Source organism: Mesorhizobium sp. WSM4307 (assembly GCF_007003945.1).
GTDB lineage: Bacteria > Pseudomonadota > Alphaproteobacteria > Rhizobiales > Rhizobiaceae > Mesorhizobium.
On sequence record NZ_VFTB01000015.1, the window covers coordinates 56,060 to 111,203 of the forward strand.

Here is a 55,144-nt window from a genome sequence, read left to right on the forward strand (position 1 = left end):
GATCGAGCGGCCGGCCAGCGAATTGCAGGACCTGGAATTCCACCTCGACATGGCCATGGCGCTCGATGAAGGCCGAAACGCGCCTGTTGTCCTCATCGACCAGGAAATGCCGCAAGGCGTCGCGACAGTCCGTCGGCCACAGCGCGAAGGTCGGGTGGAGCCGGCCGGCCGAGGAGGCGACGGCAATTGAACCTGGATGTTCGCCGGCTGCCGCCGCCAGACGCGCGACGAGGTCTAGCGGCAGGAAAGGCGTGTCGCCGGCGGCGGTAACGACCGTTTTGCAAGGTGTGCCAGCGGCCGCCCATTCGAGGCCGGACAGAATGCCGGCAAGCGGCCCGGCAAAGCCTTCGACGGTGTCGGCAAGCACGGGCAGTCCGAAACGGGAAAAGCGTTCGGGATCGCCATTGGCGCTCAGCGCCAGGGTTTCGATCTGCGGGCCAAGGCGCGACAGGACCTGCTCAAGCACGCTGCCGCCGCCGAGCGGCAACAGGCTCTTGTCGCCGCCTCCCATCCGACTTGACTGGCCACCGGCCAGAACGATCCCTGCAATATCTCGCCTCATGCATCGAGCCTGTACGCCAGCCGCCGGAAATCACAAGACCCGGCTAGATTCCATCCGGCGCCATGGCCGGCCCAGTGGTTTCGGCGACGATCCTTCGCCGACCGACCACGCGCTCGCGATAGAGCGCGTAGAGACCCGAACCGACGACGATTGTCGCGCCGACGATCATCGGCATGTCGGGAATGTCGCCGAAGACGATCAAGCCAAGCAGGATGGACCAGAGGAGCGCTGTGTAGCGGAACGGCGCGATGAAGGAGATCTCGCCCGAGCGCATCGCCATGATGATGAATTGATAACCGATGAGCACCAGCACCGCGGCCAGCGCCAGCAGCGCCGTGCTTTTGCCGGTCATGGGCGTCCAGCCACCCATCGGCGACAACAGCACCACGCCGACGCCGGTCATTGCCAGCGCGGTCGCGGTCGAGACGAGCATGGTCGGTATGGTTTGGGGGATGCGCTTGGTGGCGAGGTCGCGCACGGTGCAGCAGGCGACGCTGGCCAGCGCCCAAAGGGAATAGATGCTGAAGCCATCAAAGCCGGGCCGCACAATGACCAGTACGCCGGCAAAACCGACTGCGATTGCCAGCCAGCGTCGCCAGCCGACCGCTTCGCCGAAAAACAGCGCGGCACCCATCGTCACCGCCAGCGGCAGCGCCTGAAGAACGGCCGAGACACTGCCGATCGGCAAATGGGCAAGCGCCACCAGGAACGACACGGTGGCGCCAGCTTCGCCCAGCACGCGGATTGCCACCAGCGGCTGCAGCATCAGGCGCGGCCGCAAAAGCGCGCCGCGTTGCCAGGCCAGCAGGCCGACGAAGAGCGAGGCAAAGGCTCCTCTGATCAGCATGACCTGCGCCATGTTCATCGATTGCGAAGAGTATTTGGTGATGGCGTCGTTGAGCGTGAAGCCAACCATCGCCACCATCATGAACAACGCGCCGCGAAGATTTGGGGAAAGAGGCAAGACATCCACCGGTTGCTTGGGAAGCAAGCCTGTAACAGCCCGCCACGAAACAGCAATGGCAAAGGGCTGGGCCAGGACCGGGCATTCGTCATCGCCGGCGTGAAATCACGTCCTCAATTCGGCGCGGATCTGGTCGGGAGGCGGCTTCGCCTCCCGGAACGTACCGGCTGCCGATGTCTATTGCTTCGGCGTCAGCACTTCGGTGCCGTTGCCTTCCTTGCCGGCGATGGTCCACAGGCCATGCAGCGACCCGTCATCCTCGACCTTGTAGACGACGAGGCCGATGTCCTTGCCCATGACATAGCCGGCGGAGAATGCATCGTCGTTGCGCATGCAGATGCCATCGGACGAAGAACCGCCAGTCTCCCAGTGGATCGCGCAAGTCGTCCCGCTGGTCAGCGTGATGGTGGCTTCGCCATCATATTTCGATCCGTCGAAATTGGTGCCGGCGACGGTATAGGTTCCACCGATCGACTGCGCCGCCGCGGGCACGGCCGCAAGGCCGAGCAATGCAAGAGAAAGAATGAGTTTGCGCATGACGTTTCCCCTATCAGCGAAAAGCCGCTTTCAGGGGAAGGCTAGGCCGGAACAATGTGGCCGTAAATCCGGCGGCGGTTCGCGGACAAGACTTTTTCTGGGGTGTGATCCGAAATACTCACTGTCCCTTCAGACTGCCGGCAATCGCGCCGACCAGCGGGTCGTATTTCGACTTCAGGGCTGGCGGGTAATCGATCCAGACCGTGCGGATGACGCCATCTCTGCCGAACAGGCGCCGCTCATAAAAGATCTTTCCATCCTTCATGCCCGACAGCACCGCCCAGTTCTTGCCGGTCTTGCTGTAGGTAACGGTGTAGTCAGGTTCCTTGCTTGCGTTTTCATCGGCGACAAAGCCTTTCGGCGTGTCGTCATCGACGTTGAGGATGCCGGAGCAGGTCAGGCTGGCGCCATCCGCGCTCAGCCAAACCTGTCCGTCGCCATTTTCCGGCTCGGGCTGGCGATCGGTGAATATCTCATCGGGAAAGGTGCAGACGGTGCCGAAACGCGCGTTCGCATAGGTGAAGGGCTTGGCGTTTGCACTTGTTGTGACGGGCGTCGCCAAGAACAGAACAGTGGTCAGCGACGACAAGCCTATACGATAAAGACGCAGCACGATGCCCCCTTGGCCTTGTGACCAAAGATAGTCTTGCACCAAATCGGGAAAAAATCAGCCGCCGGTGACGCTCATATGCCGGGACACCGACGGACGGCTGGTGCGGCGGTCGATGATGAAATCATGGCCTTTCGGCTTGCGGCCGATGGCCTCGTCGATCGCGTCGGCGACAAGTTCGTTGCCTTCGGATGCGCGCAACGGCGCGCGCAGATCGGCCGCGTCTTCCTGGCCGAGGCACATATAGAGCGTGCCCGTGCAGGTCAGCCGGACGCGATTGCAGCTTTCGCAGAAATTATGCGTCATGGGTGTGATGAAACCGAGCTTTCCGCCGGTCTCGGCGACGTGGACATAGCGTGCAGGGCCACCGGTCTTGAAGGGAATGTCGGCCAGCGTGAACTGGCGTTCCAGCGAGGCGCGCAGCAGCGACAGCGGCAGATACTGGTCGGTGCGGTCGGCGTCGATCTCGCCCATCGGCATGGTTTCGATGACAGTGAGATCCATGCCGCGGCCATGCGCCCAGCGCATCATGTCGGGCAGTTCGGCGTCGTTGAAATCCTTCAGCGCCACCGCGTTGAGCTTGACCTTGAGCCCGGCCGCCTGAGCGGCATCGATACCTTGCATGACCTTGTCGAGATGGCCCCAGCGGGTGATCTGGTGGAACTTGTCCGCATCCAGCGTGTCGAGCGAGACGTTGATGCGCTTGACGCCGCAATCGGCGAGCTCGGCGGCGAAGCGCGACAGCTGCGAGCCGTTGGTGGTGAGCGTCAGTTCTTCCAGCGCGCCGCTATCGAGGTGGCGCGAGAGCTGGCGCACCAGATGCATGATGTTCTTGCGCACCAGTGGCTCGCCGCCGGTGAGGCGCAGCCGTCTGACGCCCTTCTCGATGAAAACGGTGCAGAGCCGATCCAGCTCTTCCAGCGACAGCAGGTCCTTCTTCGGCAGGAAGGCCATGTCCTCGGCCATGCAGTAGGTGCAGCGAAAATCGCAGCGGTCGGTGACCGACACTCTGAGATAGCTGATCGTGCGACCGAAAGGGTCGATCATGTTCATGTTCGAGCGTTTCCCGTGGCCGTTACCGGCGTCGTTATATACAGCTATGTGATACGATCCAGCCCACCATTCAAGATACCGCTTCTCGATCTTTGGTAACATCCCGGAGCCGACACCTTGCGTCGGTCCTCTACCAGGACTTTTCCCCTGTCGCGAAGCGGCGTAGGGAAGGGCAATCGATACGGGATCAAACAGCATGACCGCGCCAAAAGAACTCCGGGTCTCCAAGGACCGCAAGCTGCTGTCGGTCACCTTTCCCAATCACCAGCCATTTGAACTGCCGGCGGAGCTTTTGCGCGTCGCCTCGCCATCGGCCGAGGTGCAGGGCCATTCGCCCGACCAGCGTGTGACGGTTCCCGGCAAGCGCAATGTGGCCATCCTGAAGATCGAGCCGGTCGGCAACTATGCGGTGCGCATCACCTTCGACGATTTCCACGACACCGGCATTTTCACCTGGAACTATCTGCACACGCTTGGCCACGAGAAGGATGAGCGCTGGAATGCCTATCTGGCGGAGCTTGCCGAAAAAGGGCTGAGCCGCGATCGCTAAGCCGACGTCGTAAAGGCGTCACACATCTGGAGTAGCGCCGGCCAGGATTCGGAGACGAAAAAGATGTCGCTTATCACCACGGTCGAACAGCTCGAGGCGCTCTACGGCGTTCCAGGCGAAGCCTCGCTGGTCAAGGAACTCGATCACGTCATTCCCGAATATGCCGCCTTCATCGAGGCGTCGCCCTTTGTTGCGCTTGCCACCAGTGGCCCGGAGGGATTGGACTGTTCGCCGCGCGGCGATCTCGCCGGCTTCGTGCGTATCGTTGATCCGAAGACGCTGATCATGCCGGACCGGCGCGGCAACAATCGCGCCGATTCGCTGCGCAACATCATCCGGGATCCGCGTGTCGGGTTGCTGTTCCTGGTGCCGGGCTCTGGCACGACGCTGCGCATCAACGGCCGCGCGCGCATCACCACGGACGCCGAACTTTGCGCATCCTTCATGGTCGACGGCAAGGCGGCGCGCTCGGTGACCGTCATCGACGTCGATTCGGTCTATTTCCAGTGCGCCCGCGCCATTGTGCGGTCGGAGCTTTGGAACCCGGCAAAACATGTCGATCCAAAATCGCTGCCGACGCCGGGAAAAATCCTGGAAATCACCAGCCGCAAGAACATCGACGGCGAGGCCTACGACAAGGAATGGCCGGAGCGGGCGAAGAAAACCATGTGGTGAGTGACCGAAAAGGCCGTCAGGCCTCCTTCAGCACCTCATAGATCTTGCGCATCTGTTCGCCGATCATGTCGCACTGCTCCGGCGTCGACTGGCTCATCGCTTTCTCGATCAGCGCCATATGCACTTTCAGCGCCTGCATCAGCAGCGCCTCGCCAGCCTCGGTCAAGGCGAGCCGCAGGATGCGCTTGTCCTTCTCGTCGCCTTCGCGGCGCAGCAGGCCGCGCGTCTCCAGCTGCGGCAAAAGCATGGTGATGTTGGAGCGGCCGACGAGCAGCTTGCGGGCAAGATCGTGCTGCGACATGCCGGGGTGGCGGTAGAGGTTCATCAGCACGTCGAGCTGCGCCGGCTTCAGGTCGAGCGGCGCGAGTTTCACCGCCAGCGTGCGCTCCAGCACATGGCAGGCACGCGCCACCGCGACCCAGTTGCGAAAACGCGGGTTGTCCCAGGGTAGCTCTTGTTTATTGTTCATCTTTGAACTATTATGTTCATGCTTGAACGTATGGATGGATTCTCACTATGGCATCAATCGGGCTGAAGGTCATCCGGAGCGTATTTGGTGCGGCCGAGCATATTGCGCCACGCATCACCGGGCGCGCGGCTTTCGAACTGTTCTGCCGCACGCCGAGCACAAAGGCGCTGACCGATGGCGAGCGCCGCGCCATCGGCCGGGCCGCCGAGTTCATGACCGAGGCGCGCCATCATCGGCTGAAGACGGCAACCGGCTGCGTCATGGTGCACGAATTCCGGCCGGAACCGGGCGGGGCCGCACTTGGCACGGTGCTTGTCGTTCATGGCTGGCGTTCGCGCACCGAATATATGCGCGCCTTGATCGAGGGCTATCGCGCCGCCGGCTACAGGGTCGTTTCCCTGGACCTGCCGGGGCACGGCCATTCGCAGGGCCGGCACCTGAACATGGTCAACGCGGTCGACGCGGTGCGGGTCGCCGGCGAATGGTTCGGCCCGTTCGTCGCGGCGGTGGGTCATTCCTTCGGCGGCGCCGTTGCCGCCAATGCCATTGCCGGTTCCGTCAAGAACATTCCGCCGCTGGCGGCCGGACGTCTCGTGCTGATCGCCGCACCCAGCTCCCTGCCGGCTATCTTCGCCGATTTCAGCCGCATGCTCAACGTCGGGCCGCGCTCGCAGGTGGCGATGGCGGACCGCGTCCAGCACCTGTCCGGCCGGCCGCTGCATGAATTCACCGGTGACCGCCAGCTCGCCCAGGCGCCGGTGCCGACGCTGGTCATCCACGCGCCTGACGATCGCGAGGTGCCGGCCGAGCACGCGAAACGCTACGCCGGCGCTGGCGGCCATGTGCGGCTGCACTGGGCCGACGGTCTCGGCCACCGCCGCATCCTTGCGGACAAGGGCGTTGTCGAACGCGCCGTTGCCTTCGTCGCGGAACACCGCGAGCCGTCGCGGCTGCATTGAGACGCAATCCTCGTTCCAGGCATGTCGTTGTCTCAAAACCGGGACCACTCTCGAGCGACATGCATTGGGGCTATTTCTTCTTCTCGCCGGGCTCGACAGGCAGTCCGGCCGCCTTCCAGGCGGTGTAGCCGCCAAGGATGTGCTTGACGGGCACAAGCCCCATGTCCTGCGCCGTCTTGGTGGCGAGCGCTGAACGCCAGCCGCCGGCGCAGAAGAACACGAAGCTCTTGCCCGAGGCGAAGAACGGCTTGTGATAGGGACTTTCCGGATCGATCCAGAATTCCAGCATGCCGCGTGTCACATGTTTGGCGCCGGGAATCCTGCCGTCGCGTTCGACCTCGCGCGGGTCGCGCAGGTCGACGAAGATGGTGCCTTCGTCCTCGAGCAGTCCCGCGGCTTCTTCAGGTGAAACCACTTCGATCTCGGCGTTGGCTTCATCCAGCAGTTCGCGATAACCCTTTTTCACAGCTTGTTCCTCCCGACCGCGCGTTTGGCTGGATTTCCACCATAATGGCCAGCGTTTGTCACGCTCGGTCGGGGCCTGCCAGAGTTTGCCAGGCAGCCATCGCGCCAGTGACGGTGGCCATCAGCGCTGGGCGCGACGCGCCGTCGCGCGCCTGGATCGACATGCCGTGCTGCACCGCGATTCGGCAAGGCCGATGACATCGCCGGCATGGTTGCCTGGCTCGCCGGTCCGGAGGGGCGTTTCGTTACCGGTGCCGCATTGATCATCGATGGCGGCGCCAACGCCTGAATTTTGGGGATTTCTCCAGGCTGGAGCGAAACGCCCGCGCTCCAGCCGACACGATCTTGTGAAACCGTTCTGCAACAGGCTTTCCAAAATTTATGAAAGCTTAACCAAATCGGTATGAATCGGTATAGTCGCGCCTTACATCCGCCATGCGGTGAGCGAGACGGTCTAGCGTGCGGAACGGGAACCGGTTGCGACCGGAGCGGGTGATCCATGAAATTCCTCGGTAAAAAAGCAACCGCGATGCCGCTTGTGGCGATCGCGGCAACGCTCGCCCTGGGCGCGCCTCAGGCAGGCGCCCAGGGGCTCTTCGACATGCTGTTCGGCGGCGGCATCAGGCATGAGCCGCAGGGCGAATTTCCGCCTCCGCCAACGCACAAACCCAAAGCCCCGGCTGGCGGCGGCGGCGGCGGCGCGAAGATCAGCGGGCCGTCCTATTACACCTACAAGGCTGACAAGCTTATTCGCGTCGACTTCTCGACGCTGTCCGCCGCGCCGCAGCCGGCGACGGCGCAGGACGCGGCGTTCGTTCCGTCAGCAACGGGGGCTGCTTTCCACGATGCCATTGCCGGTCTCAGCGACTACGAACTCTACGCCGAGCCCGACATCGCCAAGGCGTTGATCGCCTATTACTCGGCCAATCCGGACTTCATCTGGGTGAACGGAACCAGCCCCAACAACCGCGCCCAGGATGCGGTGCGGGTGCTGGGCGAGGCCGCGAGCTACGGCCTGACGCCCACCGACTATACCGTCGATGTGCCGGCCACGACTTCGGCCTCGACGGATGACGCGGCCAAGCTCAGGGAACTCGTGCGCTTCGAGATGGCACTGTCGGCACGCGTCCTGCGCTATGCCCATGACGCCCAGAACGGCCGTGTCGAGCCCAACCGGATGACCGGTTACTATGATTTCCCGGCCAAGCCGCTCGACATGGTCGGCGTGCTGAAGACGCTGGCGCATACACAGGAAGTGCGCACCTACCTCGAATCGCGGCATCCGCAGAATGCGGAATATCAGGCGCTGCGCGTCGAGCTGGAGGCCCTGCAGGCCAGTGCCGAAAATGAGATCGTCGTCGATCCCAAGCTGCTGCTGAAGCCGGGCGAGACCAGCCCCGAACTGCCGAAGCTGCTGTCGCTGATCGCGCGCAATCTCGATGACGGCATGGGCGGCACCTATGGCGAGCTCTTGTCGCGGCTGGCGACCAGCGAGGTTTATGTCCCCGAGCTGGTGCCGCTGATCAAGGCGGTGCAGGTGAAGGAAGGCATGAAGGGCGACGGCGTCATCGGTCCGCGCACTGTCGCCTTGCTGGCCGGCACGTCGAAGGCTGACAAACTGCTCAAGGTGCAGGTGGCGCTGGAGGAGCTGCGCTGGCTGCCTTCCGATCTCGGCAGCCCACGTGTCTTCATCAACCAGCCGGCGTTCACTGCGAGCTACATCGACAACGGCGAGGAGAAGCTGAAGACGCGCGTCGTCGTCGGCCGGGTGACCAACCAGACGGCTTTCTTCTACGACCAGATCAAGCAGGTAGACTTCCATCCCTATTGGGGCGTGCCGCAGTCGATCATCGTCAATGAGATGCTGCCCAGATTGCGCAGCGATCCCGGCTATCTCGATCGGGCCGGCTACGAGGTGACGGATTCGCGCGGCAAGCGCATTCCGTCGTCGGCGGTCAATTGGGGCGGCTATGGCGCCAACATTCCCTACAGCGTGCGCCAGCAGCCGAGCGAGGCCAATGCGCTGGGCGAACTGAAGATCCTGTTCCCCAACAAGCATGCGATCTACATGCACGATACGCCGCAGAAATCGTTCTTCAAGCAGGACATGCGCGCGCTCAGCCATGGCTGCGTGCGCCTGCAGGATCCGCGCGGCATGGCGGCGGCGGTGCTCGGCACCACGGTCGACTATGTCGCCGAAAAGCTGAAGCACGGGCATTCGACCGAGGATGTGACGCGCAAGATTCCGGTCTATGTCGCCTATTTCACCGCATGGCCCGACATGTCCGGCAAGGTCGAGTATTTCAGCGACGTCTACGACCGCGATTCGCGGTTGAAGCAGGCATTGGACGCCACCGAGGCCGTGCGCTCGCCGTCGAGCTGATCGTTTAGAATTGCGACAACGGGCGGCGGAACCCCGCCTCCCGCCCGGCGATCAGCCAGTAGATCAATCCGGCGACGAGGCCGGCGGCGGCGATGATGCCGATATCGGCCCAGCGCTCCGGGTCTATGTCTTCCGCCGAGCTCGGCCAGATCAGGAAGAAGCCGCCGGCGGCGGCAGCGGCGCCGAAGACCATGTGCATCAGGGCATTGCGCAGCGAGAAGAACTCGGCGATCAGCGCGAAGATCAGTGTCTGCAGCCCGGTCACGACAATCGTCAGGAAGTAGACGAACATGCCGAGCGGCGGCACCACCAGGACGGCGATCGGGCTGACGCCCATGATGTCGAAATAGGCCGGCGCGTTGGGCAGCGAACTGAGCGCGGCGTAGATCGCCGCCACGGCGACCAGGCCGACCAGCACGGCGACCAGATAGCCGGCCAGCATCATCAGGATGCGTTTCATCACATGCTTCGCCGTCGCCATGCCCATCCCCCATGCGGCGCAGTCAACCGTTCCAATCAGCCATCAAAGACGATCCGGCGCAAGGGCAGGCACAGAGCGAACGCTTTGGCAGGCTTCGTGGATTGGGAAGCACGCCGATCAGGCGCCGCCGCACAGATGCTCGGAGTCCGGCAAGGCCCAGGAACCTTTTGCAACCAGATCGATCGAATAATAGACCCGGCCGCGGTCGTCATCCCTGGGACAATCCCTGGGAATCGCGATCAGGCACATCACGACGGCTTCGCCGACCTTCGAGGCGGCAAGGCCCGGTTCGCGATCATAGGAAACCGCCCCGCCGCCATTGGTGAATGTCGCGGCGCTGCCGGCGTCGGCAGGGGCCGTCTCCAGCGGATCGTCGCCAAGCCGCGTGGTCAGCGTCTTGATGTGGGTGGATGCGCATTGCCCGACGGCCGAGGGCAGGGACTGATCGTTGTTGCCGGGATTGCGCGCGGCGGTATCCAGGGCCTTCTTGCCGATCAGGGCGATGTTGTAGTCCTCTACCCATGAGGGCGCATTGCCATAGGTCTGCAAGGCGTTGTTCAGCGCGCTGACGATGCAGGCTGTATCGCTACTGCAGGCATTGCGGTCGGCAATCAACCCGCGGGCGATCTTGCGCTTGTCGCCGCCGAAGGCCGGCTCGAACCCCTTGTAGGCCTTGGCGACCAGCAGATCGATCGCCGACAGCTGCGGATCGGCGCAGATCGCCTTCTCCGCCGGCAGGCTGGCCTTGGCGCAATCGAAGGATGGCCCGTCCGCGCGCGCCGAAGGCGCCGCAAGCATGCCGCCAGCCAGTATGACAGCAAGCACAAGCAAGACTTTGGTTTGGATGGAAGATCGCATCGGTGCCCCCAAGCATCAGGATAGCGCAAGGCACAGCCGCGCCTCGGCGTACATATCACACGCCAAGGATGGACAATTTGCGGCACGCCGATTGGTCCATCGAGCGTGTGCAAAAGCGGATCCGTCTATCGGATATCTGCCGGCGGCTCCTACCTGGGCTCGGCGGTCACCGGATCATAGGTGATTTCGACCTTCGCCTTGTCCGACGTGTAATAGGTGACGGTGTAGGCGCCATCGTCCCAGTCGACCTCTTTCACATAGCGAAAACCGTCGCGGTGCTCGACCTTGGCGAGGATCTCCGACAGCTTCTTGGCATTGGGCGGCGGCAACGGCTTGTCATCCGCCGCCAGGGCCGGTCCGGCGGCGAGAAGAACGGCAACGCTGGTTGCCACGAGAAATCTGGACATGGTTTTCCCTCAAGTTTCGACGCAAGGAAACGAGCTGGTGCGGTGGTTGGTTCCGGATGGGACGCCATGCGTGCCCGGCCATGTCCGCACAAGCTGCAATTCGCCGCGCCGCTGCCAACAGAGCGTCAACGGGCTAAGGCTGGAAAACCATTTGGGAAAATGGTGGGCGATGCAGGGATTGAACCTGCGACCCCACCCGTGTGAAGGGTGTGCTCTCCCGCTGAGCTAATCGCCCGCTCGTTGCCCGAAGGCCAAGCGAGCCGCGATATAAGGGAGGCCGGCCGGTTAAGTCAAGGCGCTGTCTGGCGTTCTCACAGCGATCGGATTCTTCGCTCCTCGGGCCGTCCCGATGGGATGCCGGTTGCTGACGCTCAGTGGCCCGCGGCGCGGATCAGCCGCGCCGCCAGTTCCACGGTCAGAGCGTCGAAATGCGAGATCACCGCCGAAGGTTCGAATTCGCGGACATGCCGGTCGGTGTAGCCGAAATCGACGGCCACCACCGGAATGCCGGCGGCCTTGGCGGTGTCTATGTCGGTCTGCGAATCGCCGACCATCAGAGCGCGGTGCGGGTCGCCGCCGGCCAGCTTGATGGTTTCGGTCAGGTGGCGTGGATCGGGCTTGCGGAACGCAAACGTGTCCTGGCCGGCGATGGCCGCGAAATGCCTGGTCAGGCCGAGCGCCTCGATCAGCGCCAGGGAATTGGCCTCGTATTTGTTGGTGCAGATGGCAAGGAGATAGCCAGCCTTCTCGAAACGCCCGATCGCGTCGACGACACCGGGGTAGGGGCGCGATTTGCCGGGGATGTTGTCGGTGTAGTGATCGAGGAACAGTTTTAGCAGCCGGTCATGCTCGGCGACGTCAAGCGAGCGCTGCTGGGCGGCGTGCGCCCGCTCTATCATCACGCGGCCGCCATGGCCGACAAAGCGCCTGAAGCCGGCCTCGTCGACGGCCGTGAGTTCGCTGGCAGCCAGGCTGTGGTTGAGGCTGTCGAGCAGGTCCGGCGCTGTGTCAACCAGCGTTCCGTCCAAGTCGAACACGATGATCGGGCGACTCATGATCCATCCTGCGCAGGTTTGTACCTGTGGAGGCGATAGCGGCTGCGGCGCGTCAAGGCAAGCAAAGCGGTGGATAGGTGCCCCAACGGCTTTGACCACGGTCAAAGGTTTTGACCCGGTCAAAAGCTTTGACCCGGCCGGCAAAAATGCTAGGAGCCCGAACACAAGGTTCCCCGGGGCAGCAAGCAGCAGCATGGATGCAAGACAGTTGAAGGTCGAGGCCGCGCGGGCCGCCCTTGCCCATGTCAGCGACGGCATGCGGCTCGGCATCGGCACCGGCACCACTGCGGAAGAGTTCGTGCGGCTGCTCGCCGACAAGGTCGCCACCGGCATGACCGTCATCGGTGTGCCGACTTCGGAGCGCACCGCCGCACTGTGCCGCGAGCTTGGCGTGCCGCTGTCGACACTGGAGGAGACGCCCGAGCTCGATCTCACCGTCGACGGCGCCGACGAGGTCGACCCGGAGCTGACCTTGATCAAGGGCGGCGGTGGCGCACTGCTGCGCGAGAAGATCGTTGCGGCGGCCTCGCAGCGCATGATCGTCATCGCCGACCGGTCGAAGATGGTCGAGACGCTCGGCCGTTTTGCGCTGCCGATCGAAGTCAACCAGTTCGGCCTGCGCGCCACCGAGATCGCCATAGCCAAGGCGGCTGCAGAGCTCGGCCTTTCCGGTCCGATTACATTGAGGATGACGGGAGGCCAGGCTTTTGTTACAGACGGCGGCCATTTTATCCTCGATGCATCTTTTGGCCGCATTCCGGATACAAGAGCGCTTTCGAATGCTCTCCACGCCATTCCGGGCGTGGTCGAGCATGGTCTTTTCATCGGGCTGGCGTCAGCGGCCATCATCGCCGGCGGCGACGGTATCCAAACCGTCCATGCCGCCCGAAAACTAGGGAGTTCTACCAACCATGATGTTGCATAACCGGGTTCGCGGCCTTTGCGTCGTTCTGGCGGCTTCGGCCGTTTTGGCCTTGTCGTCGCCGGCGTTTTCGCAGGACGTCACCGAATCGCACCTGAAGGCGGCCCGCGCTGCGGTCGCGGCGATCCATGCGACCGACCCGTTCGACAACATCCTGCCGCAGGCGGCGGCCGCGCTCGAATCGCAGCTCATCCAGAAGAACCCGGACATGCAGGAGCTGATCGGCAAGACGATCAGCGAAAAGGCGTTGGCGATGGCGTCGCGCCGCGCCGATCTCGAGAAGGAAGCGGCCCTTGCCTATGCGAAGGTGTTTTCCGAGAAGGAACTCAACGACATCGCAGCCTTCTACAGCTCCGAGTCCGGCAAGAAGCTGCTCGACAGCGGCCCGACCGTGACGCGTGACTTGGTCAAGGCAGCCGACATCTGGCAGAACGGCCTTGCCCGCGATCTCGCCCAGCAGGTCGGCCAAACGCTGGCCGCGGCCGCCAAGGCAAAGGCTCCGGCTGCGCCTGCTGCGCCCGCTGATGGTGCTGCTCCGGCCGACAATGCGGCTCCGGCGGATGGCGCCGCACCGGCCGACGGTTCGGCTCCCGCCGACGGCACGCAGAACTGATCCTGCGTTTTCAAATGCGGCCTTGCGGCCATCTGCGAAGCCCGGCCTGTCCGGGCTTTTCTTTTGGCCTTTGGCGGCCTACCTGTCACTCGCATTTTCCGACATTCAAGGAGCCGCCTCATGGCCGGTTATGACTATGATCTTTTCGTCATCGGCGGCGGCTCCGGCGGGGTGAGGGCGGCGCGCGTTGCCGCCGCACTCGGCAAGCGCGTCGGCATCGCCGAGGAATACCGTTTTGGCGGTACCTGCGTCATCCGCGGCTGCGTGCCGAAAAAACTCTATGTCTACGCCTCGCAATTTCCGGAGCATTTTGCCGATGCCGCCGGCTATGGCTGGACGGTGCCGGAAGCCAGTTTCAATTGGCAGACGCTGGTGGCCAACAAGGACCGCGAGATCAGCCGGCTGGAGGCGATCTACAAGAAGAATGTCGAGGGCGCCGGCGGCGAGACCTTCCATTCGCGGGCGATGATCGTCGACCCGCATGTGGTGCATCTCCTGGACGACGACCGCACCATCACCGCCGACCAGATCCTGATCGCCACCGGTGGCCGTCCGGCGGCCCACCCAGCGCTTCCCGGTCATGAGCATTGCATCTTTTCCAACGAGGCTTTCGACCTCAAGGAACTGCCGAAGGCGATCATGATCGAGGGCGGCGGCTATATCGCGGTCGAGTTCGCCAACATCTTTCACGGGCTCGGTGTCGACACCACGTTGGTCTATCGCGGCAAGGAGATCCTCAGCCGCTTCGACATGGATCTGCGCCGCACGCTGCACGAGACCATGGAAAAGAAGGGGATCAAGATCCTCTGCCACGCCGTATCGGAGTCGATCCGCAAGCGGCCGGACGGCCGGCTCGATGCCCTTCTCACCAGCGGCCAGACGCTGACGGTGGATCAGGTCATGCTGGCCATCGGACGCATCCCCAACACCGAGAATATGGGCCTGGAAGGCATCGGCCTCGAGATGACCCAGGTCGGCGCGATCAAGGTCGACGCGTATTCCCGCACCAACATCGACAATATCTGGGCGATCGGCGACGTCACCAACCGCGTGCAGCTGACACCGGTGGCGATCCACGAAGCAATGTGCTTTGTCGAGACGGCATTCAAGGGCAACCCGACCGCGCCCGACCACGACACGATCGCGACCGCGGTCTTCTCGCAGCCGGAAATCGGCACTGTCGGCCTGTCGGAAGACGAAGCCGTCAAGCGTTTCGCCGATGTCGAAATCTACCGCGCCTGCTTCCGGCCGATGCGGCACACGCTTTCGGGCCGCGACGAGAAGATGCTGATGAAGCTGGTGGTCGACGGCGCTTCCCGCAAAGTGCTAGGCGCCCACATATTGGGGCCGGATGCCGGCGAAATGGCGCAGCTGCTAGGCATTCCGCTGAAGGCCGGCCTGACCAAGGATGATTTCGACCGCACAATGGCCGTGCACCCGACCGCGGCGGAAGAACTCGTCACCATGTACAAGCCGACCTACCGCGTGAAGGACGGCCAGCGCGTCCAGTGACGGGCGCGTTTTGCTCGATGAAGGTCGACTGAACCACCTAAGGCAGGCAGCCTAGGGCGGAAGCCGCCGCCGGCCATGGCCAGCGGCGGAGACAGCAATGCGGCTACAGCAGCGTGCCGCGCAGGATGACCAGCGCCACCGAGAAATAGATCACCAGCCCGGTGACATCGACCAGTGTGGCGACAAACGGCGCCGATGCGCTGGCGGGGTCGAAACCGACCCGTTTCAGCGCGAAGGGCAGCATCGATCCCGAGAGTGAACCAAAGGTGACGATGCCGACCAATGCGGCCCCGACCGTCGCGGCAATCAGCGGCCAGTGCGGACCGTAATCGTAGAAACCGAAATACTGCCACAGCGTGATGCGGCAGACGCCGACCACGCCAAGGATCGATCCCAGCACCAGGCCGGTCGGCAGTTCGCGCAAGGCAACCCGCCACCAGTCGCCGAGCCCAATCTCGCGCAGCGCCAGCGCCCGGATGACCAGCGAGGTCGCCTGCGAGCCGGAATTGCCGCCGGAGCTCATGATCAGCGGGATAAAGAGGGTGAGCACGATCGCTTTTTCCAGTTCGCTATCGTAGCTCTGCATGGCGTTCGCGGTCAGCATTTCGCTGAGGAACAGCGCGCACAGCCAGCCGGCGCGCTTCTGGATCATGGCGAGGAAGCTCATCTTCATATAGGGCTCGTCGAGCGCTTCCATGCCGCCGAAGCGATGCACGTCCTCCGTCGTTTCCTCGATCATCGTGTCGATGATGTCGTCGATTGTCACGATGCCGAGGATCTTGCCGTGGTCGACGACGGGTACGGCGAGCAGATCGTATTTGGAGATCGTCTGCGCCAGGGTTTCACGATCGGTCAGCGGGGTGACCGTCACGGGCACACGGTCCGGCGCCACAGACAGGATCGGGTCGTCCGGCTCACCGGTGATGAGCCGGCGCAGGCCGGTCGACCGCACCAGGAGGTGCGTTTGCGGATCGACGATGTAGATCGCGTAGACGGTTTCGCGCGTCCGCTCGACCTTTTGGATGTAGTCCAGCGTGCGTCCGACGGTCCAGTCGGAGGGAACGCTGACGAATTCCGTCGTCATGATCGATGCGGCGCTGCCTTCGGGATAGCCCAGAATGGACAGCAGGGTGGCGCGCAGCGGCGGCGCCAGTGCGCCGAGCAGTTCGGAGCGTGCCGGCTCATCGAGCTCGCGCAGTATGTCGGCCGCACGGTCGACCGACATGGCGGTGAGCAGCTTGCTTGCCTTGGCGCGGGGCAGGGCCTCCGCGAGTTCGGGCGCGCCGTCGAGTTCAGGCTGGTCGAAGATCTCGACCAGCCGCTCGAACGGTACGGCGCAAAGCAGATCCGTCGCGGTTTCGCGCGATTCATGGTTGAGCCCCTCGACCACGTCGGCGACATGGTCGTTTGCAAGGATGCGGGCGATGGCGATGGCCTCGTCGTCCGCTACGGGGGAAAAATCGTTCATGGTTCACTCCTTGCCGTCCGGCAAGACATGAACCATGTCAGGTCACGTCTAGGCGGACGGCGGTTGCGTTCGACTAATACTGTCGCCAGGCATGGCGCGGTGACCTTTCCGCTTGCGGGTTCGCGTTTGACTGTCAGCAAGCGGGCGCAACATAGGAGCGCGCCTTGCCGAGTCAATCGCGGTGAGTGAGGAAAACGGCGCCTGATGGCTCCGATCGCGATACTGTGATCGCCGACTGCCGCGCTGCCCGGCAAGTCGCGGTGAAATCAACGTTATTTCTGCTTCAGCCGACGTGAGAAACGCAGCCATTTGTCCTCGACCGGACGTGGCTGGGTCAGAATCGTCGTGAGTTCGACCGGCAGGGTCGGAACCAGCGGCTTCTTGGTGGCGACGCCGTCGGCGATCAACACGATCGAATGGTAGAACTCGGTGCCGGCAGCCGATCGTGGCGCCACCGCTTCGTGCATGACGCTGATCACAGTGACATCGGGGCAGTTGTCCTTGATCGCCTGGTGGAAGGCAATCTTGCCTTCCGGGTCAAGGGCGCCGGTCGCCTCGTCAAGGAACAGCAGCCCCGGCTGCTGCAGGATGATGCGGGCCACCACCAGCTTCTGCTTCTGGCCGCCCGACAGGACCTGATCCCAGCTTTTGCCTTCACGGCTTTCATTGGCCATATGCTCGATGAAGTCGCCAAGGCCGGCCTTGTGCAGCGCGGACGCGACCTGCGCATCGCCGTGGTCGTGCTCGGAGCCCGGCAGGCAGACCAGCTGCTTCAGCGACACCTGCTGGAGCTTGACCTCCTGGGCGGCATAAAAGCTCTTCACCCCGTCGGGGAAGACAATGGTACCGCGGCCATAAGGCCAAAGACCGTTGATCGCCTTGATCAGTGAAGTCTTGCCGCAACCGGATTCGCCTTTGAGGAACGTCCACTCGCTGCGCCGGAAGCGCAAATTGGCGGCGCTGAGGAACGGTGTCGCGTCCTCTCCCTGATGCGCCAGTTCGAGCTTCTGGATGGTCAGGCCGAAAACCGGGTTCTGGCTGGCATAATGGAAGTCGGACTGACCGGTCTGGCTGTAGAACGCCTGCGGATGCTGAACGTTCTCGATCGCGTTCGCCAGTTCCGTGACACGCTGGCTGTTGGCGCGCAGCGTGGCGATGGCGGGCATGACATGAATGAACCACGAGCACTGGCTGATCAGCTGAGCGACCATTTCGGAGCCGGTTATGTAGCCCTTGTAGTCCAGGCGATTGTGTATGAACGACACCAGACCGGGGCCATAGGCGACGATCCGGGCGCCGAGGAAGTTGTAGATCAGCTCGAACGACGTGTAGCCATTGTTGACGACATTGAGCTTGCCCCAGGTCTTGTCGATATCGACGTAGAGCTTGTCGTGCATCGACTTTTGCACGTCTTCGCCATGCGAGGCGGCGACATGGAAGCTGCGGCGCAGGAACGTCGTCAGTTCGCTGCGGTAGCTGCCCTCGGCCTGCTGCATGCGGATATTGAGCCGCTCGAGCAAGCGGCCGAGCTTGACCGCGATCCAGGTGTTCAGCGGCACGTAAATGGCGACGGCGAGGAAGGCCAGCACGGCGCTGCCATAACTGCCGAGGAACTCCAGTCCTTTGACCTCAACCGAGGATCCGATCAGATTTTCGCCGATAAAATAGAGCGAGGTCGCGACACCCAGAACGCCCATGGCGAGACCGATCGCCCCGCCCGTCATGTCCTTGATCGATTCCTGGATGCGCTGGTCGATGTTGTCGGGCGCGACGATACCGCCAGCCGCCGAACCATGCTGAGCATGGAAGTGGGTGTGATTGCCGTCGAGCAGAGCCTTGTTGAACTGGCTATTCAGCCAGCCACGCCACTTTCGGTGCAGGGTTGCCGAGACAAGACCACGCACGCCGGTGAAGCCGGCATCCTTGAGCACGACCAGCAGAACCAATATGCCGGCATTGGTCAGGATTGCCTGCAGCGGGCTGGTGTTGGCTGCATCGTGGAAGAAGGCAATCGAATTGCCCAACTCGCCCAATGCCAGGGCAAACCAGACGCCGGCCTTGCTGGAAAGCGCTGTCAGCAGAGCGATGACGATGGTGAGCGTCCAGGCTTCCTTCCAGCGCTCGGAGAACCAGTAGGCCTTCATCAGCCCCCAGAAACTGCGCATCGAGGATACCGGCGTCAAATGCGACCGCCCTGCGGCGCCGCGGTGTAGTCTATCCGGTACTGACTCCTGCGATCGTCTGCCGATCCGAATCACGATCCCGCCCAAACCTTTTTTGTTTTGTTACGGATGGTAACACCAATTGATCATTTTCCATTAATTTTTATAGGGGGTCAGCGAGATTTGAAGATCCGGCCGTGTCGGGAAGGCAACAGAGCAGGCTTTCCAACTGCTTCGCGTAAGCCGGCAGGAAGGCGATTTAACATAACAATGTCAGATGGTTACTTGGTTACGACGCGGTGAGCCACGACCTTCCCTTAGGGAAGGCATCCACACGATTTCGTGACTCATTTTGGCTTGTCCGGCGAGCCGATTTTTCGTTGGGGCTAACCAAATTCCCGAAAACCGGCCGTCCTTTGACGTCTGATTCCTGGCGCGATCGGCCTTTCCGGGAGCCGAGAAGTGACCTGAAACGGTCTCGTCGCAGGCGAAGGAATGACCGGCTTCAGCCGACCTTGTCCAATTCGCCGCGCGCCTTCGCCGCCGCCACCTGGCGGATGGCGTCAGCCAGCGTGTCGACGTCCTGAGCGCCCATCACGGCATATTTGCCTTCAAGCAGGAAGCACGGCACGCCCGATATGCCCATGCGCGACGCCGTGGCGATCTCGGTGCGCACCGCCTCGACATCGGCGTCGGTCGGCAACAGCGTGGCGACCACGGATGCGTCCATGCCGGCCTCGCGAGCGGCTTCGACCAACACGGCATGGTCACCGATGTTGACGCCTTCCTCGAAATTCAACTGGAAGAGGCGGCGGACCAGCCTGTTCTGCACGGCTTCACCGGCAGCACCCGCCCAACGGATCAGGCGGTGCGCATCCAGCGTGTTCGACGCCACCTTGATGGCATCGAAGGCAAAGGAGATGCCCTCTGCCTCGCCGAGCGGCTCGATGCGGGCATGAATCTCGCGAATGCGCTCATCGCTGCCGAACTTGGCCCGCATATACTCCCGGCGGTCCTTGCCTTGCGGCGGAATGGTCGGATCGAGCTGGAACGGCCGCCAGCGTATACGCACATCGACGTCGCCGGCCGCGGCAACGGCCTTGTCCAGCCGCTTCTGACCGATGAAGCACCAGGGGCAGACGACATCCGACACCACATCGACGGTTATGGCGTTCGCTTCGCTCATCTCGATCTCCGGATTTTCAGTTCGGTTTGCGCCACCATGTCGGCAGCTGATAACCGAATATGGGCGTCTTCTTCGGATGTTCCAGATAATTCCAGTAAGCAAGCCACTGCTGCGTGTTGTACTGCATCGGCACCATGTAATTGCCCGAAATCAGCAGCCGGTCGAGAACGCGAACGGCGGCGACATAATCCTCCTTTGAGCGCGCGCGCAGCATCGCTTCGATCGCCGCATCGACTGCCGGATCGGCAACGCCGGCGAGATTGAACGAACCTTCGGCCCTGGCCGCCTCGGAGCCCCAGCGCCCGAGTTGTTCGAAGCCTGGCGACAGTGAATTGCTGAAGCCGCTGGATCCGATCAGAGCCTCGAAATCGAAGCGCTGCTTGCGTGACTGGATCTGGTCGCCGTCGAGGCTACGGATGCTGACATTGATGCCGATCTTCTCCAGCGTGCGCTGATAGATGCCGGCCAGGCGCTCCTCGTCTTGCGAAGCGGTCAGGATCTCGAACCCGAAAGGTTTGCCGTCGGGATCGAGCATCGTGCCGTCCTGCACGTGGTAGCCGATGCTTTTCAGGAGATCGAAGGCTGTCTTCAAAACCTTGCGGTCCTGGCCCGAACCGTCGGTCACGGGCGGTTTCCAGGTGCCGTCCATGACGTCAGGCGGCACACGGCCGGGGTAGGGGGCGAGCAACGCCTTTTCCCTGTCGTCGGCCGGATGGCCGAGCGCGGAAAGCTCGGAATTCTGCCAATAACTCATCGTGCGGGTGTATTTGCCGCCGAACAGGTTCTTGTTCGCCCATTCGAAATCGTAAAGCATGCCGAGCGCGCGCCGAACCACCGGATTGGAGAACTTCGGCAGCCTGGTGTTGAACAGGAAACCGGTCACCACGGGCGGAATGCCGGTATCGAAGGTTTCGGAAACCACCTCACCTCTATGGAAGGCCGGGAAATCCAGATCGCGCTCCCGTTTGACCGGATCGCCGTCGTCGTCGATGGCGCAAAGGCCTTTCTTGAAAGCCTCGAGCTTGGCGTTGGCGTTGAGGAAATATTCGATGGTGATCTGTTCGTAATTGTCGAAGCCGCGCTTGGCCGGGACATCCTTGCCCCAATAGTCGGGGTTGCGCTTGAACACGATGCGCTGGCCCGGAGCCACCTGGGAAATGGTATAAGGTCCACTGCCAATCAACGGCTTGAGCGTTGTCTTGTCGAAAGTCTCCTTGTCGAAGGCATGTCTCGGCAGGATCGGCGTCAGCGCGATGATCATGGGCGTTTCGCGATTGGCCTTGTCATTGAAGGTGAAGCGCACGCTGTGATCACCGGTCTTTTCAAGCTTGGCGATCAGGCTCATGCGTGCGTTGTAGGGCGGGCGGCCCTTGTCGGTGAACACATCGTAGGTGAACAGCACATCCTCCGGCGTCACCGGCTCGCCGTCCGACCACTTTGCATTGGGATTGAGATGGAATTCGATCGACTTGCGCTCGGAATCCATGTCCGCGCTGTCGGCGAGCAGGCCATAGAGACTGAAGGGCTCGTCGTAGTTGCGCTGCATCAGCGGTTCGAAAACGAGGTTGCCGTAGGTCAGATCCATCATGCCGCGCGCCGTCGTGCGCAGGCTTTTCAGGATGAAAGGGTTGAGGTTGTCGAAGCTGCCGACAACACAATAGGTGATGTTGCCACCCTTCGGCGCATCGGGATCGACGTAGTCGAAATGGGTGTAGTCGGGCGGCAGTGCCGGCTCGCCCTGCATGGCGATGGCATGCTTCGGTTCCGACATGGCCGGTCGCAGCGAAAGGGTGAAAAGCGATATCGCGGTGACCAGCCAAACAAGAACGCGGCCCATGACCGTCTCCTTAACAGGTCGGCTTGATGATTCGGTGCGCAGCCTAGCATGAGGCAGCCGCGTGCCGGCCAATCGTGTCATCAAGAATTAGAAGTGAGCGGGGCTGGATTCGGCACCGCTTGCAGTGTAACACGCCGTCCGAAGTCATTCTGTTGCCTCATTTCGGCAACAGGTAGCTGGACCACACGGCGTAGAGAAGCCGGTTCCGGGATTATTTGAGAGGAAGTGCACGACATGACGAGCCTGAACAGCAATGCGTACCGCCTTTCGGTCATGGCCGCGGGCGTGGTCGGCTTTCTGGGCGCAGGACTTCCCTCTGCTTCCGCACAGCAGCAGCAACAGATTCCTCAGGGCTGGTTCAAGGCCTGCACCAAGCAGGAAGACGTCGATATCTGCAACGTCCAGAACATCGTCACTGCCGGCAACGGCCAGCTCGTCACCGGTGTCAGCCTGATCGAACTCAAGGGCAAGGTGAACCGCAAGGTGTTTCAGGTGACGGTCCCAACCGGCCGCCTGGTGCCTCCCGGCATCGGCCTGCAGATCGACACCGGCAAGGCCGTAAAGCTCGACTATGTCATCTGCTTTCCGGATCGTTGCGTGGCCGAAGTGCCGCTGACCGACCAGCTCGTCGCCTCGTTCAAGAAGGGTCAGGGGATCACGCTGACCTCGATCAATTTCCAGAATCAGGCCAACCCGATCAAGATCGCGCTCCAGGGCTTCAGCGGCGCCTATGACGGCCCTCCGCTGCAGCAGTCGGACATCGAGGACCGGCAGAAGAAGCTCCAGGACTTCGTTGCCAAGAACAACCAGGACTTCGCCAAGAAGCTCAAGGACGAGCAGGACAAGGCCAAGACCGCCAACTGATCACCGGCTTCGGTCGCTCCCAAGCCAATGAAAAAGCGGGGTCATGCCCGCTTTTTTCGTGTCTGGCCTTTCCTGACGGCGGCCGGAATGCCGGAAGGTCAGTGCCTGGACTGGCGTTTCGGCTCGTAACGCCCGTCCGGCCTCTTGTCGAACATCTCCTTGATCTGCGGATGGCGGACCGGCTCGCCTGACCGATCCTCGAGGAGATTCTGCTCCGACACATAGGCGATGTATTCGGTTTCCGAATTCTCGGCGAGCAGATGGTAGAATGGCTGATCCTTGCGCGGCCGCACATCGGCGGGGATGGCTTCGTACCATTCGTCAGTGTTGGCGAATTGAGGGTCGACGTCGAAAATGATGCCTCGAAACGGAAACAGCCGGTGGCGAACCACCTGTCCGATCGCGAATTTGGCCGTTTTCATCGTACTCACCACTGAATTCCTTGACTTTATTTGGCGCAGACTCCGAGTCAATTCAATCCCGAAGCGTTCGAGCGCCTTCAAGCTACGCAGAATGCGACGCAAAGGTTTTGATTGATGTCGCGATGTCGCGATAAAATCCGCAAAATCGCTACTGCTGCCGCATGGGTTTCCGCAGGCCGCCCGCGAGTGCTGCAAAACCACTGCCGGGGCGAAGCCCTTCGCGCATGAAGAAGGCGCGCAGCGGTGCAAAGCCGCCGAGCACGCCGAGACCGGCGCCGCGTGCCATCTGCGCCGGCAGCATGTCGGAGAGCAGCGACATGTTGAGCAGGTTGACCGCGCTGCTGCGCGCCAGAATGTCGGGACGACGCTTGAAATCGTAGGCGGCAAGGACCTTGGCCGCGCCTGGATCTCCGCTATTTTCTTTTGCAATTCCAACCAGATCGTCAATATCCCTGATGCCAAGGTTGAGGCCTTGCGCACCGATCGGCGGGAACACATGCGCGGCTTCGCCGACAAGCGCCACCCTGTCCCGTGCGAAACGCAGGGGCGTCACGGTCGAAAGCGGATAGATCTGGCGGCCCGGCTCTACCGTCACCCGACCCAGCATCGACTGCATCTGCTGCTCGACCCGCAACGAGAGCGTTGCGTCATCCAGGGCGGCAAGCTCCTTGGCGGTCTCGGGCTTCACCACCCAGACGAGGCTTGAGCGATTGCCGGGCAACGGAACCTGAGTGAACGGACCGGTTTCGGTGTGGAACTCGGTCGAGGTGGAGGCGTGCTCACGGCTATGGCCAAAATTAAGCACGAGCGCGGCCTGCGGATAGGCGTGCGAGCCGGTCGAAATGCCTGCCGCCTCGCGCGCAGGCGACTGGCGACCATCGGCGGCGACCGCCAGTGACGCGCCAACCTCGCTGCCGTCGGCGAGGACGGCATGGGCCCGATCGGCATCGAGATGCCAGGTCTTCACCATCGACCTGCGCCATTCGATCCCGGAATGGGCGGCGACCTTGTCGGCAAGCGCCGGGCTAAGCACGCTGTTGGGCAGGTTCAGCCCGAACTGGTCCTCATCGATCTCGCTGGCGCGGAAGGTGACGACGGGGCTGCGGATCAGCCGGCTGGTCGCGTCGACGATGCGCATGACTTTCAAGGGAGCGGCCTTGGGCCTGATGACTTCGAGGACCTCGAGCCGCTCAAGCACTTTCAGGGCAGGGTTCATCAGCGCCGTGGTGCGGCCATCGGGGGCCGACGCCTCGGGCCCCACCAGCGTCACCGGGAAGCAGGCATCGGCAAAAGCAAGCGCCGCGATCAGTCCTGCCGGACCAGTGCCGGCAATCAGTATCGGCGCTGTTTCGTGATGCTCCAAGATCGGTTTCCGGCTTGCGATGCGAGGCGGGCCACCAGACCTGCCAGTCGAGAAGCATATAGGTCAGTTCATGCGGCTTGATCAACGCGGCGATTCGGCTCATTCGGGTGTCATGACCGGCCCCCAGGACGATTTCAGCCATCTCGACCGCGCCGGCCGCGCCACGGCTGATATTGCGCGCAACCCGCGTTTGACGGTCAATATCGTCGTCGGCGCCAGCATTCTGCTCGCCTGGTCGTCGCTGGCCACGATGGCGATTCGCGGCGCCGAGGCCAGGGGCAGCGCGCCCGGCGACATGCTCCTGCGCGGTCTGCCGCAGCTGCCGCTGCCCGATTTCCTGGAGCGGTTCTTCGCGCTCTGCCTGTCGCCGGCGCCGCTGGATGCAAGCATCGTCCCGCATGCCCTGGCGCTGATCCTGATGTGGTTCCTGATGGCGGTCGCCGCGATGCTGCCGTCGGCGGCACCGATGATCCGCACCTATTGTGAGATCGCCGATACGGCCCGGATCAAAGGCGAGCCGGTCGTCCATCCGCTGCTACTGGTTGCCGGCTATCTCGGTGTCTGGCTCGCCGCCTCGATGCTGTTTGCGGCGCTGACATTGGGCGTGCATGCATTCGCCGCGTCCGGCGAAATCTACGATCCGCTGCTTGGCGTTGCCGGGGCGCTTGCACTGCTGGTTGCAGGCCTCTACCAGTTCAGCGGCCTCAAGGAGGCCTGCCTGAAAAAATGCCGCAACCCGTTCTCGATCCTGTTTTCGAACTGGAGCGCCACGCCGATCCGCGTCTTCCGCCTTGGTGCCGTGCAAGGCGTCTGGTGCCTCGGCTGCTGCTGGGCGCTGATGCTGGTGATGTTCGCAGTCGGCGTGATGAACATCTTCTGGATGGCGCTGATCGGCGTGTTCACCCTGATTGAAAAACAAACCACGGGCCGTCTTCCAACCCGGCTGGCCGGTGCGATACTGCTTGTCTGGGCAGCCGCGCTGTTAGTAATCTCGTTGTGAGTGGGGGAAATTCAATGACAGATCAGGGCTGGGCAATGAAAGGAGAGCTCGTACTCTCCTGCAATTGCACGGTTTTTTGCCCTTGCGTGCTGTCGCTCGGCAGCCACCCTCCGACCGAGGGCTACTGCCAGACCTGGGCAGGTTTCCGTATCGATGCCGGCCATTTCGGCGAGGTCGACCTGTCCGGCCTCAACCTTGGGCTGATCATGGAAATCCCCGGCTACATGAGCCGTGGCAACTGGACCGCGGGCGTCTTCATCGACAAACGCGCCTCGATCTACGCGGTAAAGGCCTTGACGAAGATTTTCACCGGTAAGGCCGGCGGAACCACATCGCTGCTGTCGATCCTGGTCGGAAAATTCCTGGGTGTGGAACAGGTGCCGATCACCTATGAGACACGGGACAAGACGCGTATCTTCCAGATACCGAAGATCATCGATGGCGCGGTCACGCCAATCGCGGGCAAGGATCGCGAGAAGGATACGGTGATCACCAATTCGGAATACTGGATTGCACCGGAGATCATTGTGGCGAGGTCCGACAAGAGCAAGATGCGAGCCTTTGGCCGCAACTGGAATTTTGCCGGTCGCTCGGCCGAAATCTGCAAGCTGGATTGGCGGGGCCCGTGAGCAAGAACACATCGGCCAGGAACATGGCGGCACGGAAAGCCGCCAAGAAGCTCACGGACCGGATTCCGCGACCGAAGAAGAAGGTCACCTGGCCGCAGGCGAGGGCGTTCTCGGTCCATCTGCTGACGGCGTCAGGCTCGTTCCTCGCGTTCCTGTCGCTGGTGGCGGCGAGTGAGGAACGCTGGACGGCAATGTTCTGGTGGCTTGGGCTGGCGCTGTTCGTCGACGGCATTGACGGGCCTATCGCCAGGAAGCTCGAGGTCAAGGAAATCCTGCCGACCTGGTCGGGCGAGCTCCTCGACAACATCATCGACTACGTGACCTACGTGCTGATCCCGGCCTTCGCGCTCTACCAGCGCGGCTTCATGGGCGAGGGTCTGTCGTTCCTGTCGGCGGCAATCATCGTCGTCTCCAGCGCGATCTATTACGCCGACACCGGCATGAAGACGAAGGAGAATTTCTTCAAGGGCTTCCCCGTGGTCTGGAACATGGTGGTGTTCACGCTGTTCGTCATCGAGCCCGGACAATGGGTATCGTTCGCGGTGGTGGTGGTAGCCGGTATTCTGACCTTCATCCCCATCAATTTCATTCATCCGGTGCGGGTCGTGCGGCTGCGGCCCATCAATCTCACAATGACCCTTTTGTGGTGCGCCTTCGGCGCGCTTGCTCTCGCACAGGCGGCACTTGCCGCCTTCTACGACCAGATCGGCGTGTTGGGCGCACAGGTCAGCACCTTCATCAAGATCGGCATCACCATTACCGGGCTTTACCTGGCCTGTATCGGTGGCATCATGCAGTTCTTTCCAAATCTCGGCGCCAAAAAGGCCTGACGAGCCGCTCCCAGAGGAATCCCGGTCCATGTCCAAAGCTATCCGCATCCACGCCCATGGCGGCCCGGAAGTTCTGACCTATGAGGACGCCGATCCCGGCCAACCGGGTTCCGGGCAGATCCTGGTCAGGCATACGGCGATCGGCCTCAACTTCATCGATGTCTATCATCGCTCCGGCCTTTATCCGCCGCCCGGAGGCTTTCCTCTCATTCCGGGCAGCGAGGCCGCCGGCGTGGTGTTGCAGGTCGGCCAGGATATCGACTGGCTGAAGCCTGGAGACCGGATCGCCTATGCCGTAACGACAGGCGCCTATGCCGAGGAACGCGTCATCGATGCCAGCCGGGTCGTCAAGGTTCCGGACGGCATCAGTGACGAACAGGCGGCCGCAATGATGCTGAAGGGCATGACCGCCGAATATCTCCTGCGCCGAACCTTCAAGGTGAAGGCGGGCGACACGATCCTGTTCCATGCCGCTGCCGGCGGCGTCGGGCTCATTCTCGGCCAATGGGCGAAACATCTGGGCGCAACCGTCATCGGCACGGCAAGCTCGACCGACAAGATCGAGCTCGCCAAGGCGCACGGCTTCGATCATGTCATCAATTACAGGGAGCAGGATTTCGTCGCCGGCGTCGCGGCCATCACCGGCGGCAAGAAATGCGACGTCGTCTACGATTCGGTGGGCAACGACACATTCCCGGCCTCACTCGACTGCCTCAGGCCGCTCGGCATGTTCGTCAGCTTCGGCCAGTCGTCGGGACCAATCCCGCCCTTCTCGATGTCATTGCTGGCACAGAAGGGCTCGCTGTTCGTCACCAGGCCGACGCTGTTCGTCTACAACGCGAAACGCGAGGACCTCGACGCCTCCGCGGCCGCGTTGTTCAAAGTGGTGCTCAGCGGCGCCGTCAAGATCCAGATCAACCAGCGCTATGCGCTGAAGGATGCGGGCAAGGCGCATGCCGACCTCGAGGGGCGCAGAACCACAGGGACGACCATTCTCATCCCTTAGTCCCGCCGGGCTTGCTATCCCTTGAATTTCCGCTGAAATTCTTGAAGCTCTTTCAAGACGCGTGCCGCTTTCCGTTGAGAGCCGGCGGCGCCTACCATGTTTGCGGGAACACAGAACATATCTGGTGAACCAGATGGGAGGCACTGTGAGTGCAAATCACGATGGGGCGAACCTGCTCGAGGTTCGTGGCCTGACCAAGATATTCGGCACGCTGACGGCGTGCGACCATATCGATCTCAACATCGCCAAAGGTGAAATCCACGCGCTGCTCGGCGAGAACGGCGCCGGCAAATCGACGCTGGTCAAGATGCTGTTCGGCTCGCTGGAGCCCAATTCCGGCGAGATTTTCTGGAACGGCCAGGCGGCGCGGATCACCAGCCCGGGTGTCGCCAAGAAGCTAGGCATCGGCATGGTGTTCCAGCATTTTTCGCTCTTCGAGGCGCTGACCGCGGCCGAGAACATCGCGCTTTCCCTGGACGACGGCTCGCCCATCAGCAGCATCGCCGCCAAGGCGAGGGCGCTTTCCTACAGCTACGGCCTGCCGCTCGATCCGGATTCGCTGGTCGGCGACCTGTCGGTCGGCGAACGCCAGCGCATCGAGATCATCCGCTGCCTGCTGCAGACGCCGCAGCTCATCATCCTGGACGAGCCGACCTCGGTTCTGACGCCACAGGAAGCCGACAAGCTGTTCGAGACGCTGGAGCGGCTGCGCTCGGAAGGCAAATCGATCCTCTACATTTCGCACCGGCTGGAAGAGGTCAAGCGCATCTGCGACCGCGCCACCGTATTGCGGCACGGCAAGGTGGTCGGCCATTGCAATCCGCGCGAGGAGACAGCCGCCTCGCTCGCCCGCATGATGGTCGGCAATGAGGTGCAGGCCGTGGTGCGTGCCCCGGTCGAGGGGATCGAGACCGCGCAGCCGCTGCTTGAAGTCCGCGGTCTCACCCGCAAGCCGGCAACGCCGTTCTCCATTCCGCTCAAGAACATCAGCCTCAATGTCCGTGCCGGCGAGGTGATCGGCATCGCCGGTGTCGCCGGCAACGGGCAGGGCGAGTTCTTCGAATCCGTTTCAGGCGAAGTGTTGCAGCAGGATGCCGCCTCGGTGCGCATCCGCGGCAAGGATGCGGGTGGGCTGACCATCACCGGACGGCGCTTGCTGGGTGCCGCCTTCGTGCCGGAAGAGCGCCTCGGCCATGGTGCGGCGCCGCGCATGAAACTTTCGGAAAACCTTTTGCTGTCGCGCCATGCCACTGACGGCAAGGCGTTTGTCGGCACCGGTGGAATGGTCAAGAGCGGCGCCATTTACGCTGCCTCCCAACGCATCATCGAGGCGATGGACGTGCGCAAGAGCGCGCCGGATCCGGAAGCTGCGGCTCTTTCGGGCGGAAACCTGCAGAAATTCATCGTCGGCCGGGAACTCGACCGCCGGCCCAGCGTCATGGTGGTGAACCAGCCGACCTGGGGCGTCGACGCCGGCGCCGCCGCACACATCCGCCAGGCGTTGATCGAACTGTCGCGCAGCGGATCGGCGGTGCTGGTGATCAGCCAGGATCTCGACGAGCTGTTCGAAATTTCGGACGCGATCGCGGTCATGCACAATGGCGAATTGTCCAAGCCGATGCCGATCGCCGAAGCAACCTTCGAGAAGGTCGGCCTGCTAATGGGCGGCGCCGAGCCCGGCCACGCCGAACATACGCTGGAGACGGCATGATGCGCCTCGAACTCGTCAAACGCCCACAGCGCTCCGCGCTGTTTTCAGCCCTGTCGCCGTTCATCGCCTTCGCCCTGACGATCATCGCCGGTGCCATTCTGTTCGCTCTGCTCGGCGTCAATCCGCTGACCGCGTTCCGGATCTATTTCATCGAACCGATCAGCCAGGTCTGGCAGTTGCATGAACTGGCGATCAAGGCGGCACCGCTGATCCTGATCGCGGTCGGCCTGTCAGTCTGTTACAAGGCCAACATCTGGAACATCGGCGCCGAGGGCCAGTTTATTTTCGGCGCCATCTTCGGCTCGGCCATTCCGGTGCTGTTTCCGCAATTCGAAGGCCCGCTGGTGTTGCCGCTGATGCTTTTGCTCGGCATGGTCGGCGGCGCGGCCTATGCGGCGATACCCGCGTTTCTGAAGACCCGCTTCAACACCAACGAGATCCTGACCAGCCTGATGCTGGTCTATGTCGCCCAGCTCTTCCTCGACTGGCTGGTGCGCGGCCCCTGGCGCGATCCGCAGGGCCATGGTTTCCCGCAGACGATCCAGTTCGGCGACTCCGCCGTGCTGCCGGAAGTGATGCCGGACGCCGGGCGCGCCAATTGGGGCTTTGTCTTCGCGCTGGTTGCCGCGGTGCTGATCTGGATCCTGATGGGGCGCATGCTCAAGGGCTTCGAGGTGCGTGTGCTGGGTTCCAGCCCGCGGGCAGGGCGCTTTGCCGGTTTCGGCCTCAGCCGCATGGTGTTCTTCGCCTTCCTGCTGTCGGGCGCGCTGGCCGGACTTGCCGGCATTTCTGAAGTCTCCGGCGCCATCGGGCAATTGCAGCCGGTGATTTCGCCCGGATACGGCTTCACCGCCATCATTGTGGCGTTCCTCGGCCGCCTCAATCCGCTTGGTATCATCGCCGCGGGCCTGGTTCTGGCGCTGACCTATCTCGGCGGCGAGGCGGTGCAAAGCGCGCTCGGCATTTCCGACAAGGTGGCGCGGGTGTTCCAGGGCATGCTTTTGTTCTTCGTGCTCGGCTGCGACACGCTCATCCACTACCGCATCCGCCTGATCGGCCTGGCGCTGACGGAACAAGAAGGCGCGGCAAAGCTCGACGCTGCACCGAAGTTGAAGGAAGCCCGCTGATGGACATCACCGTCAACATCCTCCTGACCATCGCGACGGCGGCGACACCGCTGTTGATCGCTGCGATCGGCGAACTGGTGGTCGAGCGCTCCGGCGTGCTCAATCTCGGCGTCGAAGGCATGATGATCATGGGTGCGGTCGGCGGCTTCGGGGCCGGCTATCTGACCGGCTCGCCCTGGATCGGCCTTTTGGCGGCGATCGCCATGGGGGCGCTGTTCTCGCTGCTGTTCGCCGTCATGACGCTGTCGCTGGCCACCAACCAGGTGGCGACCGGCCTGTCGCTGACGCTGCTCGGCCTCGGCCTCTCCGGCATGATCGGCACGAGCTTCGTCGGCCAGCCCGGTGTCAGGCTGCCCAATCTCGACATTCCAGGCCTGAGCGCCATCCCGGTCGTGGGCAAGCTGCTGTTCGGCCAGGATCCGGTGTTCTACATCTCGATCGTGCTGACCGCCGCCGTCATGTGGTTCCTGTTCAAGACGCGGACCGGGCTGACGCTGCGCTCGATCGGCGACAGCCACACCTCGGCGCACGCACTCGGCATCAAGGTCATCCGCTACCGCTATCTCTCGGTGATCTTCGGTGGGGCCTGCGCCGGTCTTGCCGGCGGCCATCTGTCGCTGGTCTACACGCCGCAGTGGGTCGAGAACATGACCGCGGGCCGCGGCTGGATCGCGCTGGCGCTGGTGGTGTTCGCGTCGTGGCGGCCGTGGCGGGTGCTGGCCGGTGCCTACATCTTCGGCGCGGTGTGGATCGGCCAGCTTCATGCACAGGCTTTTGGCATTCCGGTGCCCTCGCAGATGCTTTCTTCTCTGCCCTATCTGGCAACCGTCGTGGTTCTCGTTCTAATCTCGCGCAACAAGCGTCTGACGATGATGAACACGCCGGCATCCCTGGGGCAGCCATTCGTTCCGGATCGTTGACAAAAACAAAAAGACGGGAAGCTCCAAGGCTTAACACAGAGAGGTAACACGATGAAAAAACTGCTTATTGCCCTGATGACGACGACAGCGGCACTGTCGCTGGCCGCGTCCGCGGAGGCTGCCGAAAAGTTGAAGGCCTGCTGGGTCTATACCGGCCCGATCGGCGATTTCGGCTACTCCTACCAGCACGACCAGGGCCGGCTCGAAGTCGAGAAGGCGCTCGGCGACAAGGTCGAGACCGCCTATCTGGAGAACGTCTCCGAAGGTCCCGATGCGGACCGTGCTTTCGAGCGTCTGGCGCGCGAAGGCTGCAAGCTGATCTTCGGCACCTCTTTCGGCTTCATGGATGCCGAGGTGAAGGTCGCCAAGAAGTTCCCGAAAGTGATGTTCGAGCACGCCACCGGCTACAAGACCGGTGACAATCTCGGCATCTACAACGCACGCTTCTACGAAGGCCGTTATGTGCTCGGCCAGATCGCCGCCAAGGAATCGAAGTCCGGCGTTGCCGGCTACATCGTCTCCTTCCCGATTCCCGAAGTGGTGATGGGCATCAACTCCTTCATGCTCGGCGCGCAGTCGATCAACCCGAACTTCAAGGCCAAGATCGTCTGGGTCAATTCGTGGTTCGATCCGGGCAAGGAAGCCGACGCCGCCAAGGCGCTGTTCGATCAAGGTGCCGACATCATCGTCCAGCATACCGATTCGACCGCCGCCCTGCAGGTCGCCGAGGAGCGCAAGCTGCATGGCTTTGGCCAGTCGTCCGACATGATCAAGTTCGCGCCGAACGCGCAGCTGACCTCGCTGACCGACGAATGGGGTCCGTACTATATCAGCCGGGTACAGGCAGCCATCGATGGCACCTGGAAGCCGGACAATGTGTGGCTCGGCATCAAGGACGGCGCGGTCAAGCTCGCGCCCTACACCAACATGCCCGACGACGTGAAGGCGATGGCCGAGGCAACCGAGAAGAAGATCGCCGGCGGCTGGAACCCCTTCACCGGACCGATCGCCAAGCAGGACGGTACACCGTGGCTCAAGGACGGTGAAGTCGCCGATGACGGCACACTGCTCGGCATGAATTTTTACGTGAAGGGCGTCGACGACAAGCTGCCGCAGTAAGCGGCGCATCACATTTCGAACAGGAAAGGGCGCCGCGAGGCGCCCTTTTCATTTTGCCGGGAGAAAGTGACGGCACGCTCAGACGGCCGAACCGTAGAGGTCGTAGGCGTCGGCGCGCTCGATCTTGACGGTGACGATGTCACCGGCACGCATCGGGCGGCGCGACTGGATATGGACCGAGCCATCGATCTCGGGCGCGTCGTATTTGGTGCGGCCCTTCGCCGAATTGCCATGGGCTTCGTCGATCAGTACCGGCAGGCGTTTGCCGACCTTCCTGGTCAACTGCGTCGCCGAAATCTTCTGCTGACGCTGCATGAAGCGGTGCCAGCGTGCTTCCTTGACGTCCTGCGGTACCTGTTCGAGGCCGAGGTCGTTGGATCGGGCGCCCTTGACCGGTTCGTATTTGAAGCAGCCGGCGCGGTCGATCTTGGCCTCGTCCAGCCAGTCGAGCAGCATCTCGAAATCCTCATCCGTCTCGCCGGGGAAGCCGACGATGAAGGTCGAGCGGATAGCGAGATCCGGGCACACGTCACGCCAGCCGCGAATGCGCTCCAGCGTCTTTTCGCCATGTGCCGGACGGCGCATGTTTTTCAGTACTTGCGGCGAGGCATGCTGGAACGGGATATCCAGATAGGGAAGGATTTTTCCTTCGGCCATCAGCGGGATGACGTCGGCGACATGCGGGTAGGGGTAGACATAGTGCATGCGCACCCAGATGCCGAGCTTGCCCAACTCCTCGGAGAGATCGAGGAATTTCGCGCGCACTTCGCGGTCGCCGAACATCGACGTCTGGTACTTGATGTCGATGCCGTAGGCGCTGGTGTCCTGCGAGATGACGAGGAGTTCCTTGACGCCTGCCTTGGCCAGTTTTTCGGCTTCGCGCAGCACATCGGCGGCCGGGCGCGAAACGAGATCGCCACGCAGGGCGGGAATGATGCAGAAGGTGCAGCGGTTGTTGCAGCCTTCCGAGATCTTCAGGTAGGCGTAGTGGCGCGGCGTCAGCTTGACGCCCTGCGGCGGCAGCAGGTCGATATAGGGATCATGCGAGGGCGGGGCTGCCTCATGCACGGCTGCCATGACGCTCTCATAGGCCTGCGGCCCGGTGATCGCCAGCACATTGGGATGCTTTTCGCGGATCACCTCCGGCTCGGCGCCGAGGCAGCCGGTGACGATGACCCTCCCGTTTTCCGAAAGCGCGGAGCCGATGGCGTTGAGCGACTCGTCGCGGGCGGAATCGAGGAAACCGCAAGTGTTGACCACGACGAGATCGGCGCCGTCATGCTTGCGGGCGATCTCATAGCCTTCGGCGCGCAGGCGCGTGATGATGCGCTCGGAATCCACGAGCGCCTTCGGGCATCCAAGGCTAACGAAACTGACGCGAGGGGCGGACATAGGCAAGCTTCCAATGGGGGCACGGGCCGAAACGCTGGTCCGGCCTCAAATCGCTGTAAATGTCGGTCTATGGCGCATGGCAGGAGCCAATACGCGCGGCGCAATAGCATGGGTTGCGCAATCAAGCAAACCGGCCGACGGGCTGGTCCGCGCCATCGGATGGCTCAGTGGCCCCCGGATCCGAACCAAGGCGCCAGGAAAGCGAAGTGCTCGGGGAATTGCTGCACGGCCCCGTCAAGCAGCATCTTGACCGCGACATAGAGGATGATTGCCAGGCCGACATAGGCAATCCAACGGTATTTGTGCAGCAGGCGCGCGACGAACGACGCGGCAAAGCCCATCAAGGCGATCGACAGGGCCAGTCCGATGATCAGCACCGTCGGATGGTTCATGGCCGCGCCGGCCACGGCCAGGACATTGTCGAGCGACATCGACACGTCGGCAATGACGATCTGCCAGGCGGCCTGTGAGAAGGTCTTGCCGGATCCCTTGCCGCCGATGACGCCGTCCTTGTCGAAATCGCCATTCGACAGCGCTTCGGTCGCGTCGCGCTCCTCATCCTGGCTGACGCGCAATTCGCGCCACATCTTCCAGCAGACCCACAGCAAAAGCAGGCCGCCGGCGATCAGCAGCATCGGGCCGATGGTCAGCAGCCATTGCGTGATCAGGGCGAAGAAAATGCGAAGCACGGTGGCCGCCGCGATGCCGACCAAAATGGCGCGCTTGCGCTGGGCGGCGGGCAGGCCGGCCGCCGCGAGGCCGATGACGATGGCATTGTCGCCCGCAAGTGCAAGGTCGATAGCGATGACTTGAAAAAGAGCCGATATGCCCGCGGCGGTAAATATTTCCATCGACCGGGAAGCCCTTCGCCGAGTGTTCGTTGTCGATTGTCCAGACGGGCCTAAAGGCATGGTCCGCTGGCGTCAAGACGCCGCGACGGACACCACTGGAAAACCACTTTCGTGGCAGGGGTATTACAGGGGATTCTTAGCCGCTGCCGGCACGTGAGCCAAAGCCTACGCAAGCCCGCGAAAACTAATCGTAGAGATTGTACTTCGCCCAGTCGGCTTCCGGAATTTCGTCGCCGATCCGGTAGCGCAGCTGCAGGACTTCCATATGGTCCGGCCCGGTCTGGCATTTGAATTTCAGCCGGTACCACTGTCCTTTGCTGCGGAATGCCGCACCCGGACTCCTGATCGCATCGGCGCTCATCTCGGGCGTCGCAAAGGCGTAGGCGACGACCCGGTCGGCCTTGAACTTGCGATCATCGTGGGTGATCCGGTCCAGGACTTCGGCATCGCACCGCTGTTCGAGGCGTGTTTGCGGGTCAAGTTTCATCAGCCCGGCACGCAAAGCATTGTCCATCGCGCTGGCCGGGAAAGTCAGCGTCAGGGACGCAATGGCCATCATGCAGAGTGTCTTCATGGGCGGGACTAGCAGCATGTTTTGTCTGAAAAATCAACCAAAGGACCCGGCAGGTTCCCGTGTTCAGGCGGCCCTCGCGTTCAAAATCCCGTGTCGTGTTTCGTCGTCGGACCGAATTCCTGGTGAACGTTTGGAGCGCCGTCCTCTAAGACTTGGCCGCGCCAACCTGTTGTCGGAGAAACGCCTTTGTGTCCGGTTTGAGATCCCGCCAATCGCAATCGGATAATGCAGCTTCCATCGCATAGAGCGCGAGGATCGTCACATGTCGGCCAAATCGAAACTTTAGGCGACGATAGGCTTCGACCGAGCCAAGATGGCGCAAATCCTCATCGTCGATAATGTCGATTTCCGCCAACATCCGCGCCGTCGCCGGTCCAAGATTTCGCATGCCCTGAATGCGTACCGTCATCATGCCTCCCTGTCAGAAAGTTGATCGGAACGTCCGTTCGATCGGCAAATCCTGCGCGAACTGGAGGACGGCACAGAGCACGTTCACGGTCATCCCGTCGAACTGTCCGAGGCCTGCGGCCAACGGATCAACGAGGCGCGGCCGGCGTCGGTGAGGTCGTAGACCCCGCGATCGACGCGCGCGAACCAGCCATAGACATTGTGCTGCAGGATTTTCGGCGCGATCGGCGTCAAGGCCTTCAGATCGCGCGGTCGTTTGGGTCCGTCCGCCATCGCGGCCGCACAGGTGAGGGCACTCTGGCGATAGGCGGTCATGATCGGATTGCGCGATCCTCCCCCGGCGACAGGATCGCCGCGGCGGCGCTGGTGCTCGTCGACAAGGCGTGAGCGCCGCCGTGCATTCCTGCGCGGCTCCGGCGCGGCGGGACTGACAAGCACCTCGACCTTGTCGTTGGCTGTCACGCCAAGCACGCCGAAGCCAAGCCGGCGGCAGAGGTTGCGGAACCGGGCGTCGCTTTCACGTCCCTTGCCTCGGGCCGACATGCGCGCCGCCAGCCAGACTTCGTCGCAAGCGGCCGCACGGTCGACGCCCTGCAGCACCAATTCCAGATTGAATTGCAGCTTCAACTCGCAGATGACGACGATTGGCGGCTCACCGTCGCGCAGCGCGACGATGTCGCACCCGCCGATCTCGCCCTTCACGACGAAATCGAGGCTTTCGAGGAACCGCTTCACCGGCGCATAGAGTGAGGTCTCGTTCATGCCGCAAGGCTTAGCCGATTCGACAAAAAAAGCCTTCCGGCATCGGCGCGCGCTGCGCACCGAGCTCTCAAGAATGCATTTTTTCGAGGAAGGCCAGCAGCACGCTGTTGAACTGCCCGGGCAGTTGCAGCGGTGCGAAATGGCTGACGTCGGGCAGGATTATCAATTGCGATGCCGGGATGCTGCGGGCCAGATAGCTCGCGTGCTCGTGTCTGATGAACTCGTCATGCTCGCTTTGAACGATCGCCACGGGCACGCGCGTCCGCGCCAGGTCGGCGGCGGTGTAATTGGGTTCGGACTTCATCATCAGGCCGACGGCTTCGACGAATGCGTCGAACTGGTCCGGGGTCGCCGACAATTCGGCATAGTCCCTGGCATGCCGGCTGAAACAGCGATCGATGACCGGACTGGGCTCGAATTCCCTGGTGCCGCTCGGATCCATGTTGCAGCCGAAGAAGAACACGCCGGTGATGCGGTCGGCGGCTTTCATGCCGAGGATCAGGGCAACGCAGGCGCCATCGCTCCAACCCACCATAGCCGCCTTTTTCAAGTGCAGCCTGTCCATCACGGCCAGGACATCGGAAGCCATCAGTTCATATTTGTATGGCCGCTCGTCGCGGCTGCTGCGCCCATGGCCACGGCTGTCGATCACCACGACCCGATAGCCGGCCTTGACCAGCGCGGGGACCTGAAATCCCCAATTGCCGCTGTGACCGAGGCCGCCATGCAGCAGGATCACGGGGAGGCCGGCGCCAAACGTGGCGTACCAGATTTCGGCGCCATCATGTGCCACCCGGCCTTCGTCCCTTGCGGCCGGCAGGGGCGTCGCGCCATGCGCTTCGAATTTCCTGAGATCGTCATCGTGATGGTCCATGCCGGGAATGCCTCGAGGCGAACGCGCAGGACCCACAATTATTGCCGGTATCAGCCAAAGCCAACCCGCGACGCAACGTCTGCTGCCACCTGGCGACACCGCCGGTTTCGAGCGGCGAAAGACCTGCGTGTCGGTGTCAGCCGTCAGGCTTCGGTGCTCGGCACTGGACGGTTCGATCGCTTCTCGTCCGGCAGGAGCGGATAGCTGACCTGCCCGAAATAGCTGGAGGGGATCGGATCATCGACGCCGTATTTTTCCGGCACCTTGTCGCCAGTGGCATTGTAGGTGCCGAACACCATGTCGAGGACAGGCAATTGCCCGGCGAAGTTCTTGTCATAGGCCTCGCGCTGGTTGGCATGGTGCCAGCGATGGAACTGCGGGCTGGCGATCAGCCACTTCAAGGGACCGAACGGAATCCGCACGTTCGAATGAACGAGCAGCGTGTGCCAGAAGTAGATGACCGAAAAGACGGCGATCGAGGCTTCGGAGAAGCCGAGGAAAAAGATCGGCGTCAGCGACAATGCCTTTGTGAGGATGGCGTCGACCGGGTGGGAGTGAAAAGCGCCGAGCCAATCCAGTTCCTCAATGCCGTGGTGTACCGCATGGAATTTCCAAAGCGCCGGGATCGTGTGGAAAGCCCGGTGTGCCCAGTAGACGCCGATATCGGTGATCACGATGATTTCGGGAACCTGCAGCCAGACGGGCTGGCCGCCAACGGTCTGCGTGATTGATTGCGGAACGAGGATCGCAGCGGCTTCGAGTGTGTTGGCCGCGATCAGAACGATGACCAATTTTACGATGAGGCCATTGAACAGCATATAGATCAGATCGACACCCAGGCCCTTGCGCAGGACCTTCTGGGGCCGTTCGTGAAACAGATGTTCGAACGGAATGAAGATCAGCGCGCAGATCAACAGCCCCTTGATGCCAAATATATCCATTCGCTCGCCTCTATTGCCTAGCCTGGCCAGCACCGCACGCGCCTCAGCTTCCGAACAGAACCACATTTCTCCTTTCCAAAGGCTTGATGCCGGCGTCTGACCAGAGTGTCACATCGGTGTCGCAACCGGGCGATATGAAGACAAGGCGCGGTCGGCGAACGCAGCGCGTGCCGTGCGTCCTCCCAGGACCAACCCCTCCGGTTCCCTGCCGGTGGGGTTTTCTATTTCAGCTACCATCTTGGCAGTCGCGAATTATCCTTGCTATCGTGGTCTACGGTCAGCACAGGACACCCCGTCATGGACGCAAGTGAAATGAGCGCGATCGGCGACACCCTCATGAGGATCGTCACGCCCGACATGTCTCCCAAACAGCTTGTCAAGGCAGCCCAAAAAGCGCACCCCAAGGCCTCGAAGAAGGACATCGCCAGAGCGGCCTTCTTTTCGATCATCGCAAATGCGGATCAGGACATCGGCAAGGCCAAGAAGCTTCAGGCATTCGCCATCGCGGAGCGTACCCAGCCGTCGGATTGAGCAATCGCCTGGCATGCACGGGCCTGTCGTCGCCGCACGCGCTCATCGCCGTGGATAGGCCGCCCGGCAAACCGACATTATGGTGTCGCCCCAACGGCTGGATCGAACGCCCGACCAGTTCGCGGATCAGCGCCTGGATCCGTGCGGTCTTGGCTCGGCCCGCATCACCCCCGCCAACGTGATGCAGGCGCCATTTGACGCGGGCCGACCAACTAAGGTCATGCCGAACGTTGGCCAGCGGCCGCGCGGGCTGCCACGATTGCAACCACAGGAAAAACCCGGGCGCGTAAAGCATCTAGGCGCTGGCTCTCTCAAGCCCGTTTATTAGCCCTCGAAAGGATTTCACGAGACCGCTCTATAAGCCTACGGTTCCGCTCGATGAGTTCCTGAGTTTCCTTAATGCGGATGAGGCTTTGCCGCTCCCGTTCATCGAACTCAACCGGCTTTTTGGTGTCGTCGATCTGTTGCATGCAATGGCCGCCTTTAAATCGTTGCGCGTCCGCCTGCATTAGAAACTCGCGAGGGGTGGAACTGTTCCTCGGCAAGCAACAGAGCGTGGCAGAGGCTTCGGCGGTGGGAGGGATGCTTCGCCGGTGTAGGACGGAGCCTTTGGCCGCTGGGCCGCTAGTAGTCCGGCCAGTGAGCGTTTCTGCGGGCCGCGCTGTCGGCCTGATCTACACGCCAAGAACTTGCTAATATTCGACTGGAGGCGCAAGATTTTCTGACACATGAGGCTCTTTTTGATCGCACTCGTTGTCGCTCACAACTGGTATACCGGCTACCACGATCCGGTCACCGGATATGAATGCTGCGACGACAAGAAGGATTGTAGGGTCATTAGCTCGCGCTATGTCGAGCCGCTACCGGGCGGCGATTTCAATATCCGCACGGGGTCCAAGAGTCGATACTTCATCCCCAAGAACCGCGTCCTAGAGAGCGAAGACAGCCAATATCACATCTGCACGTCTTCCCCGAATATGACCATCCGCTGCTTCTTTGCGCCGCACACGGAAGCCAGTGATAGCGAGGAGGTGGCTGAGGCCACACGATGAGCCGGGAGGAAGTGATATCCGCCTACGCGGCACGGGAGTGGCCGATGCAGACCCACAGTAGCCCGCAGCCTAACAGTTGCGGGCCTTCCGCTTTATGGAGCGCCTAGAGTCCGAATGAGGGAGTCCAAGGGTTGGTATCGTACCCAAGGTGCGGCTTAGGACTACTTGAATCGGCCTGTGGTGAAATGGCCGTACCGGTTGCCGCACAGTCCAATTTCGCGGCAACTGCAGCCTTGATCGAAAGGCCGGCACACGCGTCGGCAACGACCTTTGCCTTCTTGTCGTGCGCCATGGCGGCGCTCGACGCGGCAAGCACAATTGCCGCGCAAAGAATAGCGGTTTTCATTAGATGCCCCTCTTTTAGCAAAAGCTAATAAGAAGTTAACGCTGCGGAAGGGTTACCGTCAATCACAGATCATTGGTCCACTGAAGTCGAGGTCAGCGTGGATCGAAACGGGGGCGAACTCTTAGCCCGCCGGCTCGGCTTCCCGGCTTTTTATGTAGGGGATTGGGGCAAAAGTTATGGCAAGGCCCATCCCATAACCCTAACCATTTGTTTTTATTGATATTGTGGCGGAGGGAGTGGGATTCGAACCCACGGTGAACTTGCGCCCACGCCGGTTTTCAAGACCGGTGCCTTAAACCGCTCGGCCATCCCTCCAGTGACATCAGTCACATGCGACTGCTCTAGTGTGCCCGGCAAAGGCCTGTCAACCGGCATGCGTGGCCGCGCGTGTTCCTTCACTGAACCATGCAGCAGGGCAGCGCCACAATCTTGCCCGGTTCCGGCCACAATCAATTAATACCGTGATAAACAATTCCTGCGCACAAAGGATCGGGGTTCAGGGTGCCGTTGGTATTGTCGAGCGAGTGCTTTGGCTCCTCTGCTGTTCATACGACGGCGTCTTGATTGAGACTGTAGGGGATTTCAGGACAATGCAGGCTATGACGCGCCCGCGTCTTCGTCGCGCTTCCACGCTTACGCTGCTTGCTGCGTCGGCTGCTCTGCTGGCGGCTTGCGCGTCGCAGCCTGAGCCGAAGGGGATGGTCAATCCCAAGCATCGCTCCAAGGAATATTTCGCCGAAACCGAATATGGCGTGAAGGCGAGCCCGCGCGCTGGCTTCATGCGGCGCGGCGGTGGTCGCGACCAACTCGGCAAGCCTTACCAGGTGCGCGGCAAGTGGTACTATCCCAAGGAAGATCGGCACTATGCCAAGGTCGGCCTGGCCTCGTGGTATGGCGACGCCTTCCATGGCCGGCTGACCGCCAATGGCGAAGTCTACGACATGACGCATCTGACGGCCGCGCACCCGACCATGCCGCTGCCCAGTTACGCCCGTGTCACCAACCTCGAAACCGGCAGTTCGGTCATCGTGCGCGTCAACGACCGCGGACCGTATCATGAGGGCCGCATCATCGACGTCTCGGAGCGCGCGGCGCAGATGCTCGATTACGACAAGGTCGGCACAGCGAAGGTCAAGGTCGAATATGTCGGTCGCGCGCCTCTCGATGGCAATGACGACCAGTATCTGATGGCCTCCTACCATCCCGGCAACAGGATTCCGGATCCGTCGGATGGCCTGCCGACCGGCGTCATGGTGGCCATGAACGGACCGTCGCCAAGCCTGCCGGTGGGCGCGGCCGCCGTGCCGTTCCCCGGTCAGCTGACGGATTCAAGCGAGGCCGCGCAACCGTCTTTGTCGGCGCAGGCGCCGGCTTTCGGCGATCTGGCGCTGCCCGATTTCGGACCGATCGTGCCGGAGCGTCCGGAGATCGGCCTGCCGCCGCAGTCGCCGTTCGCGGTGGCCTCGCTGTCCTATGCGGATGAACGCGTGCAGCGCGCGGACGTCTTTGCCGCGCTGGACGACAGCGGCATGTCGCCCGCCGATATCCTGCGGTCGTGGAAAAAGTCCAATCCGCAGGCGTCACCGTCCAGCGCCGACTATGTCGCCGCCGGCACGTTCGACGACGCCACCGAAGCCAAGCGCGTGGCAACGGCACTTCAGCCCTTCGGCCGAACGGAAATCCAGCGTTCCGACCTCGACGGCAATGACTGGTACGCGGTCAATCTCTATCCGAACGGCCATGGCGGCCTGGACGAATTGCTGCAGGCGGCATGGTCGCACGGCGCACCCGATGCGCTGGCTGTGCGCAACTGATCTATTTTCTCCGCGCGGTTGATCCGGCGGAAAAAACCCTGATAGCTTGGCTGTGCCAAAACCGGCAAACGGGTCGAGATTTCATGCAGTTGCGCGCCTTTCCGCCATTTGCCGGCTTTCTGGGACTGGCCTTACTGCTGCTTTGCCTCGCACCAGCTCAAGCGCAGCTTTTCGAGACCAAGGCCACTCAGGCCTTCATGATCGATGCCGACACCGGCACGGTCCTGTTCTCGAAAGACGCCGACAAGCCGATCCCGCCGGCCTCGATGGCCAAGCTGATGACCATGGAGGTGGTTTTCAACGCCATCAAGTCCGGGCGCCTCAAGCTCGACGACACGTTCGTGGTCAGCGAAAACGCCTGGCGCAGGGGCGGCGCGCCATCGGGCACATCGACGATGTTCGCCAAGCTCAAATCCGCGATCCGACTCGAAGACCTGATCCAGGGCGTGACGGTGCAGGCGGCCAATGACGGCTGCATTGTCATCGCCGAAGGCATGGCCGGCTCCGAGGACAATTTTGCCGCGCAAATGACCGAGCGCGCCCGCCAGATCGGGCTCAAGACATCGACCTTCGTCAATTCGACCGGCCTGCCGGCAGACGGCCAGCAGACGACGGTGCGCGAGCTGGCGCTGCTGGCGCTGCATTTGTGGCGCGACTATCCGGATTTCTATCGCTACTACGGGCTGAAGGATTTCACCTGGAACAAGATCTCGCAGAAGAACCGCAATCCGTTGCTGGCAATGGACATCGGGGCCGACGGTCTGGCTGTCGGCGCGAGCGAGGTCTCGGGCTTCGGTATTGTCGCTTCGGTCGGCCACAACGGCACGCGGGTGATCATGGCGATGAGCGGGTTGGCCAACGACAAGGAGCGTGCCGAGGAGGCGCGCAAGCTGCTCGACTGGGGCGCGCGCTCCTTCGAGAAGACGGAGATCTTCGCCAAGGACGAGGTCGTCGGCGAGGCCCAGGTTTTTGGCGGTGCGAAATCCGGCGTGACGCTGAAGGCAAAGGGGCCGATCGACATCTTCCTGCCGATCACCAACCGCGACAAGCTGACAGCCAGGATCGTCTACACCGGGCCGGTTGCGGCGCCCGTGGAGGAGGGCCAGCCGGTGGGGGCGCTGCGCGTCTGGATCGGCGACACGCTGAGCCAGGAGACGCCGCTTTTCGCTGCTGAATCGATCGGCGTCGGCACTTTGCCGCAGCGCGCGCTCGATGCCGTCAAGGAACTGGCGATCGGCTGGCTGCGATAGCACCGACGGCATGGACGTTTTCCCGGACGCGGACTATCTAGAGCGCAACAATCCACCTGGACAAAGGCCCTTTCGATTGGCGCGCGGATTTTTCATCACCTTCGAAGGCGGCGAGGGCGCAGGCAAGTCGACGCAGATCGAGCGGCTGGCGAGAAAGATGCGCGCCAAGAAGTATGATGTCCTGCTGACGCGCGAACCGGGCGGCTCGCCGGGTGCCGAAGCGGTCCGGCATGTGCTGCTTTCGGGTGCCGCCGAGCCATTCGGACCGAAGATGGAGGCGCTGCTCTTCGCCGCCGCGCGCTCCGACCATGTCGAGCAGGTCATCCGGCCGGCGGTCGAGCGCGGCTCCATCGTGCTTTGCGACCGTTTCCTTGATTCCTCGCGCGTCTACCAGGGCGTCACCGGCGGGATCGACTCGGCGTTCATGGCCACGCTGGAACAGGTCGCCATCAATGGCATGATGCCCGATATGACGCTGATCTTCGATATCGATCCAGCCGAGGGCCTCAGGCGCGCGACGCTGCGACGCGGCAGCGACGCCGACGCCGACCGCTTCGAAAAGGAGACGCTGGCCATTCATCAGGCCCGCCGCGAGGCTTTTCTGGCGATCGCCGCTGCCGAGCCGGAACGCTGCATCGTCGTCGATGCTTCCGCCGATCCCAATACGGTGGAGGACGTCGTCACCGCGGCCGTCTTCGCGGCGCTGGAGGCGAGGGCGCCCGCGCGCAACAGGCAGGCAGCACCCGTATGATCTTCGAACGCATCGCGCCGGAACAGCATGATACGCTGGACGGCGTTCCCGAACCCTCCGAAACGCCCCGTCTGGTCGGGCACAGGCAGGCAGCGGAAATGCTCGCCGCCGCCTATCGATCGGGAAAGCTGCCGCATGCGCTGATCTTCGCCGGACCGGTCGGCATCGGCAAGGCGACGATGGCCTTCCACCTGGCGCACCATCTCTTGAAGCACCCGGCCTTCGGGCAGGCGCCGGAAAGCCTTGCCAGTCCCGATCCGGCCTCACCGCTGTTTCGCCAGATCGCGACCGGGGCGCATCCGGGCGTGCTGCATCTGACCCGGCCGATGAACGACAAGACCAAGAGCTTCAAGACGGTCGTCACCGTCGACGAGATCCGCCGGGTCAGCCGCTTCCTGTCGATGACCTCGCATGACGGCAGCTACCGGGTCGTCATCGTCGATCCGGCCGACGACATGAATGCCAACGCCGCCAATGCCTTGCTGAAGAATCTTGAGGAGCCGCCGGCGCGAACGCTGTTCATTCTCATCGTCCATGCGCCGGGCAGCCTGCTGCCGACGATCCGCTCACGCTGCCAGGTGATACGCCTGACACCGCTCGACGCCGACGAGTTGATGGCGGTGCTGGAAACAGCCGAGCCGCCGCCGCCGGACGATCCGGCCGCGCGGGCAGCACTGGTCGAGCGGGCAGGGGGCAGCGCCCGCAACGCGATCCTTTTGACGCAATATGGCGGGTTGGAGATCGCCTCGACGCTCGACGCGCTGGTTGCGAAGGGAAAAAACGACATCGGCGGCGCCTATCGGCTCGCCGAAGCCGTCGCCGGCCGCGACCAGGCGATCCAGTTCGATATCTTCAACCGCCGGGCGCTCGACCTTTTGTCGGATGCTGCAAGCCAGGCCGCGCTCGCAGGCGACCTCGCAAGGGCGAAAACGCTGTCGGACACTTGGCATGAGGCGCTGGACGCTATATCTGAGACCGACACCTACAATCTCGACAAAAAGCAGCACGCCTTGATCATGATCGACCGCCTGAATTCTGCGATGCGAATGTGACGGCCTCCACCGGGATGGCAATCGCCATTCCGATGCGATATCCACCGCCACGGCTTCCATTCAGACATTCATGACGGTTCATTCATGTCACGCGACACATTCTACATCACGACCGCGATTTCCTATCCAAACGGCAAGCCGCATATCGGACATGCCTACGAGCTGATCGCCACCGACGCGCTTGCGCGCTTCCAGCGCCTCGACGGCAAGCAGGTCTTCTTCCTCACCGGTACCGATGAGCACGGCATCAAGATGCTGCAGACGGCGAAGCGCGAAGGCATTTCGGCGCGCGCGCTGGCCGATCGCAACGCGGCCGATTTCAAGCGCATGGCGACCGCGCTCAACGCCTCCAATGACGATTTCATCCGCACCACGGAAGAGCGGCACTATGCGTCCTCGCAGGCGATCTGGAAGGCGATGGACGCCAATGGCGATATCTACAAGGGCGGCTATGCCGGCTGGTACTCGGTGCGCGACGAAGCCTATTACGGCGAGGAGGAGACGGAGGTCCGTCCCGACAATGTCCGCTACGGACCGCAGGGAACGCCGGTCGAATGGGTCAAGGAAGAGAGTTATTTCTTCCGCCTCTCGGCCTACCAGGACAAGCTCATCGCGCTTTATGAAAGCCAGCCCGACTTCATCGGCCCGGCCGAGCGCCGCAACGAGGTGATGAGTTTCGTCAAATCGGGACTGAAGGATCTGTCGATCTCGCGCACGACCTTCGACTGGGGCGTGCCTGTGCCGGGCGACGACAAGCATGTGATGTATGTCTGGGTCGACGCATTGACCAATTACATCACCGGTGTTGGCTATCCCGATGAAAACGATGAGAAATGGCGCTTGTGGCCGGCCGATGCGCACATCATCGGCAAGGACATTGTGCGTTTCCATGCGGTTTACTGGCCAGCCTTCCTGATGTCGGCCGGCATCCCGCTGCCGAAGCGGGTTTTCGGCCACGGCTTCCTGTTCAACCGCGGCGAGAAGATGTCGAAATCGGTCGGCAACGTCATCGACCCGTTCACCATGATCGAGCATTACGGTCTCGATCAGGTGCGCTACTTCTTCCTGCGCGAGGTACCGTTCGGCCAGGATGGCAGCTACAGCCATGAAGCGATCGTCAACCGCACCAACGCCGATCTTGCCAATGGCCTCGGCAATCTGGCGCAGCGGTCGCTGTCGATGATCGCCAAGAACTGCGGCGGCGTGGTGCCGAAGCGCGGCGATTTGACGGAAGCCGACAGCGCGATCCTGGATCAGGCGGTGACCGCTCTCGCCACCGCGCGCAAAGCCATGGCCGGGCAAGGCATTCATTTGGCACTGGCGGCGATCTTCGATGTGGTGGCGGAAGCCGATCGATACTTCGCAGGACAGGCACCATGGGCGCTGAAGAAAACCGATCCGGAACGCATGGAAACGGTGCTGTGGACGACCGCCGAACTGGTGCGGCGCGTGGCGGTGCTGTGCCAGCCCTTTATCCCTGGATCGACAGCGAAGCTGCTCGACCTGCTGGCGGTGCCCGCGGACAGACGTGATTTCGCGCATGTCCACGCCGACCATGCGCTGGTGCCGGGCACTGCCTTGCCGGTGCCGGAAGGCGTGTTTCCACGTTACGTCGAACAGCCGAGCGCGAACGCCTGATGCTTGTCGACAGCCACTGCCATCTGGATTTTCCAGATTTCGCCGAGGAGCGGGCGGCCATTGTCGCCCGCGCCAAAGCGGCCGGAATTGGCCGCATGGTGACGATCTCAACCCGTGTGAGGCGGTTTCAGCAAATACTTGAAATCGCGGAGACTTTCGACGATGTCTACTGCTCGGTCGGCACCCATCCGCACAATGCGGAGGAAGAGTTGGACGTGACGGCGGCGGAGCTGATCCGCCTGTCGGCACACCCGAAGGTGGTGGCAATCGGCGAAGCGGGGTTGGATTATTTCTACGACAAGGCGCCGCGCGATGCGCAGGCGCAGGGCTTTCGCAATCACATTGCCGCCGCTCGCGAGACCGGCCTGCCTCTCGTCATCCATTCGCGCGATGCCGATGACGACATGGCAGCCATTCTAGAGGACGAAACAGGGAAGGGCACCTTCCCCTTCATCCTGCATTGTTTCTCCTCCGGACGCCGGCTGGCCGAGGTGGGCGTCTCGCTCGGCGGCTACGTGTCGTTCTCGGGCATACTGACCTTCAAGAACTCTGCCGAACTGCGCGTCATCGCCGCCGGCGTGCCGCATGACCGCCTGCTCGTCGAAACCGACGCACCCTATCTGGCGCCGATCCCGTTTCGCGGCAAGCGCAACGAGCCTGCCTATGTCGCGCACACCGCCAAGGTGCTGGCGGAGACGATTGGTGTCAGCGAAGCTGAAATCGCGGATCTGACGACGAACAATTTCTTCCGCCTGTTCGGCAAGATGCCGCGACCTCCTGAGCTGAGCGCCTGAACGATGACCGACCGGCTGCGCCTCACCATTCTTGGCTGCGGCTCGTCGCCGGGTACGCCGCGCATCACTGGCGACTGGGGCAATTGCGACTCGACCAATCCGAGGAACCGGCGCATGCGCACGGCAGCGCTGGTCGAACGGATTGCGGCCGATGGCGGCCGTACCACCGTGGTCATCGACACCGGGCCGGATTTCCGCGAGCAGATGCTGCTTGCGTCGGTCAAACGCATCGACGCGGTCGTCTACACCCACCCACATGCCGACCATATTCACGGCATCGACGATCTGCGCGGCTATGTGCTCGAGCAGCGCCACCTGATCGACATCCATGCCGACCAGCCGACGATGCTGCGCCTGCGGCAGGCGTTCGGCTATTGCTTCGAGACGCCGCCGGGCAGTTCTTATCCGCCGATCGTTCGGGCGCATATCATCGACCACGCAAAGCCTGTCATGATCGAAGGCGAGGGGGGTGCCCTCGCCCTTGAACCGCTGCCGCAGATTCATGGCGACATCATCTCGCTCGGCTTCCGCGTTGGAGGGCTGGCCTATTGCCCTGACATCAGCGACTTTCCCGACGCCACCGCCGAGCGGCTGCGCGGCCTGGAGATGCTGATCATCGACGCGTTGCAGTACAACCCCCATCCCAGCCATCTGTCGCTGGGCCAGGCGCTCGGCTGGATCGAAAAGCTGACACCGAGGAAGGCCGTGCTGACCCACATGCACGTGCCGCTCGACTATGCCACGGTCAAGGGCGAACTGCCGGCCAACGTCACCCCGGCCTATGACGGCATGGTGATCGAAATTCCCTTTGAATCAGCGTGATACGAACGGACTCTGATGAAGGTGCTCTGCGTTTTGGGGCGAATATCAGCAGCGTTCACATCCGTTTATAGCCCGTCATGCACGAACACTTCAATCGGCCAGTTCGATCTCCACGCTTTGCTATCATCATTCGCGCAGCGTCGGCCGTTAGCTCAAGGCAACACGCCCCGATCGAGCCAAATCCATGAAAATCAACGGCAATTTCCAGATGCTGGCCAACAGATAAGTTCCATAATCTATCTTATGCGACTTTCCGACATCGTAAACGCTGGACGTTGCGCTTGCCCCATGCGTGATCCTCAAACTCCTCCGCCCGCCGACATTGACGGCCTGTCGGCGCTGACCGTCGCGCGCCTTCTGGTCAATGTGATGGGCACCATCGCCCGGCAGGTTTGAAACCCCGGACCATCCTCGCAAGCTTTCCCGTCACGTAGCGCCGGCCGCTGAAATGCGCCGATGCACGCCGTCCAGGCTTTCCGCCAGCGCATCGAAGACGTTGCGGGCCGTAAGTTCGTTCAGGACCTGCTCGTTGATGCCGCCACGGGTCGCATAATCCTGCGCCAGATGCGTGAAGTCCGCATCGGGCGCCGTCTCCGGAGCGTGTCCGAGCGCCATGAAGAGCGCAGCGATATAGTCGCGCCCCTTGGTGTCCGGCACATCATGCGCTTTCAGCCAGCGATGGATCGTATCGAGGTACTTGAAATAGGTGGCATAGGTCGCGGTAACGACGCTCAACGCATCGAACTCGCTGGAGCTCTCGACCTCGATCACGGTCCCCAGCCCGCCGAACAAAGCGGTCATGTCCCGATCAGGCGGATAAATGATCGTCGCCCCCCGCCGCCGGGCGATCATCGGCATCGGCAGCGCTTTGGTCACGCGGCTCGCGGGTGCGGTCAGGCCGGCTATTTCCTCGCGTGACAACGTGGCGATCAGGCTGATGAGGTGATGGGTTCGCCGAAATTTCAGTTGACGCAGCACCTGGTGGGCATCTTGCGGTCGGACAGCCAGCATGACGGTATCGCAATCGTCGAGCACCGCCTGATTGTCGGCGGCAACACGTATGTTCGGATAGCAGGAAGCGAGGTTGGCCGCGATCTCTTCGTTGCGTGGCGACAACACCACCGATACCGGATCGCCATCGAGGGATTTGAGCCCGGTGACAATGGCTGAAGTCAGCGCACCTGTGCCGATGAAGCCGAGTTTCATTGGGTACTCCCAGGTGTTGGCTCTGCAGCTCGGTCGGTCACCGCCGCCCCTGCTCCAGACCGATCCGGTAGCTTAGCGAACGCTTGGCCCCCGGCTCGATCAGCATCACGCCGGGTTTGTCGCTGAACTCGCCGTCGAAATCGGCCGGGCTCGCAATACCACGCCAGGGTTCGATGCACAGGAAGGGCGCGCCGCCGGGCTTGGACCAGATGCCCAACTCTTCGGCTCCCTGCCATGACATTTCGATTGCCGGACCGCGCTCGGCTGCATATCGCACACTGGTGCTGGCGGGCCGATCCAGGATGACGGCGTCGTCATCGAACAGCCGTTCGGACAGCGCAAGCGTTCTGCCATCGATGGGCGTCGTCCGCGTTTCCGAGAGCAGAAGGCCATCCTTCAGGCGACGAACCGGCGCCGGCTCACTCGCGGCAAAGGTCAGCCGATAGGCCTCCTTGGGCAACTCCGGCAGCAACGGCCAGTTGAATGCAGGATGAGCACCGATCGAGGCCGGCAATTTCTCGTCGCCGGTGTTGGTCACTTGCAAGGTCACATCGAGCTGCGGTCGGTCCAGCGTATAGGTGACGGCAAGGCGAAAGGCGAAGGGATAATGCGCACGCGTGTCGGCGTCATCGGTGAGCACCAGCGTGCAGGAGCGGGGTCCCCTCTCCTCCCAGGTGAACGGTTTGTCTCGAGCGAAGCCGTGCTGCGTCATCGGATAGGTTCGGCCGCGATGACGCAGTCGATCGCCCTTTAGCCGGCCAACGATCGGGAACAGCACCGGCGAATGGCGCCGCCACTCCGGCCCGGCTTGCCACAGAAACTCAAATCCCCGCCCATCCTGCAGCGAAACCAGTTCGGCACCCTGCCCTGTTATGACAGCCGAGATGCCGTCGCCATGAAGCGTTTGGCTGTCCTGTGCCACATGTCCTCGCGGGCCGGTGTTGAAGGCTGGTGCGGCGGCAGACTAGCAAAACCTATTGGGGACTCAAGGTGCGGCCGGAACGATTTGTGGCCGGAGGATCTCTCCTCCGGCCACCTCTCCGCATCAAGGGCGAGAACCCCCGCCCTTGCCCATGGCGGACAGTCGCTACTCGCGCTCACCGGTGAAGTTTAGCAGCAGCTGGAAGATGTTGATGAAGTTCAGGTAGAGCGAGAAAGCACCGAAAACAGCCAGCTTCTGGCGCGATTCCGCATCGAAATTCTCGGCATATTGTTCCTTGATCGTCTGCGTGTCCCAGGCGGTCAGGCCGATGAAGACGGCGATGCCGATCACCGAAATGGCGAACTGCAGCGCGGTCGAACCGAGGAAGATGTTGACGATGCTGGCGATCACCACGCCGATCAGGCCCATGATCAGGAAGGACGAGAACTGCGTCAGGTCGCGCCTGGTCGTGTAGCCGTAGAGGCTGGTGGCGCCGAACATGGTGGCGGCGATGAAGAAGGTGCGCGCAATGCTGGTGCCGGTGAAAACCAGGAACACGGAGGCGAGCGACAGGCCCATCACCGCGCAGAAGGCCCAGAACATCGCCTGGGCGCTGGCCGCCGACATGGTCTGCATCTTGAACGAAAACAGCATGACGAAGGCCAGCGGCGCCAGCATCACCACCCATTTCAACGGGCTGGAGAAGATTGGCACGTAGAGCGCCGGCGTCGATGACACCAGGAACGCGACCAGGCCGGTGACCACGAGGCCAAGGCCCATATAGTTGTAGACGCGCAGCATATGCTGGCGCAGGCCCTCGTCAAAGACGGCTCCGGCCTGGGCGCCGGCGCCGACGCGATATCCCAGATTGGGCGTGTTCATTTGCAGTCTCCTTTGTGGATCGGTCAGTAAAGCGTTCTGGCGAGCGTCTCGGCGGCGCTGTCGAGATCATGAACCCCGCTCCGCGCGACCACCGCATAGGCGACCTCGCCGATCTGGAAATAGGCCGAGGAAATGTCGCCCGACGGCGCGACGGTCGGCTTGACCACGTCGAAGGTTCCCGGCCGGATCGCAAACAGCGACACCAGGCCCATATCCTTGGTGTCGACAGCCATCTCGACGCTCGGGCCGAAGCGCGACGGGTAGATCTGCACGTCGCGCACCTTCCAGTCCTTTGGCAGTGACGGCATGACGATCGCGGTCGCCGCACGGATCTCGCCGGCACTGTAGTTGGGCGCTTCCGGCTGCGAGGGCATGGTCTCGCGCACCAGCGTCGTCCGGTGCGCGCGCACCGCCTCGTCGACATAGGCGGGCGGCTGCGGCGACGCGACGACCTTGGTCACCGACATCGGCCCGATGATGCCGTTTGCCAGCCAGCCGGCGGCAACGAAGGCGGCAACGGCTGCAGCACGCTGCAGCACGCCGAAGATGCGGCCACGGACAAGTCCCCTCTCCAGCCGCCGCGCCGCGTCAGCGGTGGCCGGCCGTGCCATGCCCTTGGAGCCGGCAAGCGCCACGCGCAGTTCATCGCGGGTCCGCAGATCCGACATGACGCGCGCGGCGGCCTCCGGGCGTGTCGACAGGAAGGCTTCGACCTCGATGCGGCGGGTGACATCCAGCTGGTCGTCGACATAGGCGTCGAGGTCAGTTTCCGTCACAGGGTCGACAAGAGCGCTCATGGCTCACCTCCCACGATGCTGAGATGATTTCTTCCGCGCGCCGGGGCGGCGTCTTCCATCTGGCGCAGTGCCGCGCGCGCCCTGCCGATGCGCGACATCAGCGTGCCCAGCGGCACGCCGGTGGCATTGGCCGCCTGCTGGTAGGAAAGCCCTTCGATGGCGACCAGATGCAGCGCCGAGCGCTGCTCTTCCGGCAGGTTGAAAAAGGCGTCCCGCACCTGCGCCAGGCGCACCGAATGTTCCTGCGGCGCCGGCGTAGCGGCGTCGGCGAGGTATCCGGCCCGTTCGATGCGCATCGCTTCCGAGCGGCGCGAGCGCATGCGGTCGACAAATGCGTTGTGGACGATGGACAGCAGCCAGGCACGCAGGTTTGCGCCCGAGCGGAAGGTGCCGCGCCGCTCATAGGCGCGCACAAGCGCGTCATGCACGAGATCCTCGGCATCCGCGCTATCGCGCGTCAGCGACTGCGCATAGCGCCGCAGCGATCCGAGCTGTCCTATGATGTCAAAGCGTGGCATCGACCGTTTCATGCCCTGTTTACGGAGCATGTGGGGATGTTAATCCCGACCCGTGCCATTTTTCTTTGGCGGTTTCCCCGGAGGATTGCGCTCGCAGCCCCTCCGCCCGCCCGGCTCTTAGGGGCGAAGTGGTTTTGCCGGTTTGGGTGTAGTCACACCGCAAGCGCGCAACACCCATCGGCGGCCGTCGCTGCGAAAATCGGTGATGCTCAGCGGCTCGATATCAATCTTCCGACAGGCGGCAAGCGGAGCACCCAGAACGTGCACGATCGCGGTGCGAATGACACTGGCATGGGTCAGCGCGATGGTGTGGCCAGGCTCTGCCATCAACCGGTCCATCAACTCGGAAGCCCGGCGGCCAACGTCGGCCAGCGACTCGCCGCCATGCGGCGCTGCGTTGGGGTCGGTCAGCCAGGCGGCGATGTCGCCGGGCTGTTGGGCCTGCACGTCCTCAAAACTCTTCCCGGCCCAGCCTCCATGATCCTGGTCCGCCAGGAGCGGTTCGACCGATGCGTCCAGCGATAGCGCCTCGGCGGTCTGGCGGGCGCGAAGCGCGGGTGCTGTCCATGCGCGGTCGGCGCGGCGCAGCGTCCCGCGCATCGCCTTCGCCTGCGTCAGCGAGCGCGGGTCCAGCGGCTCATCGAGCGGAAACGAACCCCGCCGGGTCGCGGCCGTGGCGCCGTTGCAGATCATCGTCAGCCGTACGAGCATGAGGCAGTCATTCCTTGAGCCGCTTTCGAAGCGAGGCATACGCTGCAATTAGAATAGCTGCTATCGTTTCGAAAGGCCGCGCCCCCCTGGGGTGCCGCCCTCCGTTTTGCGCAATTAAAACCGCTGGCGAAGCGCCTTCGATTTGCGTATCACTCCGCCGCGCAAACGGAACCATAACGATGTTCGAAGACCTGCAGCCAGCTCCCGCCGACAAGATCCTGGCCCTGATCGGCCTCTATCGCGCCGATCCGCGTCCCAACAAGGTCGACCTCGGCGTCGGCGTCTACAAGGATCGCGACGGCAAGACGCCAGTGATGCGCGCGGTGCGTGAGGCTGAAAAGCAGCTGCTGAACAGCCAGGACACCAAGACCTATCTCGGGCTAGCCGGCGACACCGGCTTCAACGCGGTGATGGCCAAGCTCGCCTTCGGGCCGGGCGCGGACATGACGCGCATCCGGGCGGCACAGGCGCCCGGCGGCTCCGGTGCGCTTCGCCTGGTGGCGGAGCTGCTCAAGCGGACGCGTTCGGACGCCACGATCTGGCTGTCGGACCCGACATGGCCGAACCACATGCCCGTGATGCGCGCAGCCGGCCTGCAGATCCGCGAATATCCCTATTTCGACGCGGCCTCCGGTGCTGTTCGTTTCGACGACATGCTGGCGGCGTTGCGAACGGCCAAGAGCGGCGACGTGGTGCTGTTGCATGGCTGCTGCCACAACCCGACCGGCGCCAACCTCGATGCGGGGCAGTGGCAGGCCGTCACCGATCTGGTCGTCGAGCGCGGCCTGCTGCCGTTCGTCGACATCGCCTATCAGGGCTTTGGCGACGGCCTCGAGGCCGACGCTCTCGGCCTGCGCCTGCTGGCGGCGAAAGTTCCGGAAATGGTCGTTGCCTCGAGCTGCTCGAAGAACTTCGCCGTCTATCGCGATCGTGTCGGCGCGGCGATGGTCTTGGCCAGGGACAGCGCGCAGGCCAACGTGGCGATGAGCCAGATGCTGTCGGCCGCACGCGCCATGTATTCGATGCCGCCGGACCATGGCGCGGCGGCGGTGCGCATCGTGCTGGAAGACGCAAGCCTGCGCGCCGACTGGGAAGCCGAGTTGGAAGAGATGCGCCTGCGCATGCTGAGGCTTCGCGTGGCTTTCGCCGAGGCGCTGCGCCGGCAGTCCAACTCCGACCGCTTCGACTTCGTCGCCAGCCATCGCGGCATGTTCTCGCGGCTTGGTCTCACGGAAGCGCAGGTCGAGCGGTTGCGTGCCGAGCACGGCGTCTACATGGTTGGCGATAGCCGCATCAACGTCGCTGGATTGCCGGAGGACGGCATGGACGACCTCGCCAAGGCGATCGTCTCCGTGCTCGACTGAAGCGGCTCAGCTGTGGACAAGGCCCCCTCGCCGGCTGACAGTGTTGGCCGTGCGTCGGGTCGCAGGATAGCATCCGCCGCATGACGCCATCCAAAGACATTTCGCGCCTGATCGAGATCATGGCCGCGCTGCGCGCGCCGAGGACCGGCTGCCCCTGGGACATCGAGCAGGAT

59 protein-coding genes, 2 tRNA genes and 2 pseudogenes (2 of these 63 cut by a window edge) are annotated in these 55,144 nt (G+C 62.6%); 28 read left to right on the plus strand and 35 right to left on the minus strand.

Annotation, left to right across the window (positions count from 1 at the left end):
- The 5 genes from mobA to moaA all read right to left on the minus strand — a co-directional run.
- A protein-coding gene (gene mobA, locus FJV83_RS30620) for a molybdenum cofactor guanylyltransferase MobA (RefSeq protein WP_142887104.1) crosses the window boundary here: on the minus strand, positions 1–562 show its 5' portion. Its footprint begins 71 nt before the window's first position; 562 of the gene's 633 nt are visible here — the first part of the coding sequence; the start codon lies at positions 560–562; its stop codon lies beyond the left edge, outside the window.
- A 43-nt stretch (positions 563–605) separates the two neighbouring features.
- Entirely contained in the window at positions 606–1,526 is a 921-nt protein-coding gene (locus tag FJV83_RS30625) for a DMT family transporter (protein WP_095774482.1), read from the minus strand.
- Between the two features lie 177 nt (positions 1,527–1,703).
- Positions 1,704–2,063, minus strand: coding sequence for a hypothetical protein (locus FJV83_RS30630; RefSeq protein ID WP_095774425.1), 360 nt, complete (start codon positions 2,061–2,063; stop codon positions 1,704–1,706).
- Positions 2,064–2,181: 118 nt separating this feature from the next.
- Positions 2,182–2,676 carry a hypothetical protein gene (locus tag FJV83_RS30635; protein WP_185973468.1) on the minus strand — a complete coding sequence of 165 codons (495 nt, stop codon included), beginning with the start codon at positions 2,674–2,676 and terminating at the stop codon, positions 2,182–2,184.
- A gap of 54 nt (positions 2,677–2,730) precedes the next feature.
- Positions 2,731–3,726, minus strand: a complete 996-nt coding sequence (moaA, locus tag FJV83_RS30640) for a GTP 3',8-cyclase MoaA (RefSeq protein ID WP_095793068.1) — start codon at positions 3,724–3,726, stop codon at positions 2,731–2,733.
- 196 nt (positions 3,727–3,922) lie between these two features.
- Here moaA and FJV83_RS30645 point away from each other — a divergent pair, with 196 nt between their 5' ends.
- Positions 3,923–4,276: a DUF971 domain-containing protein gene (locus tag FJV83_RS30645; RefSeq protein ID WP_010909462.1), complete on the plus strand. Its 354-nt coding sequence runs from the start codon at positions 3,923–3,925 to the stop codon at positions 4,274–4,276.
- Positions 4,277–4,339: 63 nt separating this feature from the next.
- Positions 4,340–4,951: a pyridoxamine 5'-phosphate oxidase family protein gene (locus FJV83_RS30650; protein ID WP_095774429.1), complete on the plus strand. Its 612-nt coding sequence runs from the start codon at positions 4,340–4,342 to the stop codon at positions 4,949–4,951.
- Between the two features lie 16 nt (positions 4,952–4,967).
- Here the strand turns inward: FJV83_RS30650 and FJV83_RS30655 are convergent, their stop codons facing one another.
- A complete protein-coding gene (locus FJV83_RS30655; protein WP_019858112.1) occupies positions 4,968–5,420 on the minus strand; it encodes a MarR family transcriptional regulator in 453 nt (150 codons plus the stop codon).
- A gap of 47 nt (positions 5,421–5,467) precedes the next feature.
- Between FJV83_RS30655 and FJV83_RS30660 the strand changes: the two genes are divergently transcribed.
- A complete protein-coding gene (locus FJV83_RS30660; protein WP_095774430.1) occupies positions 5,468–6,379 on the plus strand; it encodes an alpha/beta hydrolase in 912 nt (303 codons plus the stop codon).
- Positions 6,380–6,449: 70 nt separating this feature from the next.
- Here FJV83_RS30660 and FJV83_RS30665 read toward each other — a convergent pair whose 3' ends face one another.
- Both FJV83_RS30665 and FJV83_RS37305 read right to left on the minus strand, forming a co-directional pair.
- Positions 6,450–6,845, minus strand: a complete 396-nt coding sequence (locus FJV83_RS30665) for a rhodanese-like domain-containing protein (RefSeq protein WP_032930276.1) — start codon at positions 6,843–6,845, stop codon at positions 6,450–6,452.
- A gap of 58 nt (positions 6,846–6,903) precedes the next feature.
- A pseudogene (locus FJV83_RS37305) lies at positions 6,904–7,020 on the minus strand (TetR/AcrR family transcriptional regulator); the annotation flags it as partial.
- A 5-nt stretch (positions 7,021–7,025) separates the two neighbouring features.
- Here FJV83_RS37305 and FJV83_RS30675 point away from each other — a divergent pair.
- A pseudogene (locus FJV83_RS30675) lies at positions 7,026–7,133 on the plus strand (SDR family oxidoreductase); the annotation flags it as partial.
- Between the two features lie 210 nt (positions 7,134–7,343).
- Positions 7,344–9,227 carry a murein L,D-transpeptidase gene (locus FJV83_RS30680; protein WP_142887106.1) on the plus strand — a complete coding sequence of 628 codons (1,884 nt, stop codon included), beginning with the start codon at positions 7,344–7,346 and terminating at the stop codon, positions 9,225–9,227.
- A gap of 4 nt (positions 9,228–9,231) precedes the next feature.
- Here FJV83_RS30680 and FJV83_RS30685 read toward each other — a convergent pair whose 3' ends face one another.
- The 5 genes from FJV83_RS30685 to FJV83_RS30705 form a co-directional block, all read right to left on the minus strand.
- Positions 9,232–9,714, minus strand: coding sequence for a hypothetical protein (locus FJV83_RS30685; protein ID WP_179295965.1), 483 nt, complete (start codon positions 9,712–9,714; stop codon positions 9,232–9,234).
- Between the two features lie 111 nt (positions 9,715–9,825).
- Complete coding sequence (locus FJV83_RS30690) at positions 9,826–10,566, minus strand: lysozyme inhibitor LprI family protein (protein WP_246691939.1); 741 nt, start codon at positions 10,564–10,566, stop codon at positions 9,826–9,828.
- A 149-nt stretch (positions 10,567–10,715) separates the two neighbouring features.
- Complete coding sequence (locus FJV83_RS30695; protein WP_095774432.1) at positions 10,716–10,973, minus strand: PepSY domain-containing protein; 258 nt, start codon at positions 10,971–10,973, stop codon at positions 10,716–10,718.
- Positions 10,974–11,133: 160 nt separating this feature from the next.
- Positions 11,134–11,208, minus strand: a tRNA-Val gene (locus FJV83_RS30700).
- Between the two features lie 136 nt (positions 11,209–11,344).
- Positions 11,345–12,028, minus strand: coding sequence for a phosphoglycolate phosphatase (locus tag FJV83_RS30705; RefSeq protein WP_142887107.1), 684 nt, complete (start codon positions 12,026–12,028; stop codon positions 11,345–11,347).
- Positions 12,029–12,221: 193 nt separating this feature from the next.
- On the opposite strand from FJV83_RS30705, the gene rpiA reads away from it, so the two are divergent.
- From rpiA to gor, 3 genes are all read left to right on the plus strand, one after another.
- On the plus strand, positions 12,222–12,953 hold the full coding sequence (gene rpiA, locus FJV83_RS30710; RefSeq protein ID WP_142887108.1) for a ribose-5-phosphate isomerase RpiA: 732 nt from the start codon (positions 12,222–12,224) through the stop codon (positions 12,951–12,953).
- Entirely contained in the window at positions 12,940–13,563 is a 624-nt protein-coding gene (locus FJV83_RS30715; protein WP_095774435.1) for a DUF2059 domain-containing protein, read from the plus strand. The genes rpiA and FJV83_RS30715 overlap by 14 nt, the downstream gene beginning before the upstream one ends.
- Before the next feature lie 120 nt (positions 13,564–13,683).
- Complete coding sequence (gor, locus tag FJV83_RS30720) at positions 13,684–15,075, plus strand: glutathione-disulfide reductase (protein WP_142887109.1); 1,392 nt, start codon at positions 13,684–13,686, stop codon at positions 15,073–15,075.
- 103 nt (positions 15,076–15,178) lie between these two features.
- On the opposite strand, the gene mgtE is transcribed toward gor, so the two are convergent.
- From mgtE to FJV83_RS30740, 4 genes are all read right to left on the minus strand, one after another.
- Positions 15,179–16,543 carry a magnesium transporter gene (gene mgtE / locus FJV83_RS30725; protein WP_142887110.1) on the minus strand — a complete coding sequence of 455 codons (1,365 nt, stop codon included), beginning with the start codon at positions 16,541–16,543 and terminating at the stop codon, positions 15,179–15,181.
- Positions 16,544–16,815: 272 nt separating this feature from the next.
- Positions 16,816–18,708, minus strand: a complete 1,893-nt coding sequence (locus FJV83_RS30730) for an ABC transporter ATP-binding protein/permease (protein WP_179295973.1) — start codon at positions 18,706–18,708, stop codon at positions 16,816–16,818.
- A 502-nt stretch (positions 18,709–19,210) separates the two neighbouring features.
- A complete protein-coding gene (locus FJV83_RS30735) occupies positions 19,211–19,891 on the minus strand; it encodes a DsbA family protein (protein WP_095788755.1) in 681 nt (226 codons plus the stop codon).
- Positions 19,892–19,907: 16 nt separating this feature from the next.
- Positions 19,908–21,728: an extracellular solute-binding protein gene (locus tag FJV83_RS30740; RefSeq protein WP_142887111.1), complete on the minus strand. Its 1,821-nt coding sequence runs from the start codon at positions 21,726–21,728 to the stop codon at positions 19,908–19,910.
- Positions 21,729–21,962: 234 nt separating this feature from the next.
- On the opposite strand from FJV83_RS30740, the gene FJV83_RS30745 reads away from it, so the two are divergent.
- Complete coding sequence (locus FJV83_RS30745; protein WP_027046833.1) at positions 21,963–22,592, plus strand: invasion associated locus B family protein; 630 nt, start codon at positions 21,963–21,965, stop codon at positions 22,590–22,592.
- Between the two features lie 98 nt (positions 22,593–22,690).
- Here the strand turns inward: FJV83_RS30745 and hspQ are convergent, their stop codons facing one another.
- Both hspQ and FJV83_RS30755 read right to left on the minus strand, forming a co-directional pair.
- Positions 22,691–23,014: a heat shock protein HspQ gene (hspQ, locus tag FJV83_RS30750; protein WP_019858091.1), complete on the minus strand. Its 324-nt coding sequence runs from the start codon at positions 23,012–23,014 to the stop codon at positions 22,691–22,693.
- A 148-nt stretch (positions 23,015–23,162) separates the two neighbouring features.
- The gene (locus FJV83_RS30755) at positions 23,163–24,377 is read right to left on the minus strand and encodes a UbiH/UbiF family hydroxylase (protein ID WP_142875963.1); all 1,215 of its coding nucleotides are present in this window, start codon (positions 24,375–24,377) and stop codon (positions 23,163–23,165) included.
- Between the two features lie 112 nt (positions 24,378–24,489).
- Between FJV83_RS30755 and FJV83_RS30760 the strand changes: the two genes are divergently transcribed.
- The 8 genes from FJV83_RS30760 to FJV83_RS30795 all read left to right on the plus strand — a co-directional run bounded on the left by FJV83_RS30760 (position 24,490) and on the right by FJV83_RS30795 (position 32,719).
- Positions 24,490–25,377 (plus strand): DUF2182 domain-containing protein, encoded by an 888-nt coding sequence (locus FJV83_RS30760; RefSeq protein WP_185973469.1) that lies wholly within the window; start codon positions 24,490–24,492, stop codon positions 25,375–25,377.
- 14 nt (positions 25,378–25,391) lie between these two features.
- Positions 25,392–26,006, plus strand: coding sequence for a DUF1326 domain-containing protein (locus FJV83_RS30765; protein ID WP_142887113.1), 615 nt, complete (start codon positions 25,392–25,394; stop codon positions 26,004–26,006).
- Between the two features lie 23 nt (positions 26,007–26,029).
- Positions 26,030–26,836 (plus strand): phosphatidylcholine synthase, encoded by an 807-nt coding sequence (pcsA, locus tag FJV83_RS30770; RefSeq protein ID WP_179295971.1) that lies wholly within the window; start codon positions 26,030–26,032, stop codon positions 26,834–26,836.
- 28 nt (positions 26,837–26,864) lie between these two features.
- Positions 26,865–27,842, plus strand: a complete 978-nt coding sequence (locus tag FJV83_RS30775; RefSeq protein ID WP_142887114.1) for a quinone oxidoreductase — start codon at positions 26,865–26,867, stop codon at positions 27,840–27,842.
- A 133-nt stretch (positions 27,843–27,975) separates the two neighbouring features.
- The gene (locus FJV83_RS30780) at positions 27,976–29,553 is read left to right on the plus strand and encodes an ABC transporter ATP-binding protein (protein ID WP_179295963.1); all 1,578 of its coding nucleotides are present in this window, start codon (positions 27,976–27,978) and stop codon (positions 29,551–29,553) included.
- Positions 29,550–30,680 carry an ABC transporter permease gene (locus FJV83_RS30785; protein WP_142887115.1) on the plus strand — a complete coding sequence of 377 codons (1,131 nt, stop codon included), beginning with the start codon at positions 29,550–29,552 and terminating at the stop codon, positions 30,678–30,680. The genes FJV83_RS30780 and FJV83_RS30785 overlap by 4 nt, the downstream gene beginning before the upstream one ends.
- Positions 30,680–31,600, plus strand: a complete 921-nt coding sequence (locus FJV83_RS30790) for an ABC transporter permease (protein WP_095774446.1) — start codon at positions 30,680–30,682, stop codon at positions 31,598–31,600. The genes FJV83_RS30785 and FJV83_RS30790 overlap by 1 nt, the downstream gene beginning before the upstream one ends.
- A 51-nt stretch (positions 31,601–31,651) precedes the next feature.
- Complete coding sequence (locus FJV83_RS30795) at positions 31,652–32,719, plus strand: BMP family ABC transporter substrate-binding protein (protein ID WP_095774447.1); 1,068 nt, start codon at positions 31,652–31,654, stop codon at positions 32,717–32,719.
- 78 nt (positions 32,720–32,797) lie between these two features.
- Here FJV83_RS30795 and rimO read toward each other — a convergent pair whose 3' ends face one another.
- The 7 genes from rimO to FJV83_RS30830 all read right to left on the minus strand — a co-directional run bounded on the left by rimO (position 32,798) and on the right by FJV83_RS30830 (position 38,521).
- Entirely contained in the window at positions 32,798–34,111 is a 1,314-nt protein-coding gene (gene rimO, locus FJV83_RS30800) for a 30S ribosomal protein S12 methylthiotransferase RimO (RefSeq protein ID WP_142887116.1), read from the minus strand.
- A 164-nt stretch (positions 34,112–34,275) separates the two neighbouring features.
- Positions 34,276–34,962: a TerC family protein gene (locus tag FJV83_RS30805; RefSeq protein ID WP_095774449.1), complete on the minus strand. Its 687-nt coding sequence runs from the start codon at positions 34,960–34,962 to the stop codon at positions 34,276–34,278.
- Positions 34,963–35,146: 184 nt separating this feature from the next.
- Positions 35,147–35,554: a DUF930 domain-containing protein gene (locus FJV83_RS30810; RefSeq protein WP_179295962.1), complete on the minus strand. Its 408-nt coding sequence runs from the start codon at positions 35,552–35,554 to the stop codon at positions 35,147–35,149.
- Between the two features lie 127 nt (positions 35,555–35,681).
- Entirely contained in the window at positions 35,682–35,948 is a 267-nt protein-coding gene (locus FJV83_RS30815; RefSeq protein ID WP_095774450.1) for a TfoX/Sxy family protein, read from the minus strand.
- Between the two features lie 86 nt (positions 35,949–36,034).
- Positions 36,035–36,706, minus strand: coding sequence for a DUF2161 domain-containing phosphodiesterase (locus FJV83_RS30820; protein ID WP_142887117.1), 672 nt, complete (start codon positions 36,704–36,706; stop codon positions 36,035–36,037).
- A 67-nt stretch (positions 36,707–36,773) separates the two neighbouring features.
- Entirely contained in the window at positions 36,774–37,580 is an 807-nt protein-coding gene (locus FJV83_RS30825; RefSeq protein WP_095774452.1) for an alpha/beta hydrolase, read from the minus strand.
- A 143-nt stretch (positions 37,581–37,723) separates the two neighbouring features.
- Positions 37,724–38,521: a sterol desaturase family protein gene (locus FJV83_RS30830; RefSeq protein ID WP_095774453.1), complete on the minus strand. Its 798-nt coding sequence runs from the start codon at positions 38,519–38,521 to the stop codon at positions 37,724–37,726.
- Between the two features lie 297 nt (positions 38,522–38,818).
- Here FJV83_RS30830 and FJV83_RS30835 point away from each other — a divergent pair, with 297 nt between their 5' ends.
- Positions 38,819–39,052 carry a hypothetical protein gene (locus FJV83_RS30835; protein ID WP_142887118.1) on the plus strand — a complete coding sequence of 78 codons (234 nt, stop codon included), beginning with the start codon at positions 38,819–38,821 and terminating at the stop codon, positions 39,050–39,052.
- A 311-nt stretch (positions 39,053–39,363) separates the two neighbouring features.
- Here FJV83_RS30835 and FJV83_RS36645 read toward each other — a convergent pair whose 3' ends face one another.
- Positions 39,364–39,522, minus strand: a complete 159-nt coding sequence (locus tag FJV83_RS36645) for a hypothetical protein (protein ID WP_179295961.1) — start codon at positions 39,520–39,522, stop codon at positions 39,364–39,366.
- A 270-nt stretch (positions 39,523–39,792) separates the two neighbouring features.
- Between FJV83_RS36645 and FJV83_RS30840 the strand changes: the two genes are divergently transcribed.
- Positions 39,793–40,104: a hypothetical protein gene (locus tag FJV83_RS30840; RefSeq protein WP_142887119.1), complete on the plus strand. Its 312-nt coding sequence runs from the start codon at positions 39,793–39,795 to the stop codon at positions 40,102–40,104.
- Between the two features lie 103 nt (positions 40,105–40,207).
- Here FJV83_RS30840 and FJV83_RS30845 read toward each other — a convergent pair whose 3' ends face one another.
- On the minus strand, positions 40,208–40,450 hold the full coding sequence (locus tag FJV83_RS30845; RefSeq protein ID WP_095788745.1) for a hypothetical protein: 243 nt from the start codon (positions 40,448–40,450) through the stop codon (positions 40,208–40,210).
- A gap of 225 nt (positions 40,451–40,675) precedes the next feature.
- Positions 40,676–40,765 (minus strand) — tRNA-Ser (locus FJV83_RS30850).
- A gap of 275 nt (positions 40,766–41,040) precedes the next feature.
- On the opposite strand from FJV83_RS30850, the gene FJV83_RS30855 reads away from it, so the two are divergent.
- The 7 genes from FJV83_RS30855 (at position 41,041) to FJV83_RS30885 (ending at position 48,571) form a co-directional block, all read left to right on the plus strand.
- On the plus strand, positions 41,041–42,264 hold the full coding sequence (locus FJV83_RS30855) for a septal ring lytic transglycosylase RlpA family protein (RefSeq protein ID WP_142887120.1): 1,224 nt from the start codon (positions 41,041–41,043) through the stop codon (positions 42,262–42,264).
- An 83-nt stretch (positions 42,265–42,347) separates the two neighbouring features.
- A complete protein-coding gene (locus FJV83_RS30860; protein ID WP_142887121.1) occupies positions 42,348–43,514 on the plus strand; it encodes a D-alanyl-D-alanine carboxypeptidase family protein in 1,167 nt (388 codons plus the stop codon).
- Between the two features lie 76 nt (positions 43,515–43,590).
- Entirely contained in the window at positions 43,591–44,265 is a 675-nt protein-coding gene (gene tmk, locus FJV83_RS30865) for a dTMP kinase (protein ID WP_095774458.1), read from the plus strand.
- Positions 44,262–45,317, plus strand: a complete 1,056-nt coding sequence (locus tag FJV83_RS30870; protein WP_142887122.1) for a DNA polymerase III subunit delta' — start codon at positions 44,262–44,264, stop codon at positions 45,315–45,317. The genes tmk and FJV83_RS30870 overlap by 4 nt, the downstream gene beginning before the upstream one ends.
- Before the next feature lie 84 nt (positions 45,318–45,401).
- Complete coding sequence (gene metG / locus FJV83_RS30875) at positions 45,402–46,955, plus strand: methionine--tRNA ligase (RefSeq protein ID WP_142887123.1); 1,554 nt, start codon at positions 45,402–45,404, stop codon at positions 46,953–46,955.
- Entirely contained in the window at positions 46,955–47,749 is a 795-nt protein-coding gene (locus tag FJV83_RS30880) for a TatD family hydrolase (RefSeq protein WP_142887124.1), read from the plus strand. The genes metG and FJV83_RS30880 overlap by 1 nt, the downstream gene beginning before the upstream one ends.
- Positions 47,750–47,752: 3 nt before the next feature.
- Positions 47,753–48,571 carry an MBL fold metallo-hydrolase gene (locus FJV83_RS30885; RefSeq protein ID WP_142887125.1) on the plus strand — a complete coding sequence of 273 codons (819 nt, stop codon included), beginning with the start codon at positions 47,753–47,755 and terminating at the stop codon, positions 48,569–48,571.
- 426 nt (positions 48,572–48,997) lie between these two features.
- On the opposite strand, the gene FJV83_RS30890 is transcribed toward FJV83_RS30885, so the two are convergent.
- From FJV83_RS30890 to FJV83_RS30915, 6 genes are all read right to left on the minus strand, one after another.
- On the minus strand, positions 48,998–49,777 hold the full coding sequence (locus FJV83_RS30890) for a pyrroline-5-carboxylate reductase (RefSeq protein ID WP_142887251.1): 780 nt from the start codon (positions 49,775–49,777) through the stop codon (positions 48,998–49,000).
- A 37-nt stretch (positions 49,778–49,814) separates the two neighbouring features.
- The gene (locus FJV83_RS30895) at positions 49,815–50,699 is read right to left on the minus strand and encodes an aldose 1-epimerase family protein (protein WP_142887250.1); all 885 of its coding nucleotides are present in this window, start codon (positions 50,697–50,699) and stop codon (positions 49,815–49,817) included.
- 165 nt (positions 50,700–50,864) lie between these two features.
- Complete coding sequence (locus FJV83_RS30900; RefSeq protein WP_095775749.1) at positions 50,865–51,581, minus strand: Bax inhibitor-1/YccA family protein; 717 nt, start codon at positions 51,579–51,581, stop codon at positions 50,865–50,867.
- Positions 51,582–51,604: 23 nt separating this feature from the next.
- On the minus strand, positions 51,605–52,378 hold the full coding sequence (locus FJV83_RS30905; protein ID WP_142887249.1) for an anti-sigma factor: 774 nt from the start codon (positions 52,376–52,378) through the stop codon (positions 51,605–51,607).
- Positions 52,375–52,926, minus strand: a complete 552-nt coding sequence (locus FJV83_RS30910; RefSeq protein WP_142887248.1) for a sigma-70 family RNA polymerase sigma factor — start codon at positions 52,924–52,926, stop codon at positions 52,375–52,377. Before FJV83_RS30910 ends, FJV83_RS30905 begins: the two co-directional genes overlap by 4 nt.
- Positions 52,927–53,013: 87 nt before the next feature.
- A complete protein-coding gene (locus FJV83_RS30915; RefSeq protein WP_142887247.1) occupies positions 53,014–53,607 on the minus strand; it encodes a histidine phosphatase family protein in 594 nt (197 codons plus the stop codon).
- Between the two features lie 179 nt (positions 53,608–53,786).
- Between FJV83_RS30915 and FJV83_RS30920 the strand changes: the two genes are divergently transcribed.
- Positions 53,787–54,971 (plus strand): amino acid aminotransferase, encoded by a 1,185-nt coding sequence (locus FJV83_RS30920; RefSeq protein ID WP_142887246.1) that lies wholly within the window; start codon positions 53,787–53,789, stop codon positions 54,969–54,971.
- 80 nt (positions 54,972–55,051) lie between these two features.
- Positions 55,052–55,144: the start of a nucleoside triphosphate pyrophosphohydrolase gene (gene mazG, locus FJV83_RS30925; protein WP_142887245.1), read on the plus strand. Its footprint extends 732 nt past the window's final position; 93 of the gene's 825 nt are visible here — the first part of the coding sequence; its start codon is at positions 55,052–55,054; the stop codon falls past the right edge of the window.

Excerpts from the sequence above, each read along its gene's own strand:
- FJV83_RS30630 (WP_095774425.1), bottom strand. The coding sequence starts at position 2,063 with ATGCGCAAACTCATTCTTTCTCTTGCATTGCTCGGCCTTGCGGCCGTG.
- moaA (WP_095793068.1), bottom strand. The coding sequence starts at position 3,726 with ATGAACATGATCGACCCTTTCGGTCGCACGATCAGCTATCTCAGAGTG.
- FJV83_RS30645 (WP_010909462.1), top strand. The coding sequence starts at position 3,923 with ATGACCGCGCCAAAAGAACTCCGGGTCTCCAAGGACCGCAAGCTGCTG.
- FJV83_RS30650 (WP_095774429.1), top strand. The coding sequence starts at position 4,340 with ATGTCGCTTATCACCACGGTCGAACAGCTCGAGGCGCTCTACGGCGTT.
- FJV83_RS30655 (WP_019858112.1), bottom strand. The coding sequence starts at position 5,420 with ATGAACAATAAACAAGAGCTACCCTGGGACAACCCGCGTTTTCGCAAC.
- FJV83_RS30660 (WP_095774430.1), top strand. The coding sequence starts at position 5,468 with ATGGCATCAATCGGGCTGAAGGTCATCCGGAGCGTATTTGGTGCGGCC.
- FJV83_RS30680 (WP_142887106.1), top strand. The coding sequence starts at position 7,344 with ATGAAATTCCTCGGTAAAAAAGCAACCGCGATGCCGCTTGTGGCGATC.
- FJV83_RS30685 (WP_179295965.1), bottom strand. The coding sequence starts at position 9,714 with ATGGGCATGGCGACGGCGAAGCATGTGATGAAACGCATCCTGATGATG.
- FJV83_RS30690 (WP_246691939.1), bottom strand. The coding sequence starts at position 10,566 with ATGCGATCTTCCATCCAAACCAAAGTCTTGCTTGTGCTTGCTGTCATA.
- FJV83_RS30695 (WP_095774432.1), bottom strand. The coding sequence starts at position 10,973 with ATGTCCAGATTTCTCGTGGCAACCAGCGTTGCCGTTCTTCTCGCCGCC.
- FJV83_RS30705 (WP_142887107.1), bottom strand. The coding sequence starts at position 12,028 with ATGAGTCGCCCGATCATCGTGTTCGACTTGGACGGAACGCTGGTTGAC.
- rpiA (WP_142887108.1), top strand. The coding sequence starts at position 12,222 with ATGGATGCAAGACAGTTGAAGGTCGAGGCCGCGCGGGCCGCCCTTGCC.
- FJV83_RS30715 (WP_095774435.1), top strand. The coding sequence starts at position 12,940 with ATGATGTTGCATAACCGGGTTCGCGGCCTTTGCGTCGTTCTGGCGGCT.
- gor (WP_142887109.1), top strand. The coding sequence starts at position 13,684 with ATGGCCGGTTATGACTATGATCTTTTCGTCATCGGCGGCGGCTCCGGC.
- mgtE (WP_142887110.1), bottom strand. The coding sequence starts at position 16,543 with ATGAACGATTTTTCCCCCGTAGCGGACGACGAGGCCATCGCCATCGCC.
- FJV83_RS30730 (WP_179295973.1), bottom strand. The coding sequence starts at position 18,708 with ATGCGCAGTTTCTGGGGGCTGATGAAGGCCTACTGGTTCTCCGAGCGC.
- FJV83_RS30735 (WP_095788755.1), bottom strand. The coding sequence starts at position 19,891 with ATGAGCGAAGCGAACGCCATAACCGTCGATGTGGTGTCGGATGTCGTC.
- FJV83_RS30740 (WP_142887111.1), bottom strand. The coding sequence starts at position 21,728 with ATGGGCCGCGTTCTTGTTTGGCTGGTCACCGCGATATCGCTTTTCACC.
- FJV83_RS30745 (WP_027046833.1), top strand. The coding sequence starts at position 21,963 with ATGACGAGCCTGAACAGCAATGCGTACCGCCTTTCGGTCATGGCCGCG.
- hspQ (WP_019858091.1), bottom strand. The coding sequence starts at position 23,014 with ATGAAAACGGCCAAATTCGCGATCGGACAGGTGGTTCGCCACCGGCTG.
- FJV83_RS30760 (WP_185973469.1), top strand. The coding sequence starts at position 24,490 with ATGACCGGCCCCCAGGACGATTTCAGCCATCTCGACCGCGCCGGCCGC.
- FJV83_RS30765 (WP_142887113.1), top strand. The coding sequence starts at position 25,392 with ATGACAGATCAGGGCTGGGCAATGAAAGGAGAGCTCGTACTCTCCTGC.
- pcsA (WP_179295971.1), top strand. The coding sequence starts at position 26,030 with ATGGCGGCACGGAAAGCCGCCAAGAAGCTCACGGACCGGATTCCGCGA.
- FJV83_RS30775 (WP_142887114.1), top strand. The coding sequence starts at position 26,865 with ATGTCCAAAGCTATCCGCATCCACGCCCATGGCGGCCCGGAAGTTCTG.
- FJV83_RS30780 (WP_179295963.1), top strand. The coding sequence starts at position 27,976 with ATGGGAGGCACTGTGAGTGCAAATCACGATGGGGCGAACCTGCTCGAG.
- FJV83_RS30785 (WP_142887115.1), top strand. The coding sequence starts at position 29,550 with ATGATGCGCCTCGAACTCGTCAAACGCCCACAGCGCTCCGCGCTGTTT.
- FJV83_RS30790 (WP_095774446.1), top strand. The coding sequence starts at position 30,680 with ATGGACATCACCGTCAACATCCTCCTGACCATCGCGACGGCGGCGACA.
- FJV83_RS30795 (WP_095774447.1), top strand. The coding sequence starts at position 31,652 with ATGAAAAAACTGCTTATTGCCCTGATGACGACGACAGCGGCACTGTCG.
- rimO (WP_142887116.1), bottom strand. The coding sequence starts at position 34,111 with ATGTCCGCCCCTCGCGTCAGTTTCGTTAGCCTTGGATGCCCGAAGGCG.
- FJV83_RS30805 (WP_095774449.1), bottom strand. The coding sequence starts at position 34,962 with ATGGAAATATTTACCGCCGCGGGCATATCGGCTCTTTTTCAAGTCATC.
- FJV83_RS30810 (WP_179295962.1), bottom strand. The coding sequence starts at position 35,554 with ATGCTGCTAGTCCCGCCCATGAAGACACTCTGCATGATGGCCATTGCG.
- FJV83_RS30815 (WP_095774450.1), bottom strand. The coding sequence starts at position 35,948 with ATGATGACGGTACGCATTCAGGGCATGCGAAATCTTGGACCGGCGACG.
- FJV83_RS30820 (WP_142887117.1), bottom strand. The coding sequence starts at position 36,706 with ATGAACGAGACCTCACTCTATGCGCCGGTGAAGCGGTTCCTCGAAAGC.
- FJV83_RS30825 (WP_095774452.1), bottom strand. The coding sequence starts at position 37,580 with ATGGACCATCACGATGACGATCTCAGGAAATTCGAAGCGCATGGCGCG.
- FJV83_RS30830 (WP_095774453.1), bottom strand. The coding sequence starts at position 38,521 with ATGGATATATTTGGCATCAAGGGGCTGTTGATCTGCGCGCTGATCTTC.
- FJV83_RS30835 (WP_142887118.1), top strand. The coding sequence starts at position 38,819 with ATGGACGCAAGTGAAATGAGCGCGATCGGCGACACCCTCATGAGGATC.
- FJV83_RS36645 (WP_179295961.1), bottom strand. The coding sequence starts at position 39,522 with ATGCAACAGATCGACGACACCAAAAAGCCGGTTGAGTTCGATGAACGG.
- FJV83_RS30845 (WP_095788745.1), bottom strand. The coding sequence starts at position 40,450 with ATGAAAACCGCTATTCTTTGCGCGGCAATTGTGCTTGCCGCGTCGAGC.
- FJV83_RS30855 (WP_142887120.1), top strand. The coding sequence starts at position 41,041 with ATGCAGGCTATGACGCGCCCGCGTCTTCGTCGCGCTTCCACGCTTACG.
- FJV83_RS30860 (WP_142887121.1), top strand. The coding sequence starts at position 42,348 with ATGCAGTTGCGCGCCTTTCCGCCATTTGCCGGCTTTCTGGGACTGGCC.
- FJV83_RS30870 (WP_142887122.1), top strand. The coding sequence starts at position 44,262 with ATGATCTTCGAACGCATCGCGCCGGAACAGCATGATACGCTGGACGGC.
- metG (WP_142887123.1), top strand. The coding sequence starts at position 45,402 with ATGTCACGCGACACATTCTACATCACGACCGCGATTTCCTATCCAAAC.
- FJV83_RS30880 (WP_142887124.1), top strand. The coding sequence starts at position 46,955 with ATGCTTGTCGACAGCCACTGCCATCTGGATTTTCCAGATTTCGCCGAG.
- FJV83_RS30885 (WP_142887125.1), top strand. The coding sequence starts at position 47,753 with ATGACCGACCGGCTGCGCCTCACCATTCTTGGCTGCGGCTCGTCGCCG.
- FJV83_RS30890 (WP_142887251.1), bottom strand. The coding sequence starts at position 49,777 with ATGAAACTCGGCTTCATCGGCACAGGTGCGCTGACTTCAGCCATTGTC.
- FJV83_RS30900 (WP_095775749.1), bottom strand. The coding sequence starts at position 51,581 with ATGAACACGCCCAATCTGGGATATCGCGTCGGCGCCGGCGCCCAGGCC.
- FJV83_RS30905 (WP_142887249.1), bottom strand. The coding sequence starts at position 52,378 with ATGAGCGCTCTTGTCGACCCTGTGACGGAAACTGACCTCGACGCCTAT.
- FJV83_RS30910 (WP_142887248.1), bottom strand. The coding sequence starts at position 52,926 with ATGCTCCGTAAACAGGGCATGAAACGGTCGATGCCACGCTTTGACATC.
- FJV83_RS30915 (WP_142887247.1), bottom strand. The coding sequence starts at position 53,607 with ATGCTCGTACGGCTGACGATGATCTGCAACGGCGCCACGGCCGCGACC.
- FJV83_RS30920 (WP_142887246.1), top strand. The coding sequence starts at position 53,787 with ATGTTCGAAGACCTGCAGCCAGCTCCCGCCGACAAGATCCTGGCCCTG.